This window comes from Halorubrum sp. SD690R (assembly GCF_005435035.1).
GTDB lineage: Archaea > Halobacteriota > Halobacteria > Halobacteriales > Haloferacaceae > Halorubrum > Halorubrum ezzemoulense.
The window spans coordinates 1-52,457 of record NZ_SGTV01000023.1 but is presented as its reverse complement, the minus strand read 5'-3'; the positions used below and the strand labels follow the sequence as shown (position 1 = coordinate 52,457).

Below are 52,457 nucleotides of genomic sequence, written 5' to 3'. Positions count from 1 at the left end.
TTCTATTACCCCAAGTTCCGCAAGTTCCGATAGCCTCTGGCCGAAGGCAGGACGGTCTTCATGCATACCCGCTTTTGCCGGGCCAGAGGCACTAATGCTCCTGGTTCCGCCAGTCTACTGAAGAGCGACGATTATTGTTTGATTATCTTTATTTCCATTTGGCCCGATGATATACAGGTGGTGCCCATTAACATGGTTGTACGTTTCGTATCCGATTTCGGTTATCAACTCTCCCGGTTCATGCTGTAGACCAAATTCAGAGATAGTTTTTTCTTGCGCGAGTATCTCCCTTAACTGTTGAAATCCCTGGCCTGAGTTGATTTTACCCTCTGTCTCCATTACCTCTTTAAGAGCGTTAATCGCATCATGTCCGAATCGAAGAGTATGCCAGCCTCGCTGTATTTTTTCAGAGAGATTTGTTTGGTTAAATGCGAAAAGCAAAGCCGCAAGCGCACTCAAAATTATCCCAAGTAATCCAGCCAGTTCTATCCAACCGGGGTATATGAGTGTCATATAATTAATACAAACGAGGGTTGATTAAAATTCTGTGGAGTATCTCACTGTCGCGTGCGACGGAGGTGTTTCTATGATCTGTACTGACCACGCCCCGGTCAGAGTATATCACTTCCTACGAATTTTAACAGGGTCGTATATTGCGATATAAAAGAACCGCCCATTAGGGTATGTTTATTGGTTATATTCGTGCGTCCTCTGGTAGACTCTGTGGGTTCTGGTTAGTTCAACGTCTTCTATTGAACCGTACTCGCTGTCGATCAGGGTATGTCAGGGTCGTTCGGGATACCGGCTCCCAAACAACCGATTGGTGCCCTGGACTCTTTTATATGTCCCGTAAGTGGTCTTTTCGACGTTCGGCTTTTTGGTCGTATGAGCCTTTGTCGTAGTGCTTTTCGAGGACCTTGCCGCCCATGTTAACTCGGTCTCCGGTCACGTCTTTGGGTTGGCCGGCGTTTCGTGCGGCCGTGACGTATCCCCGACGAAGGGCGTGGGGGCTGACCGAGCCGGGACATTTGTTCGCTTGGTCGAACGCGAGGGCGTCACAGGTCTCGGTGTCCTTGCCGAAGGGGCACTTCCCGCCGTTGTAGGTACAGGGCCGGGTGGCGGTGTAGATGTTCTTCTGGATCGTCGTGCGGGCGACTCGGCCGTGGGTAGAGGCAAGGAGTGGCGATCGCCCGTTGTCGTCTTTCACATCCGGTCGGGTGTCGGTGACGTAGTCGTCTATTACGTCGGCTGTTTCCCAGTTCAGGAGTACGTCACGTTCGCCCTTGGTTTTCTGTTTCAGGGGGGTGCTGGTTTGGGGTCGGTGTCGGATCTCCAGCGCGGGACGGGCGGTGTCGAAGTCTTCGAGGTCCAGAGCCCGGAGTCCGCCGATTCGCATACCTGTTTTCCAGAGGATGAGGGTGGTGACGTGTCGGGTGCTGGCGTATTCGTATTTGTTCAGGTATTCCAGTATGTCGCTCGCTTCTTGCCGCGTGAGTATGTCGTCACAGATCTCGTCGTCTTCGGAGACTTTGGTGGGGATGACGAGTTCGTGGAGTCCGACAGGGACGGCCTGTATGGATTCACAGAATTGGATGAAGTTGCTGACGGTCCGCATGTCGTTTCGGCATGTGATTGGTTTGACGCTGTTGAGCCGCCATGATTCGAAGCGGACGAGTTCGTCGCTGTCTACGTCTCGCATGTCGTTGATGTTCCGCTCGTCCAGAAACTCCAATAGCCGTTTGAGGGCGGTGTTGTAGTTGTAGTATGTTTTGTCGGAGACGTGGGCTTGTTTCTTTTTGAGGTATCGTTGCTTGGCGTCGTGCGGCGGTGTCGGTTTGAGTTCCATGGGTGTTCCGCGCACGTTCCCGCTGGAGGCTTGTCCGCGTATGGACCAGCGGTAGCGGCGAGGTACAGCGTGCCTCGGCGCGTAGAGGGTGATAATTCCCTCCTCCGGCTCTTCTACCGAATCGTCCTCCGACCGAGAGCCGCGGCCGTGCGCGCCGTCGTCCTCCGTGATCGGCCTCTTTCTGATCGTTCCGTCACCGCTGTGCGATATCAGATTTATATTATCAAAAGAATATTAGGTGTGTGTCTATGTACCATGGGGCCGTGTACGCAGATATGCGACCAGAATACGAGCATCACGGCGAAGAAGTGTACGAGTGTTTCAAATGCGGTCGGCGAACGGACTCGCCGGGCGAGTGCGAGTGTGGCGGTGAACTGTGTCATATCGGCCGTTCCCGGGATCTGTAGCCGGATCTGTCACCGCCCGGTCTCGGCCCGTCGTCGATCCGATCAGTCGCTCCCGGCGGCGTCGTTCCCGTCGCCTCCGTCGGCGTCGCTTCCCCCGGCGTCGTCGCCAACCTCACTCTCCGCGTCCTCGTCGCTCGCATCCCCGTCCGGCTCGAACTCCGGCAGCGAGAGGACGTTCTCCCGCCCCAGCCGGAAGCCGTCGAGGTCGCCCTCGTCGCGGAGCCCCGTCACCACCTGACTCGTCTTCGCGGCGGTCCAGTCCAGCTCCTCGGCCACCTGCTTCTGTTTCATCCGACCGCCCTGTGACTCGATGAGGCGAAGCACCTGCTCCTCGTTGCTCAACAGGTCGCTGTCGACGGTCGGCGCCGCGTCCGCCTCGTCGTCGCTCTCACCGGAGGTGTCCGCGTCGCCGTCTCCGCCGAGTCCCGACTCGCCGCTTGCGGCAGTCTCGTCACTCGCGGCAGTCTCGCTCCCGGCGGTCTCGCTTCCGACCGCCGTGTCGGTCGCGACGACTCCCTCTCCGCCGTCGTCCCCGGCGTTGCGCCGCCGATAGGCGGTTGTTCCGGCGACGACGAGCACGGCGAAGAGAGCGACGAGCCCGGCGGTCGGCACCCCCGAGAGCGGCCCGGCGGGTGCGACCGCGATCCGCGGTTGGCCGGCCGAGAAGTCGACCGGACCGTTCCAGACGACGGACTCCTCCCGGACCTTGCTCGGCTCCGGCGTCGTCTCTCCGAGGCGATACCCGTCCGACCACGAGACGATGAGCGACGAGGAGCCGTCGAGGAACAGCCCGTCGACCGCGTCGCCGACGCGCAGCCGGTCGCCGTCGACGGCGGCGAAGTTCGTCCACTCGAACCGGTAGGTCAACACGCCGTACGCCTGCGGGAGTTCGCGCCGCTCGGCGGTGACGGTCGCGTTCGACACGGTCATGTTGCGCCCTGTCGCCGACTCGGCGGTCGCCGCGGTCGAGGCCATCCGGTCGCGGAACCGGGCCGTGTACGCGTCCGTGTCGTTCTCCACGTCGGCGCGAAGCTGCTCGAACGCCCGCTCCTCCTCGTCGGTGCCGAGCCGGATCCGGTACTCGACGGTCCATTGCGCGTCGCCGTCCGGTTGGACGGCGACCGCCATCGACACGTCGTCCGGTTCGACGTCCATCTGTGCGAAGCCGCCCTCGAACGGGACCGCGCCCGCGCCGCCGGCGGCGAGGGCGAGACCGACGGCCCCGAGGAGTGCGACGACGGCGAGGGGGACCGGCGCTCGCTTCACGTCCTACGCCACACGGAGAGCCGGTAAATTCCTTCCCATGCGGAACGGTTACGCGGTGCCGCCGCCGGCGGGGCGGCGGGTGTGTGCGGGTTCACGGCGCCACCGACTTCACGCATCGAGGCGAGACGGACTGCCGACGGTCGTCGGCGGGGCGCCCGCGCCGCCGCTCGAACTGTTTCCGTCGGGGCCGCCGCTCGGACCGTTTCCGTCGGAGGCGCCGCTCGAACTGCCTCCGTCAGAGCTATGATTGCTCGAACTGCCTCCGTCAGGGGAGCCATCGCTTGAACCGTTTCCGTCGGAGGCGTCATCGCTTGAACCGTTTCCGTCGGAGGCGCCATCGCTTGAACCGTTTCCGTCGGAGGCGTCATCGCTCGGCCCGCTTTCACTCCCGGGTTCGCTCCCCGGGTCAGTCGGACCGCCGGTCGACGCGTTGCCGGCTCCGCCGCCGGTCGCGGTGCCGGATCCCGAGGGGTCGGACCGGTTCGGGCCGTCCGCGGCGACGGCTCCGGTCCCGTTCGCGCTCCCCGACGCCGGCGGTCCGACGGACCCGTTACCGGGCTCACCGCCCGGACCTTTCCCCGAACCGGCCCCGGGTGCTCCCATCGATCCGTTCCCCGAGCTCGCTCCCGGCGGCCCGGCCGATCGATTTCCCGAATCCCCTCCGGGCCGCCCCATCCCGGGTGAGCCGGCGTCGACGGGCGGGCCGCGTGCGGTCCCGTTGCCCGGCGGGCCGCGCCGTCCGGGGGCGACCGGTCCGCCGACGTCTTTGCCCGCCACGCCGCGGGCGATGGCGGCGACCTCGGGGCCGCTGAGTTCGTTCGCGCGCTCGCGCAGCGTCGCCAGCCGCTCGTTGTCGACGCCCGTCTCGTTCCGGACGGCGGCGGGGAGTTCGGCGGCCGCGCTCGCGCTCCGGTTCAGCCCCCGCGAGAGCGTCTCGATCCGCGCGGTCGTCGTCGCCATCCGCGCGGCGTACGCGCCCTGACTCAGCTCCCCGGCCTCGCGGCGCTCGCGGAGCTCGTCCTGTCGCTGTTCCAGCTCCGCGAGGCGCTCCGCGGTCCGGTTCAGCCGCTCCGCGACGACGGCGGCGCGGCTCTCGTTGGTCTCGGACTCCCGGAGCGCGACCTCGAACGCTCGCGATTCGACCTCGCCCTCGATCTCCGCGCCCTGAACGCCGACGACGCCGGCGAGCCGCTCGCCGGGACTGAGGTCGCCCGTCGCGTTCGCGCCGCTCGCGCTCTCGGCGCCCGAGTCCCCACCGCTCCCGTTCCCCGGGTCGGTCTGTGCGGTCACCATGCCCGCCGGCGCGGCGGCGGCGGCTCCGACGATCAGGGCCGCGGCGACGGCCGCGACGACGAGACTCGCAATCCAGCGGTTCATTACCGGCGTTTATGCCCTCCGATCGTATATATCCGGAACTCCGTTAAGCCGGATCAACGCGGATTAATCGCCCGACGAGACCGGGACGGCTCGATTCCTCAAAAACGAGTGACAACTGCGGCTCGTCTCCGCGGAGGACGCGTCGTCGCGGCTCAGTACGTCTTCGCGAAGTACGCCGTCCGCTCGGCGGCGGCGTCGCACATCGCGCACGTCTCCTCGTGGTCCCCGTCGGCGAGGGGGTCCTCGTCGTCGAACGGGACCATCACGATCTCGGCGGCCATCGGTTCCTTGATCGGCTCCTCGCAGGCCTCGTCGCCGCACCACGGCGCCTTCACGTAGCCGCCGTGCTGGCCGAGCGTGCCGAGGATCTCGGCGCGGTCGTCGGCCTCGCGCACGCCGTCGTCGAGGGTCTCCTCGGCGGTCGCGTACAGCTTGGCGTATATCTCGTCGAACTGCTCGCGGACGGTCTCGGCGACGGCCTCGCGGTCGACCTCGACGCTCTCCCCGTCGGGCCGGTGGACCAGCGTGAGCTCCTCGTCGTCGACCTCGTGGGGACCGATCTCGATCCGGAGCGGGATCCCGTTAAGCTCGTGTTCGTTGAACTTGAACCCGGGGTTGCGCTCGTCGCGGTCGTCGAGCTCGACCCGGATCCCGGCGTCGTCGAGGTCGTCGGTCACGCCCTCGGCGTAGTCGAGGACGTCTTCTTTCGTGTCCTCCTGCCAGATGGGGACGACGACGACCTGCGTGGGCGCGACCGTGTGAGGCAAGACGAGCCCCTGCTCGTCAGAGTGGGTCATGATCAGCGCGCCCAGCGCGCGCCACGAGAGCCCCCACGAGGTGGTGTGGGCGACGCGCTCCTCCTCGTCCTCGTCCGAGTAGGTGATGTCGAACGCCTCGGCGAACGACTGCCCGAGGTGGTGGGAGGTGCCCGCCTGGACCGACTTCCCGTCGGGCATCAGCGCCTCGACGGTCGTCGTCGTGTCCGCGCCGGGGAACTTGTCGTGGTCCGGCTTCTGCCCCTTCAGGACGGGCATCGCCAGCAGGTCGTCGTAGACGGACTCGTACTGGTCGAGCCGGGTCATCGTCTCCGCCCACGCGTCCTCGCGGGTCGCGTGCGCCGTGTGGCCCTCCTGCCAGAGGAACTCCTTCGTCCGGAAGAAGGGCTTCGTCTCGGTCGCCTCCCAGCGCACGACCGAGCACCACTGGTTCACGCGCAGCGGGAGGTCGCGGTGGCTCCGCACCCACTGGCTGATGTACGGCGTGATGATCGATTCGGAGGTGGGCCGGACCGCGAGCCGCTCCTCGAGCTCCTTATTGCCCGCCTCGTCGACCCACGCCACCTCGGGATCGAACCCCTCGACGATGTCCTTCTCCCGTTCGAGGTACGACTCGGGGATGAACATCGGGAAGTAGGCGTTCTGGACGCCGGTGTTCTTGAACTTCGCGTCGAGGAACCCCTGGAGCCGCTCCCAGACCGCGTACGCCCGCGGACGGGTGACGATGAAGCCGCTCATCCCCTCCGGCCCGTAGTCGGCGAGGCCGGCCTTTCGTACGACCTCGGCGTACCACTCGCCCGTGTTGTGCGTCTTGGACTCGGTGATCCCGAGCTCTTGGTCATCGTCGCTCATTACTCTCGAAAGCGGGTGTCGCGGGCTTAAAAGGTCCGAACCCGACCGCAGCGCCGCGTCCGCCCCGAACGTGTACCCCGATCACGTCCCGCACAGATGGAATCCGGGGAAACGTTAACCGCCTCGCGTCGCCTACGTCGCCCATGGACCTGTCGGGGGTGCGCCGCCACGCGCCGCAGTCGCTCGCCGGGCGGCGCGAGGCGGCCGTGTTGGCGCCGGTGATCGCGCGCGACGGCGACGCCCACCTGCTGTTCACCAAGCGCGCCGCGCACCTCGGCGAGCACCCCGGACAGATGAGCTTCCCCGGGGGCGGCCGCGAGCCGATCGACCGGACGCTGACGGACACCGCGCTGCGCGAGGCCGACGAGGAGGTCGGGATGCGGTCGTCGGAGGTCGACGTGATCGGCCGGCTCGACGACACGCGCACCTCGTCGCAGTACGCGGTCCGGCCGTTCGTCGGCGTCGCACCCGACCGCGAGTACGCCCCGGATGAGTCGGAGGTCGCGGAGGTGGCGGTCCTCCCGGTCGACGCGCTCACCGACCCCGCGAACTACGAGTCGGAACGCCGCGTCGACCACCCGGAGTACGGCGACCACCGCGTCCACTACTTCCACGTCGGCGGCTACACCGTCTGGGGCGTGACGGGCCGGATGGTGGTACAGCTACTGGAGCGGACGACCGACTGGCGCGCGCCCGCCGAGCCCGACCGCGTGGTCGGGGCGGACGCCGAGCTCCCGATTTAGCCATTCGTGGACGACGGCGTGGCCGGCCGCGTCACTCGGCGGGCTCGACTTCGAGCCGCAGCGTGAGGTCGGCCCCGTCGGCCAGCGCGGCGACGAGGTCGCGGTCGAGGTCGGCGGCGGCGCCGTCGCCGTCGACGAGGATCGTCCGCTCGTCGTCCGTGTAGTCGCTCGTCCGACCGACCATCGAGCGGTCGTCGAGCAGCGCGAGGTCCGGGTCGCCTCGGCCGGTGATCGTCTGTTCGAACGTCTCGTCGTCGCCCGCGTCGACGACGAGCGTCGCCTCGATCGTCGCGTCCGCGTCCCGACACGCCTCGCGGAACTCGGCCGAAAAGTCTCGGGGGGTCCGGTCGGCCTCGACACCGACGATACAGTCGCCGGCGGGCGTGAGCCAGTCGTCGGTCGTGAGTTCGAACGTGCTCGCGTGCTCGGCGGAGACGTGCTCGTGGCCCGTCGCGCGGACGACTTCGACGCGGGTGTCGTCGACGTCGCGCTCGCCGTCGTCGAGGGCGTCGCCCGCGGCGGGCTCGCTCGGGGCGTCTGCGTCGCTCATGCTCGCCGGTCGGCCGCGGCGCGACAAGTGGCCGTCGCTTCGGCGGCGAAGGCGGAGCCCGGGACTCCCGCCTCAGACGTCGGCGCCCTCGGCGAGCGCCGGGACGAGCCGGGCGGGGTTCTTCGCCAGCACGCGACGCATCAGGTCCTCGGAGACGTCGAGCGTGAGCACCTCCATCACGCCGACGTTCGGGTGGACGTCGGGCGCGCCGGAGCCGAAGAGGACGCGGTCGGGGTGTTCCAACACGCCGCGTTCGAGCACCTCTCGGTAGCGCACGGCGCTCGTGTCGACGTACACCCGGTCGTACTCGTCGAGCAGGTCCAGCGTCTCGTTCATCAGGTCGGCGTCCAGCGGGTAGCCGCCGAAGCTCCCCAGCACGACCGGCAGGTCGTAGTCCAGCAGCTCCGTCTCGACCGCCTCGGGCGGGAATTTCCGGCCGGCGTGGACGAAGAGCGGGAGGTCGGCGTCCTCCAGCCGCGTCAGCACGTCCTCGTTCGGCAGCCCGTCGACGTGGGGGGCCAGCGTGAAGCCGTGGAAGCGGTCGTCGTAGGAGTACTGCTCGACGTCGTCCGGCCGGGCGTGGTGGTCGCCGCGCTCGGCGCGGAGGTTCCGGACCACCGACACGGGCCCGGTCCCCGGGTCGCGGGGGCCGTTGAGCCGGGCGAACGCGACGAACGGGCGGTCGATCGACAGGCGCGCGACCGCGTTGTTCGCGCGGAGGTAGCTCCGCCCGGCGGCGCGCTGGCCGGGGCTCGCGACCGCGCGGACGATCCCGGCCTGGAGCATTTCCCGTTCCAGTCGCTCCGGCGAGATGTCCCGCCCGTGGGTGGCGACCGACGACTCGTCGGGGTCGAGGGTCGCGCGGGTGTCGACGATCCGGAAGTCGTGTTCGAGCCCGAGCATGGCCGCTCTCTACCCGTCCGTCTCGGGCGATCCGGATGTGCCTGTCGGTCGCACGGCGGCGGGCGACGGGGGCCGAGGCACGCGACGCCGTCGCACGCGGAGCCAAGGCTGAAGACTCCTCGCCACGCCGAGCCGACATGGAACTCGTCGAAGCCGACGAGGGTGACCTCGGCGCGCTCGCCGACAGGTGGTACGACCTCGCGACGGCGATGGAGGCGTACTCGTCGCTGAACGAGATACGCCACGAGGACGCCGGGGCGGTCGCGGACGACGGCTTCCGCGCGCACCTCGACGACCCGTCGGTGACCGACTACCTCGTCGCCGTCGACGGCGAGACGGTCGGGTTCACCACCCTCGAAACGGGCACCCGGCCCGCCCGAGAGCGGGGCCGGTACCTCGATATCGTGAACCTCGAAATCGACGCGGAACACCGGAACGAGGGGTACGGCACCGCGGTCGTCGAGCGGGTCGAGGAGTTGGCCCGCGAGGCGGACCGCGACTACCTCACCGTCTCCTGCGAGTGGGGCAACGACGGCGCGCGGCGCTTCTACCGGGACGCGGGCTTCGAGCCCAAGCAGGTGACGTACGCGCGGTCGGTGGAGTGAAGCGAGGGGGCGATGCGCCCACCGACGCCCGCCGCGGTCCCGATTAGGGTCCGGCGGTCGAGACGATCTTCACCACGTCGCCTTCGGTCAGCTCGTGGTCCTCGCCGATCCGGCGCGAAGCGCGCGCGTCGACCGCGTGGAGGTACCCTTCGCCGATGTCCGAGTGGACCGCGTACGCGAGGTCCCGCGGGGTCGACCCCGCGGGCAGGAGGAACGCGTCCGGGAGGACGTTGCCCGTGCCGTCCGTCCACTTGCCGGCGTCCTGGACTGGGTAGGCCGTGATCCGGTCGAGCAGGTCGTAGACGGCCGCGTTCAGCGCCGACTGAACGCCCGTTCCGTCGTGGGCCGTCATCGACTCGCGGAGGGCGTCGAGGCCGGCGCGCTGGTCGTCGGAGACGTCGCCGACGATCTCGAACGACTCGTCGCCCGGGTCGTAGTCGACGACGCCGGCGTCGGCGGCGCGGCGCAGTGCCAGTTCTCCGTCGGCGGTCGCCGGGACCACGGGCTTGTCCGTCCCCTCGCGGATCCGCTCGACCGCGTCGTCGGGGGCCGCGTCGACCTTGTTCGCGACGACGACGATGGGCTTGGTGCGCCGGCGGACCGCCCGCGCGAGCGCCTCGCGGTCGTCGTCGGTCCACGCCTTCGGATCGTCGGGGTACTCCAAGCCGCGCAGCACCGCGGTCACGTCCCGCTCGGTCGCGCCGAAGCCGGTGAGCATGTCCGAGAGCGCGGCTTCGAGGTCGAAGTCCGGCGAGCGCGACTTCCGCTCGACGCTCTCCCAGTTGCGGTCGACGATGCCGGCGAGCCACAGGTCCATCTCCTCCTCGACGAAGTCCACGTCGTCGAGGGGGTCGTGGCTCCCGACCTCGACCGGTTCGCCTTCGGCGTTCGTGGCCCCCGAGGCGTCGACGACGTTCAGGACGACGTCCGCGTTCGTCAGTTCGTCGAGGAACTGGTTGCCGAGGCCCTTCCCCTCGTGCGCGCCGGGGACCAGTCCCGCCACGTCGAGCAGTTCGATCGGGACGTAGCGCTTCCCGTCGCGACAGTTCTCGTTCCCGCAGCGCTCGTCGCGGTCGAGACACGGGCAGCGCGTCCGGACGTGGGTCACCCCGCGGTTGGCGTCGATGGTCGTGAACGGGTAGTTCGCGACGTCGACGTCGGCCATCGTGGCGGCGGTGTAGAAGGTGGACTTGCCGGCGTTCGGCTTGCCCGCGAGCGCGACCGTGAGCATACCCGACGGTCGCGGCCCCGCGAAAAGCGCCTTTCGGTCGGGCGCGGAGACGTATCGAATATGAGCCGGTCCGATGGTGCGGTGGCGCGCGCCTCCGAGCGCCAATGGGGCGCGAGGAGCGCGTGCGAGGTCGCCGGCGCTACGCGCCGGCTGCCAGAGGGACCGACGGTCCCTCGCTGGTGTCGGGCGGCCGGAGCGAAGCGGCGGCCGGCCGACGCGGCTGGGGCTTTGGCGGCAGTCCCCGTCGACTCGCTGGCCGTGTCTCACGAAGGATGGAACTTCAAGCGGCTTTACTGCCGCCGTCAGGTCGAAAATCTACTTCCGCGCGACTATCCGCAGCACGTCCTCGTCCGCCAGCTCGTGGCTCTTCCCGACCTGCTGGTCGTCGTGCTTGGCGCTCTCGCCCGAGACGCGCGCGAACTTGAACCGCTCGTCGAGTTCGCCGCCCAGCTTCGTACAGGCGTCGCCGACGGTGTCGCCCTCGAAGAGGATGAGCGGCTCCTCGTAGTCCACGCCGCGCCCCGGCTTGTCCATATAAATCCGAATAACCCCGAGTTCCTCCCAGAGCCGCTCTTTGAGCCCGTCGAGGCCGAGCTCCTTCTCGGCCGAGATGAAGAGCACGTCGTCGGGGTCGAGGTCGCGGTCGCGGAGTTCCTCCTTCACGGTCGGCAGGTAGCTCTTTTCGATGAGGTCCGCCTTGTTGACGGTGACCATCGAGGGGAGGTACTCGCGGTTGTCCATCACGGCGTCGACGAGCTCGTCGATCGTGAGGTCGTGGGGGATGGTGACCTTCGCGTTGACGTAGCCGTACTCGCGGAGGACCTGCTTGATCGTCTCCTCGTCGAGGCTCACGTCGTCGCTCATCGTCACGCCGAGCCCGTCCTTGTGGGTCTTCCGGATGTTGATGTTCGGCGGGTCGGTGTCGAGGCGGATGTTCGTCGCGTACAGCTCCTCGCGCAGGCGGTCGTACTGCTCGATCTCGAAGACCGAGAGCATGAACACGACCAGGTCCGCGGTCCGGACGACCGAGAGGACCTCCTTCCCGCCGCCGCGGCCGCCCGCCGCGCCCTCGATCAGCCCCGGCACGTCGAGGATCTGGATGTTCGCGCCGCGGTACTGCAGCATGCCCGGATTGACGTCGAGGGTCGTGAACTCGTAGGAGCCGACCTCGCTGTCGGCGTTGGTGAGGGCGTTGATGAGGGTCGACTTGCCGACGCTCGGGAACCCGACCAAGGCCACCGTGGCGTCGCCGTGCTTCTCGACCGCGTAGCCGTGGCCGCCGCCGGCGGAGGACTGGTTCTCCAGCTTCTCCTTTTTTTCCGCGAGCTTCGCCTTCAGGCGCCCGATGTGGGCCTCCGTGGCCTTGTTGTAGGGCGTGTTGGCGATCTCCTCGCGGAGGTCTTCGATTTCCTCCTCCAGTCCCATTACCCGTCTCTCGGCCGCTCGGCTCGTTAAAGGTGTTCCTTCGGATCGCCGGGCTGTCGTCGGGTCGCCGCCGCGAATCGAATCCCCCGACAGCGGTCCGCGAACGGGGGCGTCGCCGCCGAACGAGTGGTTGGCGCGCCGATACTTCGACACGGTTATATCGACGACGAATAATCACTCGGCACGCCGAATGCCAGATCCGTCGAGCCTCCGCGACAGTACGCAGATCGTCCTCCCGCGCCACGCGCTCGACGGCCACCGGGAGTGCCTCGAAGACCGGTTCACGGTCACCGTCGTCGAGACGGCGGAACGGTACCGGATCATCGGCAGCCCGGTCGAAATCAAGGCCGCGAGCGACTACCTCACGCGCAACGGCGTCGCCGTCGCGTGACGCGCTCCCGACGACGCCTCTCTCCCCTCCTTCTGCCCCGTCCGGAGCGTTGAAGTCGCCGCTCGCCGAGACCCCGGACGATGGTCACCCGTCGGACGGTCCTCGCCTCCGGCGTCGCCGGAGTCAGCGCGGTCGCCGGCTGTGCGGGGGGCTCCTCGCCCGCGAACGCTGACGACCGCGGCGGAGCCGACGCGGGCGGCACCGACGGCGACGCCGGAAACGGAACCGCCGCCCGAATCGGCCTCGTCGGCGACCTGATGCTCGGACGGAGCGTCGCCAACCGCTGGGCGGATGCCGACGATCCGACGGCGGTTTGGGGGTCGACGCTCCCGCGGCTCCGCGACCTCGACGCGCTCGTCGGCAACTTGGAGTGTTGCGTCTCCGACCGCGGCGACCGCTGGCCGGACAAGACGTACTACTTCCGGTCGCCGCCGTCGTTCGCGGTGCCCACGCTGGAGGCGGCGGGGGCGTCGTTCGTCTCGCTCGCCAACAACCACGTCCTCGACTACCGGGAGCCGGCCCTCCGCGACACTCGGCGGCACCTCGCCGACGCCGGAATCGCCCGTGCGGGCGCCGGCGAAAACGCCGCCGGGGCGCTCGCCCCAGCGACGTTCGAGGCGGGCGACCTCACCGTGGCCGCGTTCGGCCTCACCGACCAGTCCGCGGCGTTCGCGGCGACCGACGCCGACCCGGGTACGGCGTTCGCGCGGCTCGACCCCGGCGTGCGCGAGACGCGCGCTCTCGTCGGCGACGCACTCGACCGCGTCGCCGAGGCGGACCCGGACCTCGTCGTTGCCTCGCTCCACTGGGGCGCGAACTGGGAGACCGAACCGCGCGCGGTCCACGAGCGATTCGGGCGCTGGCTCGTCGAACTCGGCGTCGACGTCGTCCACGGCCACAGCGCGCACGTCCTCCAGGGCGTCGAGGTACATGATGGGTCTCCGATCGTCTACGACGCCGGCGACTTCGTCGACGACTACGTCAGCTACCGCGACCGGGAGGGGGTGTACAACAAGCGGAGCGCGCTCTTCGAACTCGTCGTCCGCGACGGGGACCTCGTCGCCCTCGACGTCGTCCCGACCCAAATCGCCGACGAGGCCGCGGCGCTGGCGGACGACGAGGTCGCCGAGTGGGTCCGAGAGACGGTCGCCGAGCGCTCCGCGGCGTTCGGGACCGCGGTCGAGGGGCTCGGCGGCGAACTGCTCGACGGCCGCCTGCGGATCCCGCTGGGCGACGGGTAGCCGGCCCCTCTCCGGACCGCTGGACCGCTACACCCCCGGACCGCTACATCACCGGACCGCCAATCGCCGCGCCTCCGACGGCTTCCGGATCCCCACGACGGCTGCTGGGGTCCAAACCCTATTGGGTCCGATACCCCAATGGGAGCCGTGACGAACACCAACCGCGAGTGGCTTCTCGCCGAGCGGCCGACCGGCGAGCCCGATCAGGACAGCTTCGAACTGCGCGAGACAGACGTTCCCTCGCCCGCACCGGGCGAACTGCTCGTCCGCATCCGGTACCTCTCGGTCGACCCGTACATGCGCGGCCGGATGCGCGACGCCGAGTCGTATGCCGAGCCGTGGGACGTGGGCGACGCGCTCAGAGGCGGCGTCGTCGGCGAGGTGGTCGAGAGCGAGAGCGACGCGTACGAGGCGGGCGACCTCGTGACGGGCGAGGGGCGCTGGGCCGACTACGCGACGCTCGACGCCGACGACGTCGCCCCGGTCGACCCGGCGATCGCCGACCCCGAGGCGTACCTCGGCGTCCTCGGCATGCCCGGGCGGACCGCCTACTTCGGCCTCCTCGAAGTCGGCGAGCCGAAGCCCGGCGACACGGTCGTCGTCTCCGGGGCGGCGGGCGCGGTCGGCTCGGTCGTCGGACAGATCGCGAAGCGCAACGGCTGCCGCGTGGTCGGGTTCGCCGGCAGCAACGAGAAGACCGCGTGGCTCACCGAGGACTTGGGCTTCGACGCCGCGATCAACTATAAGACGACGGACGACTACCGCGCCGCGCTCGACGAGGCTGCGCCCGACGGGGTCGACGTCTACTTCGACAACGTCGGCGGACCGATCACCGACGCGGTGTTCACGAGACTGAACATCGACGCGCGGGTCGCGGTCTGCGGGCAGATCGCCCATTACAACGACGAGTCGGTCCCGACCGGACCACGGAAGCTCCCGCAGCTGATCCCGGTGCGAGCGAAGGTCGAGGGACTGCTCGTCGGCGACTTCGCGACGCGGTTCGGCGAGGCGAGCGAGCGACTCGCCCACTGGGTCGCGAGCGGCGACCTCGAACACCGCGAGAGCGTCGTGGACGGGCTGGGGAACGCCCCGGACGCGTTCCTCGGACTGTTCTCCGGCGACAACATCGGCAAGCAGGTCGTGCGGGTGTCGTCGCCGGACGACGAGTAGCGACCGCACCGAGGCCGTCAGAGCCGGTCGAGGGCCTCGTCCAGGTCGAACTGCTCCGTCGATTCGCTGAACTCCTTCTGTTCTCCGTCGCTCTCCGACGCCGGCGTGACGAGGCGCACGAGGTCGTGGTCTATCGAGTCCGCGGTCACGGTCGCGTCGAAGCGCTCGCGCTCGGTCGCCGGTCCCGAGAACGGTTCGACGCGCTCGACGCCGTCGACCGAACACGCCACGGCGCGACACACCGCCTCGCGGAGGCGGTCGGTCGTCCCCCACCCCGACGGCGGCACGCGCGGCAGCGCTCGGTCCCGGAACCGCCACGTCTCGATCGCCAACTCCGCGTCGTGAGGGGCCATTACCGCTGGTACGCGTACCGCGGACAAGTGGGTTTTGCCGGGTCGGACCGACGGTGTCGACGCGTGACCCGTCTCCCAAACCGCGACGGGGCCGCGGCCGTCCGGATCCGTGGACTCACTCCTCGAACGCCGTCGGGTCGAAGGGGTCGGACGCCTTCCAGTACCCCGAGAAAGCCTGGTCCGCCCACTCGCGCACCGCCGGATCGTCGGTGTGGAGGGACGCCCGGAGGATGCCCCCGTCGTCGCGGACGAGCAGGTACACGGTGTCATCGGCGACGGTGACCGCGACGGGGACCTCCTCGCGACGGACGCGGATCTCCGCGTCGTCGCTCTCCGCCAGCGTTCGAAGCCGCCTCCAGAGGACGTCGTCTGCCGCGAGCGCCTCGATGGCGCCGGCCGAGAGCACCGCCTCGAACGTCTGCTCGCCCGCGGCCACCCGGTCCCGGGCCGTCGCGAGGCTCTGTTCGTTGAGCGTGTGTGAGAACGCGCGCAGCGTCGTCGCCCCCGCCATCGCGTCGAGGACGCGCTGGAGCGGCGCGCTCGGTCGCGTCCGCGTCGGAACGGTCACGGTCGCGTCGGCGAGACGGCGGAGGTCGAACCCGAGTTCGGCCGTCGGCAGGTACGCCACCACGTCCCGCAGTTTGGCCTCCGTCTCGAGGAGGGCGACGAGCTCTTCGACGCCCTCGGCCACCAACTCCCCGGTCGCGGTGGCGACGTACTCTTCACCGTCGCGGCTGACCCACGACCGGTCGGCGAAGTCCTCGAGGATCCGACCGAGGGTCGCTTGCGACGCCCCCGTGGCGGTCGCGAGGTCCGCCCGCGTCTGCGGCGCCGACGCCAACAGCTGTAACACCTCGACGCGGTTCGTCGAGCGGGCGAGGAACTCGATCTCCTCGAGCGGGGCCTCCATGCGCGATCAAGCGTCCACCGGAATAAACCGGCTTCGCTCACCGTTGAGGTTTCACGCCGTGAGCGATCGGCACGACGTGTTGCGCGTTTCCCGTCGTGGAATATTTTCCGGATTTCGTTATAGGTCTCCGACTGTTACATCTGTTTGTGCCGAGAAGCTCGTTCCAATCCGATCGTTCGTTCGACAATTTAACGCGGGTGTCGCAGTAACGTGTTCACCAGACGCACCGGCGCCCTGCTCTCCGTCTCGGCCCTCCTCTTCGGTGGCACCTTCGTCGCGGCGAAGGCCGGGTTGGCACACCTCCCGCCGCTGTTCTTCGTCGCCGTCCGGTTCGACATCGGCGCAGTCGTCCTCGCGGTGTTCGCAGCGACGCGACTCTCGCGGGCGGAACTGCGCCCCCGAACCGTCGGCGACGTCGCCGGTATCGTCGCGACGGGCGTGCTTGTCATCGGGCTGACGAACGCCCTGCTGTTCGTCGGACAACAGTACGTGACGAGCGGCGTGGCCGCCGTCGTCTTCAGCCTGAATCCGATCCTGACGCCGGTGTTCGCCGCGGTCCTGCTCGGCGAGGACGGCCTCTCGGTCCGCGGGTTCGTCGGGATGGGCCTCGGACTGTTCGGCGTCGCCCTCGTCGCCGATCCCGACCCTTCGGCGCTGCTCGCCGGCGGCCTCGGCGTCCCGCTGCTCTTCGCGGCCGCCGTGACGAGCGCGCTCGGCGCCGTGCTGATCCGCCGGGCCGACGCGACGCTGTCAAGCACTGCCCGCACCGTCTGGGGAGTCCCTCTGGCGGCCGCCCTCTCGCACGCGCTAAGCATCGGCGCCGGGGAGTCCGTCTCCGGGCTGTCGGTGCCGCCCGTCGCGATCGCGGCGCTGCTGTACGTCGGCGTCTTCTCCGGGGCGATCGCGTACCTCGCGTACTTCGCGCTGATCGACGAGACCGACGCGACGCGCGCGAACCTCCTGTTCTACTTCGTCCCCGTCGTCTCCGCGGTCGGCGGCTGGGCGCTGCTCGGAGAGACGCTCTCGGTGCGGTCGCTCGCCGGCTTCGGCGTCATCTTCGTCGGGTTCCTCCTCGTGAGCGGGCTCTCCGCGGCCCCGTCCCGGCTCCTCCGTCAGGTGGTCCCGGCTCGGTTCGCGGACGACGGCCCGCTGTGAACCGCGGCTGAACGTCGTAAACGGCGATCGCAGTTCACCGGAAACGACGGTACAGCTATCTCCTCGCGAAACGTATCAGTAGTATGAACAAATTGCGACTGGTCGCCGTCGCCGTCGTCGGGACCCTCGTCGCGGTCGCCGCCGCGTACGCGATCTTCGCCGGGGTGCTGATCGGCGCCGACGTGGCGTCGTACACCTCGGACGGCGTGACCGTGTCGGATCTCGCGTACGAGGACGCGCTGGACGGGGCCGACGCGGCCGGCTACGAGGTCGAGCGCGTCGGATCGAGCGGCTTCCACCCGGCCGGGATCGACGAGCTCGACGCCGACCTCGGTCCCGGGTACGAGGCGTTCAGAGTCACGTACGACCACGCGTCGGCGACCCGACTGTGGGCGACGTTCCACGCCGAGGAGGGGATCACCGTCGTGACGCTGTTCCCGGACGACGCCGACGGCGACCTCACCGTCGACGACCTGCCGCCCGAGGAGTGGCTCGTCGACCGGCTCGCGCTGCTGTTCGAGATGGACGAGGCGACCGCCGCGGCGTACGTCGAGGAGATCGAAACGGCGGTCAGCACGGGCGACCCGACCGAGCCCGGAGCGAGCACGCCGAGCGTCGAGGTCGACGAGCCGGTCGCCTTCCGGACCGCCTACGACGACCTGACGGCGCGCGCGACGACCGTCAATGCGACCTCCACGCCCGGGTCGGGCTGGCACGAGCGCGTCTATCACGCTGGCGACGAGCGGCTCGGCAGCGCCGAGTTCGTCCTCTCCCGCGCGACCGTGACGCGCGAGGTCGACGGCTACACCTACCGCGTTCACGTCGACTACCACGGCGGCGTGGCGGTCGACGCCCAGACGCGCGCAACCCGGACGTTCGAGGAAGACGCCGTCCGCGCCGCCTTCCGAGAAATGTTCGTTGAGATGGGGGTCCCGCCCGAGACGGCCGACCACCTCCAGTTCTTGTATCGGGGAAGCGTGTGGTGAGCGCCGCCGCTTCGCTCGGTATCAAGTAAAACTACGTCGGACTGCTCTCCTCGCGAAGTGCTCGGAGACGAATGCGCGGGACCGGATTCGAACCTCAGTCACTCCGCTTCTCTTCGTTCCCTGCTTCGAATTTTCGGAGCGATACGTCTCCTCGCGAAGTGCTCGGAGACGAATGCGCGGGACCGGATTCGAACCGGCGGACCCCTACGGGATAGCGTCCTAAGCGCTACGCCTTTGGCCTGGCTCGGCAACCCGCGCGCGGTAACTCGTAGACCGGCTACGTCAAAAATACCTGTCGTTACGGGTTCGAGGGATGCGACCGCCGCGGGACGACGGCGACCGGTCAGAACGACGGCTCGTCCCGCGGGTGTCGCAGGTCGATCTCGTTCGCGTGAACCGTCCCCGGCGTCGTCGCAATATCGTGGATTCGCTCGGCGATCTGGTCGGGGTCCATCCAACGGTCGTGGTCCGGATACCGATCGCGGAGCGACGGCTTGTCGATCCAGCCGTCGACGATCAGGTGAACCGCCTGTACGTCGGCCTCTCCGAGCCCCGGGTCGGCGGCGAGAGAGCGAACGAGCCCGCGGGTCCCGTGGCGCGCCGCCGCGTAGGCGACGTCCTCGGACGGGCGCCGAGACTGGCCGGAGCTGGTCACGACGACGGTTCCACCCCCTCCGTCGACCATGTCGTCGACCGCCTCGCGAAGGCACCGGAACGCGCCGCGCAGACGCGTGTCGATCACGTCGCGGAACCCGGCCGGATCCACGTCTACGATCCCGCCGCCGGCGGACGGGGACCCGCTGGTGAACACCAAGCGGTCGACCGGCGAGAAGGCGTCTCGAACGGTTTCGAATGCCGATGCGACCGCCGTCGGGTCGGCGATGTCCGTCTCGACCGGCAGGGTAGTGCCGGGCGTCTCCGCCTGAATCTCGTCGGCGGTCGACGAGAGGTAGTCGCTCGACCTAGCGAACAGCGCGACATCGTCGCCGTCGGCGGCGAACCGGCGGGCCACGGAGGATCCCAGCCCCGGACCGACTCCCGCGACGACGGTCGTGCGTGTCATACACACGCTTCGTCCGGGAGCCGCTAATGGCTTGTCTCGCGCACCGCGGGCAGCGTCCCGCGTCCGCGGGACGCCGCGGGGGCCAGCTATCGCGTCGACGCGGCTACCGACGCGACGCGGCCAAGCGACGGCGGGGCGGACCGCGGCCTCACTCGCAGAACTCGCAGTCGCAGTACGCCTCGCAGACGGGGTTGTCGCAGTCGGCGTTGCGGGCCGAGCAGTGTGCCCGGCCGTGCCGGATCAGGAGGACGTGGAGCGGGTAGATCAGCTCGTCGGGAACGCGTTCGTCCAACACGTCGTGGGCGCGCTCGTTCGACGCCGACTCCGGGACGAGCCCGAACCGCTTCGAGACGCGCTCGACGTGGGTGTCGACCGCCATCGTCGGCTTCCCGAAGTGGAAGTTCAACACGACGCTGGCGGTCTTCGGCCCGACGCCCTTGATCTCGGTGAGCCACGCCTTCGCCTCCTCGGTCGGCAGCGCGTCGAGGAACGCCAGCGAGTACGCCCCGCCGGTCTCCTCGCGGATCGCGGTCAGCGCGCGCTGGATGCGCGCGGCCTTCTGGTCCGGGAGGCCCGCGACGCGGATCGTTTCCCGCAGCTCCTCGTGGTCGGCGGCCTCGATCGCCGCGAAGTCGTCGTACCGGTCGAACAGCGCCTCCGACGCGCGCCGCGTGTTCTCGTCGGCGACGTTCTGCGAGAGGATCGTCGTCACCAGCTGTCGGACGCCCTCGCCCGGCTCGGCGGTGGGGTCCGCGCCGTGTTCGGCGACTCGGTCGACCGGCTCGTACAGCGCCACGAGGTCGTCGTGGAGCGCTCGGACCCGCATCTCGTCCCACGTCTGCGTCGACATACGCGCGCTACGTGTGCGGGCGACTTCAGGGCGGCGGCCGCGCTCGGGAGTGGCCGCCCCCGGTCCGGGGCACGCGATCGCCGTCGGCTCCGCGGAGCGGCGCCGGTACCGGTGCGGTGACCGCGGCCGTTTATGTTCCTCGCTCGACTACCCCGGGGCGTGTACCGGGCGAGCGACCGAGTCGACAACGAAGCGTGGATCGAACTGGTCGAGGAGGCGTGCGACTCGCTCGATTTGGACGCGGAGACGCGCTCGACCGCGGTCGACCTCTTCCTCTCGCGAGCGCCCGACGACGACCGGGGGAAGCGCGTCGCGGCCGCCGCAAGCCTCTACGCCGCCAGTCTGATCCGCGGCGAGGAGCGCTCGCAGTCCGCCGTCGCCGACGCGATGGACGTCTCGCGGCTCTCGGTTCAAAAGCGGTGGAAGCCGATCCTCGAAGACGCCGGCTTCTCGCCGCCGTCGTGGTGACCCCTCAAAAAGCACTCCTGACGTCGCTGTCGCGGAATGTCTGCGGACTGATCGCCAGCGACAGATTTATTTTCTAACGTAAAGTCTCCTTTACTGTAAAGCGAGATTTACATCGGCGCCCGCTCGCTTTACCTCCACCCATGAGCGAACACACGACCTCCGCGACGACCCGGCCCTCCTCACGGAAACGCTACAAACGCATCGCGTACGGTCTGCTCGGCGCCGGTATCCTCGCCCTGTGGATCGGTATCGCGGTCGACCGCTTCGTCCTCGGCGTGGCCCTGTATTGGGCCGGCGGCCTCGGCATGGGGCTCGTCCAGCGGTTCAGCCCCGTCGAACTGTACGACGAGCGCGACGGCACCATCAGCCGCAAGGCCAGCCAGACAACGATGAACGGCTTCGCATACGTCTTCGTCCTCGGGACGCCCGGCGGACTCGCATTACAGGAGAGCGGCCTCGTCACGCTCCCGGGCGAGTTCTACGGCGCGACCTGGATCCTCTTCGGGGTCTTCGTCGTGTTCGACGCGTCCCATCTCTACTACAAGCGGCGCGCATGAGAAACGACATCCCTGACAAACGCACCGAGACCGACGAGAGCCAGGCCGACCTCGCCGCCGCCGTCGGGGTCACCCGCCAGACGATCAACGCGATCGAACGCGAGCGCTACGACCCGTCGCTGGAGCTGGCGTTCGCGCTCGCGGATCACTTCGACTGCCGGATCGAGGACGTCTTCGAGCCGGATGACTGATCACTTCGGCGTCGCCACGACGCCGAGGTGGTCCTCGTGGAACCGGTCGAGCCGCCGCGTCTCGACGATCTCGTACGCCTCCCGGAGCCGGTCGAGCGCCCCCTCGAACACCGCCTCCGGCGCCGCAGTCACGTCCTCGCTGCGCGCCTTGATCGCGAGCAGCAGCCGCCCGTCGTCGGCGAGGAACCGAGCGTTGCGGGCGGCCACCTCGGCCTGCCCGCGCGTGGCCACGTCCTGAACGACGGCGTCGACGTCGCGCTCGACGACGTGCGCGTACGTCTCCGGCTTCCGCGCGTCCTTGAGCAGCGGGAACAGTCGGTCGCGCGGCGCGGCGGCGTCGAGCAGGTCCCGCGCCGGGCGCGGCGCGAACTCGACCGCGTAGGTGGGGCCCGCGAAGTCGGCGACGTGGCTCACCGTGGTGCCGCTCGCGGCGCCGAGGTAGAGGACGGTCTCGCCGCCAGTCAGGCCGGTCTCCAGCCCGAGTTCGAGCATCCCCCCGAGCTTCGACCGTTCTGGGTCCCACGCGCGCCAGCCGTCGGCGGTCGGCTCGCCGTACACCGGCTCGCCGCGGGTCGCCAACCGCTCCTCGCCGGCTATCTCACGCCGTTCGACGCCGTCAGGGAGGGTCGGCTCACTCATCGCCGGCCTCCGCGGCATCCGGCTCGTCGGTGTCCGCCCGCGCTCGGATCGTCGCCATCCGCTCGCGGAGGTCGGCGTGGAGCTGCGACCGCCGCTCTCCGGCGTAGTGGTCGGCGCGCGCCGCGAGCGTCAGCTTCCCGGCGAGTGCCCGCGCGGCCGAGCCGCGGTCAGCCGGTCGGGTGCCGCGGACGTACTCGTGCGTGTAGATGATCCCGTGCTTCGGGGACGGCGCCCGCCCCGAGAGGTGCGCGAACAGCGCGTCCTCGGCGCCGAGGACCTGGACCGTGCCGGACGGCTTCTTCGCGAGCGACTCTAACCCGCCGGCGAGCGCGATCAGCCGCGCGGCCAGCTCCGGGCCGGCCATCTCGGAGAGGTTTGGGGCGACGGCGGGCGCAGTCCGACCGATCGTCTCCGCGAGCTCGGCCCGCTCGTCGTCGAGTTCGGCGGCGCGCGCCGCGAGCGAGACGGCCCGCCGCTCGACTTCGCTCTCGGGTTCGCGCGCCGCGACCGCTCGCGCTCCCTCGATCCCCGGCTCGACCTCGTCGAAGAGGCTCCCCGCCCACTCGACGGCGCGCTCGGCGAGCTCGTTCGCGGTGCGCTCGACGTCGTCCATGGCCCGGACCGCGTGGATCAGCTGCGCGTCGTCGGCGCGCTCCCGCTCGCGGACCGCCTCGCGGGTCGCGCGCGTCGCCGCGGCCTTGAGCCGGTCGTAGTACTCGTCGGCGTCGGCCGCGAACCCGGACTCGACGGCGCGTACGGGCCAGTCGGCGGGCGACGCGGCCGTCCCCTCGCGCACCCGCGCCGCGGCTCTCGCCGCGGCGTCGCTCTCGGTATCGGTATCTTCGGTCGCGCCCGACGGTAGCGCTTCGAACCAGCCCTCCGCGCCGTCGGACGCCGCGCTCGCGTCCGGTCCGGCGTCGGTGTCGCTCATTGCCGGCGGCTACTCGCCCCGACGGTATAGACGTTCCCGATGCGACCCGCGGCCGCTCGCCCTACGGACCGCGCCACAGGGCCTCGCTCACGCCGCCGCGTCGGCCTCGTCGTCCTCGTCGGGGCGGAGCGCGCCGAAGACACCCTCCGAGTCTGACCGGAAGTCGGCGAGCGTCGCGCCCGCGAGCGCGCCGAGCGCACCGCCGCTGGACGCCGCCTGTCTACTGATCAGTCCGCCGACCGCGGCGCCGACGGCCGCGCCGACCGCGGCGAGCGTCGCCCGTGAGAGTGCGCGTCGAATCCGTGATCCCATGCGCGGAACGTCTACATCAACTTACAAAAGCCTACGGACGAGTCTCCCGCGCCCCCGGCGAGTCCGAGAGAAGACTCCGTTCGGACCCGGCTCGACCTCCGATCGACCGGTTCGAAACAGCAAAATCGCGGGTTAGCGAGGGGTTAACGGCGTAACACTTATTAACTACCGATATATGTCATCGGAACATGACGTCAGATCGTGACAACAGGTCTCACAGCACAAGCAACGGATCGACCTCGACCGGCCGGCGCGTGAGTCGGCGGGCCTACATCGCCGGCGCGGGCGCCGCCGGCGTGGCGGCCCTCGCCGGATGTAGCGGCGGCGACGGCGGTGACGGTGGCGACGGCGGCGACGGCGGGAGCATGGGCGGCGGCGGCACGACCACGATCAACATCATCACGTGGGAGGAGTACGCCGAGATGCAGGAGAACATCGAGTCCACGCTCGACGGGGTGGAGCTGAACATCACGCCCTCGACGTCGTCGACGGAGATGTTCTCGCAGTGGAGCGCGGGCCAGGACGAGCAGTTCGACATCGCCGTTCCGAACAACAACCTCGTCCCGCGGTTCATGGACGCCGACCTCGTCGCGCCGGTGAACAACGACGTGGTGAACAACTTCGGCTCGATGTACGACCGGTTCCAGTCGTTCGTCGACGACCAGTTCACGGAGAGCGGGAACGCGTATGGCGTGCCGATCCGCTTCGGCTGGTACGGCTACTCCTACGACTCCCGGAGCGTGCCGGACCACGAGCCGAGCTACGACATCTTGTTCGAGCCGGATTACGTCGACGCCGACCTCGACGGCGAGATCATCATGTACGACGAGGCGGCGAAGTCGATCCCGGCCGCGGCGCTGTACCTCGGCATGGACGACGCCATGTCCGGGGCGCGGATGACGTTTACCGAAGAGCAGCTCACGGAGATCCAGGAACTGCTCATCGAGCAGAAGCCGCGGCTCCAGGGGTACATCGCCCCCGACCCGACGTTCATCCAGGAGTTCCGCCAGGGCAACTTCCTCGTCGGGCACAGCGGACGGAACGAGACCGTCCAGATGCGCAGCGAGGGCGACGACTGGGTCGAGTTCGTCGCCCCGAGAGAGGGCGCGCTGGCGTGGTACGAGACCGCGGTCGTCTCCGCCGCCTCCGACAACCAGGAGACCGCCTGGGAGGTCATCAACGAGTTCATCACGCCCCAGAACGGCGCGGCGCTCGCGGAGGCCGGCTTCTCGCCCAGCACGAACCCCAACGTGGCCGACGAGCTGACCGAGGAGCAGAACGAGCTGTACGGGCGGATCGACCCCTCGCGCCTCGAGGGGATGTACTCGCTCAAGGACATCGACTCGGACGTCGAGGAGGCGTACGTCTCCGCGTGGGAAGAGGTCAAGGCGGCATAGATGGCCGCAGACGAGCCGGACGAGAGCGCGCGGGCGAGGGCGGTGAGGCTGCTGAGCGGACCACGCAGTCGGCTCGGCGTCACGGTCGGTCCCAGCGTAGCGTGGATACTCACCCTGCTCGTCGCGCCGCTGGCGTTCATGGTCGCCGTGAGCTTCTTCGAGGTCAGCTCGTTGACGTACCAGATCGTCTACGAGCCGACGCTGAACAACTACCGCTCCCTGTTCGACGGCGGCGGCGCGATCTGGAACACCCCGTTCGTCACGGCGCTGTGGCTCTCGTACGTCATCGCCACCGTGACGACGCTTTTGTGTCTCACGCTCGCGTTCCCGCTGGCGTACCTGCTGGCACGGAGCGGCGGGCGGCTGTTCAAAGTCGTCATCTTCTTCGTCCTCCTGCCGTTCTTCACGATGTACCTCGTCCGGGCGTACTCGTGGGTCCTGATGTTCGGTCCGGGCGGCGTGATCAACAGCACGCTCATGAGCTGGGGGCTGATCGACGCCCCGCTCGGGATATTCAACTACGGTGTCCCGGCGATCATCGTCGGGCTCACCCACGCGTACTTCCCGTACATGCTTCTGACGCTGTACGCGAGCCTCGACGGCCTCGACTTCTCGATCATCGAGGCCGCCCGCGACCTTGGCGCGTCGCGGGTCGAGGTGCTCCGCGACCACGTGATCCCGCTCACGCTTCCGGGGATCATCGGCGGGAGCCTCTTCGTCTTCGTCCCGAGCGTCGGCGCGTTCATTACGCCGACGTTCCTCGGGCAGGGCAAGGTCCAGATGATCGGCATGCTCATCGAGAGCCGGGTCGCCGGGACCTACTCGATCGGGTACGCAAGCGCGGCGTCGATGTTCGTGCTCGTCTCGATCGTGGGCGCGATGATCCTCGCGTTCCGGTACGTGAGCATCGAGGAACTGGGGGGTGCCTGAGATGGCGACCGAGACGTCCGAGTCGACAGAGACGGCGGGGGCGACCGAGCGGCTTGTCGGGCACCAGACGGTCGAACGGCTCCTCGGCACCTCGCTGTACGTCGTCTCCGGCCTGTTGCTCCTCTTTTTGTGGGTGCCGCTCGCGATCATCATCTTCCTCGCGTTCGCGGAGAACGCCGTGACGATCTTCCCGTTCGAGGGCCTGACGCTCGACAACTTTCGGCTGGCGCTCCGTAGCGACTCAATGCGCGCCTCGCTCGCGGGCAGTTTCACCATCGCGACGGTGGCGGCATCGGTCGCGACGGTGCTCGGCGTGCTGGCCAGCTTCGCGCTGACCCGCTACCGGTTCCGCCTCCGAGAGGTGTACCGGACCTTCGGGATCATCCCGATGGTGATCCCCGGCATCATCCTCGGCGTGGCGCTCCGGATCTACTTCCAGAACCTCCTCGGTATCCTACCGGGGTTCGCCACGGTGGTGCTGGCCCACTCGCTGTACGGCCTCCCGTTCGTGCTCCTCATCGTCTCCGCCCGGCTGTACACCTTCGACGAGTCGCTAGAGGAGGCGGCCCGAGACCTCGGCGCGGACCCGCTGACCGTGTTCCGGGACGTGACGCTCCCGGTGATCGCCCCGGCCGTCGGAGCGGGGTTCCTGTTCGCGTGGATCCGGTCGTTCGAGGACTACATCCGCGCGCTGTTCCTCACCGGGCCCAACACGGACGTGCTGACGATCTGGATGTTCAGCCGGATCCGACAGCTCGACGCGCCGGAGCTCAACGCCGTCTCCGCGCTCATCGTCTTCGGGATCGCGATCGCGCTGGCGGTCGCGATGAACGTCGGCAACGTGACCGGTTACGTCGCCGGCACGGTCACCGAAGAGGAGGGGTGAGGCCCCGGGCGAGCGGACCCGGTTTCTCCCCCGCCTCGTCGACCTGCGTTCACACTGAAGCGGGGAATCGACGGTGTGAGTAGCCAGATCAAAACACCGTTGGCGCGCCGTCGACCACGTCGAGCCCGACGTCGGCGCCGGTGTCGACCGCCGACTCGCGGCCCTGAATCACCACCTGAAGCTCGCCCACGTCCCCGTGGGGGTCGACGAGGTAGTTCGTCTGGTCGCCCTGGAAGTACCGCTCGACGACGGTGCCGTGTAGGGCGCCGTCCCCGTTCGCGATGGTGAAGTCCTCCGGGCGGATCGAGACGGTGACCTCACCGGTCCGGTTCGGGGCCGGCACGCCGAACCCGCCCTCGCCGCCGATCTCCGCGACGGTCGTTCCGTCCCGCTCCGCGGTCCGCGCGTCGATGAGGTTCGTGTCGCCGATGAAGTCCGCGACGAACTCCGAGGCGGGCTCGCGGTAGATCTCCTCCGGTGGACCGATCTGCTCGATGTGGCCGTCGTTCATCACGGCGATCCGGTCGCTGAGCGTCATCGCGACCTCCTGGTCGTGGGTCACGTAGAAGAAGCCGCCCTGCGTCTGCTTGTGGATCCGGCGGAGTTCGACCTGCATCTGCTTCCGGAGCTTCCGGTCGAGGCTGGAGAGCGGTTCGTCGAGCAGCAGCACCGCTGGCTCGTTGACCAGCGCCCGGGCGAGCGCGACGCGCTGCTGTTGGCCGCCCGAGAGCTCCGTCGGGTTGCGGTCCTCGAACCCGTCGAGGTCGACGAGCTCGAGGTACTCAGAGACGCGCTCCGACCGCTCGCTGGCGTCGACGCCCGCCTTTGCGAGCCCGTAGCCCACGTTCTCTCCCACGCTCATGTGCGGGAAAAGCGAGAGCTGTTGGAACACGAGGTTCGTGTCGCGCGCCTCCGGGGGAACCGATCCCATCGACCGACCGTCGATCCGGACCTCGCCCTCGGTCGGGTGCTCGAAGCCGCAGATCATCCGGAGCGTCGTCGTCTTCCCGCAGCCCGACGGGCCGACGAGCGTGAAGAACTCGCCCTTTCGAACGGAGAAGTCGATGCCGCCGACCGCGGTGAGGTCGCCGAACCGCTTCGTCACCTCGTCGAGCTCGACCAATGTGTTCCCCGTTGTCATGTGCCACTCGTCCCGACAGCAGCTATATCAATCTATCGCCGGACGGGACCGCGAACGCCCCCGGAGCGGGGAACCCGAAGACATCCGGGTCGGCACCTCACTGAAGCCGCTTCGTCGTCTCCACGAGGGGGTGGCGCGCGTAGTCGACGATCTCGATGTCGTCAACGACGCGGAGGCCCTCCTTCTCGGCGGTCTTCGCCATCCCCAGGTCGACCGGCGTTCGCGGCACGATCACGTACGCGTCCATCGACTCGATGCCCGCTTCACGGGCGGCCATGGCCCGGTGATGCCCGTCGGCGAGGTAGAGCGTCCCGTCGTTGTCGATGACGACGAGCGGCTCCGCGAGCCCGTGTTCGAGCTCGTACTGCCGGCCCTCAAGCTCGTCGGCGTACACGCGGGCCTGCGTCGGCGTCAGGTCCGCGATCGCCACCTCGCGGCGCTCCTCGTCGAGGTCGACGCCGTGGATCTGCGAGAGGGTGCGCATCAGCTTCCCGACCTTGCCGGGCGTCGCGCGCTCGATCTGCGAGCGGACCACGTCCGTGTTCGAGATGATCCCGACGAGGTTGTCCGCGTCGTCGACGACCGGGAGCCGCTGGATCCCCGAGCGCAAGATCACGCGGGCGGCGTCGGTCACCTTCATATCGGGGTGCGCGACGATCAGGTCCTCCGTCATCACCGTGAACACGGGTGCGTCGTCCTCGGCGAGCAGCAGGTCCCCCGCCGCGACGAACCCCTCGACGGTGCGGCCCTGCGTGACGGGGAACCCGTTGTGCCCGTCGCTGTCGGCCATGCGGCGCGCGACGGTTGCCACCGTCTCGTCCGGGCTGACCGTCTCCACCTCCCGGGTCATGTACTCGCCGACCGTCGGTTTCCCGCTCATCGTCCGCCGTACACGCTCGCGGAATAAAAGAGGGCGGGGGTGACGGCGTCCCGAGCGACTATCACTCTTCGCTCGACCGGCACTCGCCGTTCGGCCGTCCCTCCCCGCCCGATCGTCTCTCTGCCCGCCCGGCACTACCAGCCCGACCGTCACTCGCCGTCCGGCCGCCACGTCACCGTCTCGTCGGGGTTCCCGGCCGGGCGCTCGACTCGGGTCCCGAGCCGCCCGTCCTCGTCGACGGTAATCGTGACGCGGCGCACGTTGCGCTCGTACAGCCGATACCGACCCCTCTCGGCGTCGACCGCGACGTGTTCCGTCACCAGGTCCATGTCCTCGAGCGTGTCCAAGCGCCGGTACACCGTCGACATCGGGATGTCGCACTCCTCGACGAGCTCGGCGACCGAGGTTGGTTCGTCGAGCTCCGACAGGATCGTCCGGTTCGTTTCCTCGCTCAGCGCGTCGAGGAGCCGCCGGACGGAGCCGGACTCGCCCCGCTTCGACCCGGCGTCACTCATCGCCACCGACCGGCGATGCGGGTTCGCTTCGCCGGTCTCCGCCCCGGCCTCCTGTGCGCTTCGCCCTCCGCTCGGCGTGAGAACCGCTCATTACCGACGTTTGCGCGCACAGCGGCTAATGTAACCGTTTGGCGCAGGACAACGACCGGTCTCGACGGCCGAGAGCGGCGGCTAGCCCCGATTCGAAGGCAGTACCCAGCCGCCGCCGAGACAACAGCGGGCCGTCGTCGGGAGTAGCTAGCCGCCGTCGGGCTCGCCCACTTCGATCGGGACGCCGATCATGTTCCCCCACTCGGTCCAGGAGCCGTCGTAGTGCCGCACGTGTTCGTAGCCGAGCAGCTCCTCGAGGACGAACCACGTCACCGACGACCGCTCCCCGATCCGGCAGTAGACGATGATGTCGTCCTCGGGGGTGATCCCCCGAGACTCGTACACGGCCGCCAGCTCCTCGGGCGACTTGAACAGGCCGTTGGGCCGGACGTTCTCCGCCCAGAACACGTTCGTCGCCCCGGGGATGTGGCCGCCCCGCATCGCGCCCTCGTTGCTGCCGGGGGGCTTCGTGATCTCCCCCCGGAACTCCTCGGGCAGGCGCACGTCGACGAACTTCGTGTCCGTGTCGAGCGCCGCCCGCACGTCCGTGCGCGCGGCCCGCACCGCCGGTCTGGCCGGCGCGTCGGGCGCGTCGCCGTACGCTACGGCTGGCGGGTCGACCGGGTCCGTCGTGGTCGGGTAGTCGTGTTCCGTCCAGTACTCTCGGCCGCCGTCCATGATCCGGACGTCCGGGTGGCCGTAGTAGGCGAGCTGCCAGTACAGGTGGGCCGCGAACCAGTTCCGGTTGTCGCCGTAGATGACGACGGTCGTCTCCTCGGTGATCCCGCTCGATTCGAGGAAGGCGGTCATCTCTTCCGGAGAGAGGATGTCGTGTACCTCCGTCGACCGGAGTTCGGTGCGCCAGTCGACGCCGACGGCGCCGGGCGCGTGCCCCTCCTCGTAGAACGAGGCGTTGACGTCGACCTCGAGCAGGCGCAGGTCGGGATCGGCGGCGTCGAACCGGTCGAGGCGGGCGTCGACCCAGTCGGGGCTGACGAGCACATCCGTCGGGTACCGCCCCGCTAGCGACGCGCTTGTGGGCTTCCGCTGATCGTCGTCGGGTGGGGTTTCTGCGGTCATGACTGTTGGTCGGCGAACCGTTTCGCCAGCTCCGCGGTCGCGCGTCGAAGCCGGTACGACACCGTCGAGCGCGGCTCGTCGAGCTCCGCCGCGAGCTCGTCGAGCGTCACGTCTCGCGGCGTCTCGAAGTACCCGCGTTCGACGGCGAGCAACAGGGTCTCGCGCTGTTCGGCCGGCACGTCGGGCCGGGAGAGCAGCTCGCTCTCCCAGTGGTCGACCTCGGTCAGGTGTTCGAAGGAGAACGACAGCCCGTCGCCGAGCTTCGCGGACAGCGTGTCGTACAACATTCCGATCTTCGAGTCGTCCTGGACCAGCACGCGCCAGCGGACCGTGTCGCCGGACAGCGTCTGCTCGAAGAGGACGCCCCCGTCGACGTACTTCGCCGTGATGAGCGGGACGGACTCGCAGTAGTCCACGTCAGAGACGTACGTGTACGCCACCCGCCGCCGCTGCTCTTCGGTCAACAGGCTCGTCGCGCGGGCCGAGCGACACGCCCGGCCGCTGATCGACTCGCGGTCGACCGACTCGTCTAAGAGCAGCTCGTCCACGGCGTCGAGGTCGGCTGCGTCGCCGGTCACCGACTCGAGCTTCCACAGCTCTGTGGGGTCCAGACACGAGTAGGTCGCCTCCGACTGGAGGGAGCCGCGGTCGATGAACAGGTCGACGTACTCGTCGGCGCCGGGCTCGTACGTTATCTCGAAGCTGAAGTCGTACATCTGGCGGTGACTGGTCCGGTCGTGCGGTCTCGGTTCGCGGCGGTGACGGTGACCTCGCCGGCGTCGGGCCGCGTCCCGGCGGGAAGTTGTCCCTCGACAACGCGTGTGATATGGGCCCGACGCACTTACGTTGTCTCGTATGGAGCTTTCGCCCTCGGGTCGCGAGACGCCGACCGCGCTCCGGAGCCGTCTCCTCATCCCGGCCCTCCTCGCGCTCGCCGCCGGGATCGGGGGATTCGCCCTCGGACTGACCCACGACGACACCGTCACCGCGCTGGGCGCGCTGCTCTTCCTCCCGAGCGCCGCGCTGCTGTTCGGCATCGTCGCCAAGCGCCACGGCGTTGGTCCGTTCAGGCGGTCGAGCCGTCGGTCGGACTGACGCTCGGCGCGGCGCGCTCCGGTCACGTCGCCTCTCGCATGCGGGCGGCGACGAGCCGGTCGACGTTGAACATGAACACGGCGACCGCGGCGAGGACCGTCGCGAAGTAGACGACGAGCTGCGGCGGGCCGGACGCGGCGCCGCCCGCGACCGCCCCGCCGAACCCGACGACGAGGAGCTCCGCCCACGTGATGAACACGCGCGAGAGCAGCAGCGTTCCGACCGACGACCGCCGGGTCGGCGCGTGCGCCTCCGAGCCGTCGCTCATCTCAGTACGCCTCCTCGGCCGTGATCGGGCCGCTGAACGCCGAGTACAGGACGGCGAAGTACACGGCGACCAGCGGTAACAGCAGGGCCGCGCCGATCGACATGAGGTTCAGCGGCAGCGTCGAGACGACGGCCTCCCCGACCGTCGCCCCGGTCGCCGGGTCGATGCGCGGGTACATGAGGACCGCGACGACCGCGGTCAGCCCGTACGTCAGTCCCGCGGCCGCCGCGAGCGCGGCGAGGTCCGCCCCGCGTCGAAGCGCGACGCCGTAGCCGACGCCGAGCCCGACGGAGGCGGTGACCAGCGCGAGCACCGGGGGCGATAGCAGCGCGTCGACGCCGGCGGGGAGCCGAGTCGCCAGGGCGCCGAGGGTCGCGACGACCGCGAAGAGGTACGCCGCGACGGCCCCGACGCCGATCTCAGTCACCGTCTCGGGGAGCGCGTCTCGGGCCTTCAGGCGGAGGAACGCGGCGCCGGAAACGACGGTCAGCGCCGTGACGGCGACCCCGGTGACGACGCCGACGAGCGTGAGCGACCGGGGGCTCCCGGCGAGCCAGTTCCCCGCGAACGCGCCGAGGAGGAACGGCGCGAGGACGCTGCCGGCGACGAACGACCGCCCCCACCACCGCTGCCACCGCGCGTCGTGGCGCTGTTCGTACATCTCCGGCGCCAGTCCCCGGAGGATGAGGGCGCCGAGGATGCCGAACATCAACAGATAGTGTCTGCTGAACAGCCCCGCGTACACCGACGGGAAGGCGGCGAACAGCGCGCCGCCGAAGACGACGAGCCACACCTCGTTCCCGTCCCAGAACGGCCCGATCGCCGACAGCACCGCCTCGCGCGCCTCGTCTTCGCGAAGCGTCGCGAAGATCGCGCCGGCGCCGAAGTCGAAGCCGTCGAGGAACAGGAACGTTCCGAGGATCGCGAACACGAGCGCGAACCACAGCTCCGGGAGCGGCAGGCCGAGCAGCGGGCCCGCCGCGAGCGCGTCGACGGCGCTAGTCATCGCCGGGCACCTCCCCCGGCGCGGCGTCGCGCTCGGCCGCGGACCGCAGCTCGCGCACGCTCGGGGGCCCATCACGGATCACCCGCGCGACGACGTACGTGTACAGCGCGAGGATGCCGGCGTAGACGCCGACGAACCCGGCGAGCGTGATCATCGCTTCCGTCCCGGTGAGACCGGGAGAGACCCCCTCGCTCGTCTTCAACACGCCCTGGATCACCCAGGGCTGACGGCCGACCTCGGTGACGACCCACCCGAGTTCGACCGCGACGATGCCGAGCAGGCTGGACGCCATCAGCGCCTTGTGGAGCAGCCCGTCCTCGAACAGCTCGCCCGTGTACCACCGGTAGCCGCCCCAGAACGCGAGCAGGATGAACCAGAAGCCCATCCCGACCATCGCGCGGAACGACCAGAACACGACGGCGACCGGCGGCGCCTCCGTCTCGAACGTGTTCAGTCCGCGGATCTCCGCGGTCGCGTCGCCCCCGCTGGCGAGCCACGACGCCCCGCCCGGGATGCCGAGACCGAACAGCTCCTTCGCGCGGGGGTCCGTGAACTGGCTCAGGTCCGTCGGGATCGCGAAGATGTACTCTGGGACGTACGCCTCGGTGTCCCAGACCGCCTCCATGGCGGCGAACTTCTGCGGCTGCGTCTCGTAGACGTGCCGCGCGTACAGGTCGCCCTGAAGCACCTGTAGCGGGGCCGTGATCAGCAGCGCGACCAGCGCGATCTTGAGCGTCTTCTGCCAGAAGGCGATGTTCTCCGTCTGGTGTCCCCAGACGTGGTGTCGGTAGACGAAGTACGCGGAGACGCCCGCCATGAACAGCGCCACCGACTCGACGGCGGCGTTTTGCATGTGGACGTACATGTAGCCGAACCGGGGGGTCAGGTACGCCGCGAGCGGGTCGACGAGGTGGACCACCTCCTGCCCGTTCTCGGTCACGAGCTCGTAGCCGCGCGGCATCTGCATCCACGAGTTCGCGATGAGGATCCAGACGGCGGACAGCCACGTCCCGACGCCGACGGCGAGGCTGGACACCAGGTACAACCGGTCGGAGACGCGCTCGCGACCGAACACGAAGACGCCGAGGAACGTCGCCTCCAGCATGAACGCCATCATCCCCTCGACGGCGAGCGGGCCGCCGAACAGCTCGCCGGCGGTCGTCGAGAACGCCGCGAAGTTGGTCCCGAACTCGAACTCTAAGACGATCCCGGTGACCGTCCCGACGACGAACGAGACGGCGAATATCTTCGTCCAGAAGCGACGCAGCTGTTCGTACACCGGGTCGCCGCCCCGCACGTCCTTCCAGGTGAAGTATATCAGGAACGGGGCCAGTCCCATGCTCATCACCGGGAAGATGATGTGGACGATCGTCGTCAGGGCGAACTGGAATCGGCTTGCGAGTACTGGATCGATCATGTCGTGGTGGGTCCGGGTTGGAAGGTTCACTCCGGCGCGCGACGCGGCGGTCTCCTCGCGTAACACTGCGCATTCCTCGTCCATAATCCCGGAGTTGGCACAGGACAACCGGCCGCGGAGCGCCCGCCGCCGCCCTCTCGGCGGCGACGCGGCGGCTCGCCCGCTGGCCCGACGTTGTCCTGCGCCAAGCCATCGTTTTGGGTGGCGAGGCGACTGCGTTCACGCATGGAAACACGGCACGCCGTGCTGGCGCTCGTCGCGCTCGTCACGCTGGTGATGACCGTCAGAGCGGTCGTCGCCGGCCTCGACGGCGACTTCGGGACGGTCGGCCGGCAGGTCGGGGTCGGCGGGATCGTCCTCGTGTTCGGCGTGGCGCTGTACCGGAACTGGGAGTCGGTCGGCTGACCCGGACGCCCGCTCCGCGACGGCCCGGCCGAGCGTCCGGCGCGAGCGACGGGGGCTTCTCAGAGCGCCCGACCGCGACCCGCGCCGTCTCGCACCGGCGTTCGTCAGGACTCGCTCGCGGGGTCGTCCCCGGAGGAGTCCCGGTCGCGACGGGGCTCGCCGGCGAGTCGCTCCGCGAGCCGTCGGCGGAGTCGCTCGAAGGGCGACGAACACGCGCCGCACTCGGCGCAGGAGACGCCCGAACATGACGCGGGCGCGCCGCAGCGCGGACACGAGAGCCCGTTCGCCGGATCGAACTCGTACTCGCAGCGGGGACAGATCACGCGATCACCTCCAAGGCGGCCGCGACGCCGCCGCCGACGGCGAACGCCGTGACCCAAGAGCCGGCCCACACGAGGAGCGCGCTCCGCGCGTCGCGCTCCCTGAGGATCATCGCCATCGTGAGGATACACGGGACGAACAGCGTGACAACGACCAGTCCGACGAAGGTCTGTGACGCCGACAGCGTCAGGCCCGTCATCCCCGCGGCGGCGAAGTCGCGGCGGATCAGTCCCAACACGAGCACCTCGCCGAACGACGCGGGTAAGCCCAGCGCCGCGGTCAGCGGCCGGAGCGCGCCGACTATCGCGTCGAGCGCGCCGAGGTACTCGAGCGTCGACACCGCCGCCGCGGTGACCCCGAACAGCGGGGCCGCCTCCCCGAGGAACGCGGCGGTCCGGTTCGCCGTCTTCCGGGCGACGTTCGTCGGGCGGGGGAGGCGTAGCCGCGGGAGCTGCTCGATCAGCGCGTCCTGTCGGCCGGGGAGCGTCCGGTCGAGAACGACGCCGGCGGCCCCGAGGACCCCGAGTAACACCGCCACGTAGCCGCCCCACCAGACGACCCCGAGTTCCGCGAGCAACCCCGCGACGACGCCGATCTGCGCCGAGCAGGGGATCGCGAGGCCCAGCAGCGCCGTCGTGATGAGCCGCTCCCGGCGCGACCCGACCATTCGGGTGGAGACGACCGCCATCGTCACGCATCCCACGCCGACGATCAGCGGGACGACCGCGCGGCCGTTGAGCCCGATCCTGTCGAGCCCTCTGTCCGTCACCACGGCGAGTCGCGGCAGGACGCCGGCGTCTTCGAGCGTCCCGATCACGAGGTAGAACGCGACCACGAGCGGGAGCAGGACCCCGAGGGTGTACCGAACGGTGACCGTCAGCAGCCCTAGGTTATCGTTGACGAGCAGGAACTCGACGGGCGCGGCCCACCCCCGCGCCGGGAGCAGATCCGCGACGGCCGCCTCGACCGCCGGCGTGTAGTATCGCCCGAAGACCACGGTCTCCGCGTAGCCGACGACGCGCTGCGCGACGAGCACCCCCATGACGTAGAACACCGCGAGGAGGAGCGCGAGCGCGATCGGGATCCCCGTCACCGGCCGCAGCAACAGGTCTCCGAGCCGTCCCCCGCGACTCCGTCCGGGAGCGGGACCCCGTTCGACCGCCTCGACGACCGACCGGACGCGCGTCCGGCGCTCGCGATACACCGCCTCCCGCTCTCCGAGGCCGGCGAGCGGCGCGTCGCCCCCGTCGGCCGCGAGGCCGCCGGCACCGACGCGGCGAGCCGTCGGTTCGTCGCCCTCGACGAGGAGTGTCTTCTCCGCCCGCCCGGCCTCGATCCCGTCGGGGAGCGCGTCGTAGTACGCGTCGACGGGCGTCGACTCGGGGGCGGTCGCTTCCGGGAGCCGATCGCGCAACTCGTCGACGCCGGCGCCGGTGACGGCGACGGTCGGGACGACGGGGACGCCGAGGGTCGCCTCCAGCGCGCCGACGTCGATCTCGACGCCGTCGGCCTCGACCTCGTCCATCATATTCAGCGCGACGACGGTCGGCACGCCCATGTCCAACAGCTGTAGCGTCACGAACAGGTCACGGTCGAGCCGCGTGGCGTCGACAACGTTCACGACCGCGTCCGCCTCCAAGACGACCGCCCTCGTGGCCCGCTCCTCCTCGGAGAACGACGATATCCCGTGGACCCCGGGCGTGTCGATCAGGCGGGTCGACCCGAGGGTCGCCGCGGTCGTCTCGACCGTGGTGCCGGGGTAGTTCGAGACGTCGGCGTACTCGGCCGTGAGCCGTCCGAACAGCACGCTCTTGCCCGCGTTGGGCGCGCCGACCAGCGCCGCGGACGCCTCGGCGTCGCCGGATGTGGGCCCGCGGTCCGCGTCCCCGCTCGCCGTCATCGCGGTGCGTCGTCGGGGGCCGCTCGCTCGACGGTTATCTCCCGGGCCAGCGACCGCCCGAGCGCCACCTCCGTCCCGCGACGCCTGACGACGACCGGACCGTTGCGGATCCGGCGGCGACACTCGACGCGGCCGTCCAGCAGGCCGAGTCGCAGTAACCGAGCGCGGCGCTCGCCGTCCGGCACGTCGACCAGTTCCACCCACTCGCCCGACGGGATGTCGGCCAGCGCGACCACCATTTAGGCCTACCTAAAACGACGGGCGTGTTGTGCGGCACGGCACATTATGGAGTCTTATATAAACCGCTCTGGACCCGCGGGCCCGGACCCGACCGCCGCTTTCGCGCTTCGCGCGCGTCAGCGGTCGGACCGGTCAGGCCGGCTGCGAGTCCAGCTTCTTGTAATCGATGTAGTCCGCTCCGCGGAGCTCCTCGAGCAGGTTGATGGCCGCTCGGGCTCCCTCTCCGACGGAGGTCGCGATCTGTTGGTGGCCGCCGGTAACGTCGCCCGCGGCGTACACCCGGTCCACCGGCGTCGACTGCGCCTCGTCGGTGACGATGTCGTCTCCCTCGACGGGGACGCCGAGCATCTCCGCGAGGTCGGTGCCGCCGGCGGTGCCCAGCGCGACGAACAGCCCGTCGACCGGGATCTCGTCGCCCTCTCGGGTGACGACGGCTTCGAGGACCTCCTCGCCGGCGAGTCGATCGAGGTCGTCGGTGACCACCGGGATCCCCGCGTCGGCGACCCGGTCCCGCAAGCCGTCGTCCGCCTCGAACGCCGACCCGTTGGTGAGGATCCGGACGTCGTCGGTGTAGTCGAGCAGCATCAGCGCCTCGGTCGCGGCGTAGTTGTCGTCGCCGACGACAGCGACGGGGCTGTCGCGGTAAAAGTACGCGTCGCATTCGACGCAGTAGGAGACGCCGTGGCCCTCGTACGCCTCGACGCCCGCGATGGCCGGCCGTTCGTAGTCCGCGCCCGTCGCGATGATAACCCCGTCGACGACGTACTCGTCGACGGTCGTCTCGACGCGGTACCGGTCGCCGTCCGGCTCGATCCGAACAACCTCCTCCTCGACAATCTCGGCGCCGTACTTCCGCGCGTGCTCTCGCCCCAGATCGACGAGCTCCGGGCCCGTGACCCCGTCCGGGAACCCGTAGACGTTCTCCATCGTGTCCACGTCACGGGTGGTCCCGCCCCCGTCGTCGAACACGAGCGTTCGCCTGTCCGCCCGAGCGGTGTAGATGGCGGCGTTCAGTCCGGTCGGTCCCCCGCCGACGATCGCGATCCCTGACATCTGTATTGCGTAGTATGTACTATACTAACTTATTAATTCCGCCCGCTGATTCACTCGGAGTGGTCGGCGTCCCCTCCGAGATATCGACTGAAACGCGCTTCTGTGGCTATAGTCGGGTTGAAATCGTATCGATCGCCGCGAAATACGTCTTGTCCCCGTCGGTGAATCGTTTGTTTGGCGCATTAGTATTGTGTACATTTTACAAAATACTGGCGGCGGAGACAACCTCGCTCGATAAGCGACCGAGACCGGACTCGGCGGGCGGCACTCGAACCGCGGGCGAAGACCGCGGTGCGGCGGCTCGCCGGAACGAAAGCGAGGACAGAAGAAATCGGACCGCGGGGCGCGGAGCCGCCTACTGCGGGCTCGGGTTGGACGGGCCGGAGACGTTGCCGTCCTTCAGCGCGGATCCCGTGATCGACTTCAGCCGGGAGACGAGCGAATCCTTCTCGGCCTCGCCCTCGAGGGCGATGTCGAGGACCTCGCTGATGTGCGAGACCGGGATGACCTCGATCATCTCCTCGTACTCGTCTTCGATCATCACGTCCTGCTCGTTGGCTGCGGGGATGATCACTCGGTCGCAGCCGGCCTTCGCGGCCGCCTCGATCTTGTGGGTGACCCCGCCGACGGGGAGCACGTCGCCGCGGACCGACAGCGAGCCGGTCATCGCGAGGCTCTGGTCCACGCCGACGTTCTCCAGCGCGGAGATGACAGCGGTCGCGACCGTGATGGACGCGGAGTCGCCGTCGACCCCCTGCTGGCCCGTCTGGATGAACTGGATGTGGATGTCCTTCTCCGAGATGTTCTCGTCGGAGAACTTTTTGATGATCGCCGAGACGTTCTGGACCGACTCCTCGGCCATCTCCTTGAGCTGGCCGGTGGCGATCACCTGCCCGCCGCCCTGGGTCGGCGTCACCTCGGCCATCACCGGGAGCATGATCCCGGAGTCTTCGCCCATCACCGCGAGGCCGTTGACGCGGCCGGCGACGTAGCCGTCGGAGACCTGGAGCTCGTAGTCCTTGCGGCGCTCGATGTAGTCGTCGGCGAGCTGCTGCTCGATGGAGCGCGAGCGCCCCTTCGCCTGAAGGACGTGTTCGCGGGTGGTCATCTCGGCGTCCTCGCCCCGGGCGATGTCGCCCGCGACGCGGACCATCCCGCCGAGGTTCCGCATCTTCAGCGTGAGGTGGCCCTTGCGGCCGGAACGGCGCTTGGCCTCGAGGATGATCTCCTCGACGGCCTCCGCCGAGAACTCGGGCAGGCGGCCGTCCTTCGCGACCTCCTGGGCGATGAACCGGACGTACTTCCGGCGCATCTCCGGGGTGTCCTCGATGGTGTCCTCCATGTACACCTCGTAACCGTACCCCTTGATCCGGGAGCGCAGCGCCGGGTGCATGTTCTCCATCGCGTCGAGGTTCCCGGCCGCGATCATGACGAAGTCGGTCGGGACGGGCTCGGTCTGGACCATCGCGCCCGAGGAGCGCTCAGACTGGCCCGTGATCGAGAACTCGCCCTCCTGGATCGCCGTCATGAGGTGCTGCTGGCTGCGGATGTCGAGCGTGTTGATCTCGTCGATGAACAGCACACCCTTGTTCGCCTTGTGGATGGCGCCCGCCTCGACGCGGTCGTGGCTGGGCGTCTCCATCCCGCCGGACTGGAACGGGTCGTGTCGCACGTCGCCGAGCAGCGCGCCGGCGTGCGCGCCGGTCGCGTCGCGGAACGGCGCGGTCTTCGTGTCGCCGTTGTTCACCAGCAGGTTCGGGATCATCGCATCCGAACCGCGGTTGAGGTAGCGGAAGACGAGGTACACCACGCCGGCCGCGATGATGCCGACGAGGATCTGGCCGACGATGATGAGCGCGTAGCCCAGCACGACGGCGATGATGATCCACATCAGGAGCGACCGCATCTGGTTGCGCTTGCGCGCCTCCTCGCGGTGCGCCTCGACGATCTGGTCGCCCTTACCGGCCGGCACCGTCCGGACCTTCGGCTTGTTGCCGTCCTCGGGGTTGTGGTACACCAGCACGTCCTGAAGCTCCTCTTTGGGGAGGAGCTCGGACATCGCCTTCGCGAGCATCGACTTCCCCGTCCCGGGGGAGCCGATCATCATCACGTGGCGCCGCTGCTTCGCCGCCTTGATGATCACGTCCCGGGCGTGTTCCTGCCCGATGACCTGGTCGACGAGCCGGTCCGGGATCTCCAGTTCGGCCGTCGTGTCTATCTTGAGCCCGCCGAGGAGGTCGTCCTCGTCGGGGTCCTCTTCGATCTCGGCGCCCTCGACCTCGACGGTGCTGCCGAGCTCGTCGATCCCGCCGTCGTCGGCCGGATCGGCGGCGTCGCCGTTCCGACCCTCGTCGAACCCGTCGTCGTCCACGATGACCCCGTCGTCCCAGGGGTCGTCGTCGGAGTCCGCGGCCGGGTCTTCGTCGACGCCGGACTCGTTCGCCGGGCCGTCGTCGGGCTCGGGGTCGCCGGGCGTGGCGTCCTCGCCGTTCCCCGCCGGACTCGAGTCGTCGACGCCGCCGTGGGGCGGTTCGTCGGGGTCGTCGGCCGTCGGGTCGTTCGTGTCCTTCTCGTTGCTCATAGAATCGGGTGTCGCTATCGAAAAGGACGGGTCGGTTACTGATATACTTTCTCCCCCCGGAGGGGTAGCCCCGGGGGCAGTAAACACCGCTTTCAAGCCGTATATCGACCGATCACGCCCCGCGAGCGTTCCCACGGGGTTTATAAATGACGCCGACGGTACGTAGACTCATGCGGGGGTTCTACATCGGCCGGTATCAGCCGTTCCACCACGGCCACCGGCACATGGTGGAAGAGATCGCGGCGGAGGTCGACGAGCTCGTCTTGGGGATCGGCTCCGCCGGCGACTCTCACACCACGCGGAACCCATTCACCGCCGGCGAGCGCGTGATGATGGTGACGAAGGCGGTCGAGGAGCTCGACGCCACCACCTACGTCGTCCCGATCGAGGACCTCGACCGGAACTCCGTGTGGGTGAGCCACGTCCAGAGCATGACCCCGCGCTTCGACGTGGCCTACTCGAACAACCCGCTCGTGGTCCGCCTGTTCGAGGAGGCGGGCGTCGAGGTGCGCCAGTCGCCGATGTTCCGCCGCGACGTGCTGGAGGGGACCGAACTCCGCGAGCGCATGATCCGCGGCCGGGAGTGGGCCGACCTCGTCCCCGACCCCGTCGTCGACGTGATCCGCGAAGTCGACGGCGTCGAGCGCATCCGCCGGATCGCGGAGACGGACTCGAACGGCGGCGAGCCGTCCGACCTGTAGCGCGGCGATCCGTGTAAAGAGGGCTGATCGCCTCGGACCGCCGATCGCGGACCGACCGCCGATCGCTTCGAAGCCTCGGCGCCGACTCCGACGCTCCGGCCGCCTGCTCGTGGACAGATACGGAGACCGGCGACGACGACGCCCGTTCCATTTAACCCCGCGCCGCACGCGGGTTCCGGTATGATCACGCTCACCTCGGACTTTGGGTCGCCGTACCCCGCCGCGATGAAGGGAGTGATTCGCCGGCACACTGACGCCGAGCTGATCGATGTTGCGCACGATCTGCCGCGCGGGGACCCCCGGGCCGCCGCGTTCTGGCTCCGGTTCGTCCTCCCGGAGTTCCCGCCGGCGGTCCACTGCGCCGTCGTCGACCCCGGCGTCGGCACCGACCGGGACGCCCTCGTCGTCCGGGCCGGCGCGCACGTCATCGTCGCGCCCGACAACGGGCTCGCGATGCCGCCGGCCCGCGCGCTGGCGGCCGACGAGTCGGATGTCGAGGTCTGGTCCATCGCGGTCGACGACCCCGCGAGCGAGACGTTCCACGGCCGCGACGTGTTCGCGCCGACCGCGGCCCGCGTCCGGACGGCGCTCGACGACGAACTGACGGCGTCGGACGGGGAGCCCGCGGTCGACGCGGTCGCCGAAGCGCTCGCGGGGATCGATGACCTCGCGCCCGCGAACGACCCCGTGGACGTCCACTTTCCCGAGCCGTCGGTCGAACGCGACGCGGGCGAGGCCGAGAAGGACACCGACGCCGAGGACGGCACCGACAGCGAGGACGGTACCGACGACGAGGCCGACACCGGCGACGTGGTCGCCGTTGACGGCGAAGTGCTCGCGATCGACCGGTTCGGCAACGTGATCACCAACGTCCCCGGCGAGCTTGTCCGCGGCCGGGACTGGGTCCGCGTGAACGGCGACCTCACGCCGGTCGCGGAGACGTTCGGCGCCGTCGACCCCGGCGAGCGCCTCGTCACGGTCGGGAGCCACGGCTACGCGGAGTGTGACGTGAACGACGGCCGGGGCGACGGCGCGTTCGACCTCCGACCGGGCGACGCGGTCCGGTTCGTTCCCGACAGCGTCAGCCTCTGAGTCCGAAAAACCGGTTACAGCTCGACGCCGGAGGGAATCAGGCTCTCGCTGCGGAGCAGGTTCCCCTCCTGGTCGTACACGAGGAAGGTGTCCTTGTCGTAGGCGACGAGGCGCTCGCCGTCGACGTCGATCTCGACGCGGTACCGCGCGTCGCCGTCGTCGGTCGCGTCGCGCGCGGCGTGGATGAACGGGAGTACGTCCGTCGCCGTCTCGTTGAGTTCGAGGATGAAGTCGCCCGTGTATCGGTTGGTGACGCCGACGACGCCCTCCGGCTCGTCCGCCTCGTCCAGCGGCTCGCGGAGCCGGAAGGCGACGTCGATCTGGTCGGCCGCGAGCAGGTCGTCGTCCGTCTCGACGATGATGTCCTCGCTTTCGCCCCCCGAGAGTCGCTCGCGGAGGAGATCCTCCGGACCGTGGAAGTCGATCCGCACCAGCGGGGGCGACTGGGAGCCGGCGTCGTTTCCGACGCCCTCGACGGTCAACTCGAAGTAGTCACGCCGCATTTCCTATCGGATGCTTTGCGGTCCGGCCGTATCAACGTAACGGGCGGAGCGGCGGCGCGGAACCGACGATGCTCGGGCGTCCGCGCCGGGACCGGATCGGCACTCGGTCGGGACCGCGGCGGCGGACCTCGATGTCGGTCCTGATAATCGTCGGGGGTAGTTTAACTTCCCCCCGCCTCTAGGGCACCGTATCCATGGCGAGCGAGGCCGGCGAGAGCGACCTCGGCGACCGGATCGAGGCCCTCCAGCGGCGGCTCTCCCGGACGTGGGAGCTGCTTCAGGGGTCGACGCTCGACGTCCGGCCGTTTCGCCCGGGCGAGGACGGCCCGCTCGCGTCGTTCGTCGTTCCGGAAGACGAGACCGAAGTCGACCGGTACTGGGTGAACGCGCCGTACGCGTACGTCGTGATCACCTACGACGACGCCGAGAGCGAACACCGCTACTACGCGGTCGAGCCCGAGCTCGACGCGTTCGAGCGCGAGCTCCTCGACCGCGTCGTCGACGACATCCGCGATCCGCTCCTCTACCGCGAGGGGAGCGGCAAGACCGACGAGGAGACGCTCAGGACCGAACTCGAGACGCTGCTGGAGGGGTACGGCGTCGAGGCCGAGATGGACACGTTCCACGCGCTGGTGTACTACCTCTACCGCGACTTCCGCGGCTTCGGGAAGGTCGACCCCCTGCTGAACGACCGCCACATCGAGGACGTCTCCTGTGACGGCTACGACCTCCCGATCTTCGTCTACCACGACGAGTACACCGACATCGAGACGAACGTCTCCTTCGGACAGGAGGCGCTCGACAGCTACGTGATCCGGCTCGCGCAGCAGTCCGGCCGCCACGTCTCGGTCGGCGACCCCATCGTCGAGACGACGCTCCCCGACGGCTCACGCGCGGAGCTGGCGCTCGGCGAGGAGGTGACCCCGCGCGGCTCGGCGTTCACGATCCGCCAGTACGCCGAGGACCCGTTCACCCCCGTCGACCTCGTGGAGTACGGCACGTTCTCCGTCGAGCAGATGGCGTACTTCTGGCTCTGTATCGAGCACAACAAGAGCCTCATCTTCGCGGGCGGCACCGCGTCCGGGAAGACCACCTCGATGAACGCGGTGTCGATGTTCGTCCCGCCGCGGGCGAAGGTGCTCACCATCGAGGACACCCGCGAGCTCTCGCTGTACCACGACAACTGGCTCTCGGCGGTCACCCGCGAGCGCCGGTACGAGGGGACCGACATCGATATGTACGACCTCTTGCGGTCGGCGCTGCGCCACCGCCCCGAGTACATCGTCGTCGGCGAGGTGCGCGGCGAGGAGGCGATCACGCTCTTCCAGGCGATGAACACCGGTCACACCACGTTCTCGACGATGCACGCCGACTCGATCGAGACCGTGATCAACCGGCTGGAGAACGAGCCGATCAACGTGCCGCGCGCGATGGTTCAGTCGCTCGACATGCTGTCGGTCCAGACGCTCACCCGCGCCGACGACGAGCGCGTCCGCCGCGCGAAGACGATCGGCGAGATCGGCGGTATCGACCAGCGCACCGGGGAGCTCGACTACTCCTCGGCGTTCGAGTGGCGGCCGGACTCCGACACGTTCCGGCGCAACGACTCGTCGCTGCTGGAGGAGATCGCCGACGAGCGCGGCTGGTCCCGGTCGGAGCTGCTCCGCGAGGTCCGGCGCCGCGAGCGATTCCTCGAACTCCTCTCCGCGCTCGGCATCGACGACTACCGCACGTTCACCGCCCTCGTCAACGAGTACTACGCCGACGCCGACCGCGTGATGGAGAAGCTCGACGAGCGCGCCGCCGCGGCCGACGGCGTCGACCCCGACGAGTTCGCGGCCGAAGACGCCTCGCCGGGCGGCGGCACCGACCGCGGCCCCGACGCCTCCGACGGCGACGGCGCGCGCGCCGGAGACGCGGGATCCGACGCCACGGACCGATGATCGAGTACCTCCCCCTCGTCGCCGCGGTCGCGGTCTGTCTCGCGCTCGCGCTGCCGCTCGTCGACGACCGGGCCGACCTGTTCGTCACCCGCGTCGCCCTGTCGGCGTTCGGCGACTACGTCGGCGAGAACGAGGCGCGGCGGCAGGCTCAGCGCGACCGAATGCGCGCGGCCCACGTCGCCGGCACGACGCACCGCGTGTACGCCTCGCGGACCCTGTTGTACGCCGCGGTCCTCGGGGTCGCCGGCAGCGTCATCGGCGTGTACGCGGCCGGCGCGCTGCTCGCCGCGCTCGACGTCGGCGAGGCCGCGATCCGCGCGGCGCTCCCGGCGTCGGTCGAGTTCGTCGCGGTCGTCGCGCGGCTCGCCGACCTCGGGCTCGGTCGGCTGTTCGTCCTGCTCGCGGTCGTCTCCGCGACGGTCGGCTCCGGCCTCGCGCTCGGCGCCTACCTCGCTCGGTGGCAGTTGCTCGACCAGCGCGCCGCCGCGCGGGCGGCGGAGATCGACGCCACGCTGCCGCGGACGGTCGCGTTCATGTACGCGCTCTCGCGCTCCGGGATGGCGTTTCCCCGGGTGATGGACACGCTCGCGGAGAACGAGGAGGTGTACGGCGAGGCCGCCGCCGAGCTGTCGGTCGCGGTCCGCGACATGAACGCCTTCGGAACCGACGCGCTCACCGCGCTCCAGCGCATCTCCCGGCGGACGCCGAGCGACGACCTGGCCGACTTCTCGGAGAACCTCGCGTCCGTCCTCGGCACCGGGCAGTCGGTGTCGGAGTTCCTCAACGACCAGTACGAGCGCTATCAGGCGGAGGCGGAGGCGAAACAGGAGCAGTACCTCGAACTGCTCTCGACGTTCGCCGAGGCGTACGTGACGGCGCTGGTCGCGGGCCCGCTGTTTTTCATCACCATCCTCGTCGTCATCGGGCTCGTCTTACAGGACACCCTCCCGCTCCTCCGCGTCGTCGTCTACCTCGGCGTGCCGCTCGCCACCTTCGGCTTCGTCGTCTACGTCGACAGCGTGACGCAGGGCGTCGGCGGCACCGAGACCGTCGCGGAGTCGTCGCTCGCGGACCCGGACACCCCCTCGGTCACGGGCGTGCGCCACGCCACGGACGAGCCCGGCGACCGGGGCGACTCGCCGCGGTTCGACGGGGGAGCGGCCGCCGAGAGCGGCGCGGGCGGTTCCGGGGCGGACGGCGCCGGCGCGGGCGGTACCGGAGCGGACCGCTGGGCGGCGAGCCGGGAGCGGCTCCGCGTGTACGACCGCCTCCGGAGCGTGCGGCGGCTGGTCGCGTCGCCGGTCGAGACGGTGCTCGCCTCGCCGCGAACGGTGCTCCTCGCCGTCGTCCCGGCCGCGGTCGTCGGGCTGCTCGTCTTCGCGTTCCCGGTCACGCTCGGGACGCCCATGGAGATGATCGACCAGGTCGACGGCCCGCTCGTCGTCGCGACCGCCCTCGTCCTCGCGGCGTACGCGGTCGCCTACGAGTTCGGCAAGCGCCGCGTCCGCCGCGTCGAGTCCGCGGTGCCGGACTTCCTCGACCGGCTCGCCAGCGTCAACGAGGCGGGCACCGACGTGGTCGGCAGCGTCCGCCGCGTCGCCGACTCGAACCTGGAAGCCCTGACGGAGGACCTCCGCCGGACGCGCCGAGACATCGACTGGGGGGCGGACGTCTCCACGGCGCTACGCCGGCTGGAGCGACGGGTCCGGTCGCCGATGACCTCCCGGGCGGTCGCGCTCGTCACCAACGCGATTCAGGCGAGCGGGGACGTGGGTCCCGTCCTCCGGATCGCGGCCGACGAATCGCGCGCGACGTGGGCGCTCCGGCGCGAACGCCGACAAGTGATGTTAACGTATCTCATCGTCATCTACATCTCCTTCCTCGTCTTCCTCGGGATCATCGCGGCGCTGTCGGTGTCGTTCATCCCGGCCATCGAGGCGGCGGGCGTCCCGGGGACGGGCGGCGGACTCCCCGACACCGGGAGCGGGGTCTCCGGCGGACCCGGCGGGATCACGGACGGGATCGGCGACATCGACGTGGCGGTCTACGAGCAGCTGTTCTTCCACGCCGCGTCGATCCAGGCGGTCTGCTCCGGGCTCGTCGCCGGACAGCTCGGAGAGGGGTCGGTCCGCGACGGCGTGAAACACGTCGTGGTGTTGCTCGCGCTCACGCTCGTCGCGTTCGCCGCGATCGGGGCGGTGTGAGGCGTCCGGTCGACATATCCCCGTCGCGGCCGAGAAGCCGGTATGGACCCGCAGCCGACCGGCGATCCGCAGTCGACGTACGACCGCATCGCGACCCACTTCTCGAAGACGCGGCAGTACGCGTGGCCCGAGGTGGAGTCGTTCTTAGAGGGTCGGTCGGGGGGGCTCGCGCTCGACGTCGGCTGCGGCAACGGCCGCCACACGGAGGCGCTCGCGGCGCGCACCGAGACCGCGGTCGGCCTCGACCTCAGCCGCGGGCTGCTCGCCGAGGCGACGGCCCGCGCCCGCGACCGGGGGTTCGCCGACGCGACCGCGTTCGTCCACGGCGACGCGACGGCGCTCCCGGTCCGCGACGGCGCGGTCGACCTCGCCGTCTACGTCGCCACGCTCCACCACCTCTCGCCGCGGAGCGCCCGCGTCGAGAGCCTGAACGAGCTGGCGCGCGTCCTCGCGCCCGGCGGCGTCGCGCTCGTCAGCGCGTGGAGCACGGCCCACGAGCGGTTCGACCGCGACGAGGGGTTCGACACGACCGTCGACTGGACGCTGCCGGGCGGCGAGACGGTGCCTCGGTACTATCACATCTACTCGCCCGCGGAGTTCGAGACGGATCTCGGCGAGAGCGCTCTCGAAACGCGTCGAACGGAGCTATCCAGCGGGAACTGTTACGCGGAAGTCGAGCCGGAACGCCCCTGATTATCACAGACAATATCGACGGGGGTGGATTAAAGGGTCCCTGCCGACCGCCTGCTGGTAATGGCCGACACCTTCCTCGAACGGATCCTGCGTCGGGTCGCGCCCGACGCGGTGGCCCGGAGTTACCTCGCGAAGTTCCTCGTCGCCCTCGTCGTCGTCGTCCTCGCGATCGGCGCCGTCGGGGCTGTCACGTACGCGGAGACGACCGAGCAGCTCGAATCGAGCGCCCAGAGCGACTACACGGCCGTCGCGGAGCTGAGCGCCACCGAAGCCGGCAGCTGGACCGCCGACCGGCGCGGGACCGTCGCGGAGGCCGCTGACAACGACATCTACAGCGAGGACTCGGCCGCCGTCGCGGCGTATCTCTCCTCGCATCTGTCTCGGGCGAGCGACGGCGTGCTTGCGTTCCACTACATCGACCCCGAGGACGGCGCGGTACTCGCGTCGACCAACGAGGCGGGCGGGAACGGTGACCGAGCGGAGACGCTCACGAGCCAGCAGTGGTTCGACGACGGGCTCCTGCTCGGCGACACCGTCACCACGACGGCGACGTACGAGGTCGACGGCGAGCGCCGGGTCGCCTACGTGGCCGGGACGCCGAAACGAAAATACGTGGTCATGGAGGTCTCGCTCGGGTCGCTCGTCGGCGACTTCCGGCAACCGACGGACGGCGCGTTCACGTCGATCGTCGAGACCGACGGCGAGATCGGCGCGAGCGATCGCGACGGCGTCGCGGGCGAGCGGTACGACGAACCGGTCCGGTCGCAGCTCTTCGACCGACAGAACCCGATCGGGTCCGTCCCGTCGGCGACGCTCGAACTCGCCGACGGCGAGCGGTACTTCGTCGCCTACGCCCCGGTCCCCACCGAGGCCTGGTACGTCGCGGTCCACGTCCCCCTCTCAGAGGCGTACGCGCTCTCGGGGATGATCGGGCGGAACCTGCTCCTCATCGTCGGCGTCGCGGTCGTCGGGCTCGGGCTCATCGGCGTGACGCTCGGCCGGGGGACCGTCGTCGAGCTGAACCAGCTCCGGGCCCGGGCGTCAGCGCTGGCCGACGGCGACCTCGACGTCGACTTCGACACGGCGCGGCGCGACGAGTTCGGCGACCTCGCCGGGGCGTTCGCGACCATGCGCGACTCCCTGCGCGAGCAGATCGAGTCGGCGGAGACGCAGCGCGAGCGCGCCGAGGCGGCGAAGGCGGAGAGCGAGGCGTTCGCCGACCGCCTGGAGTCGCGGGCGGGCGACTTCGGCGAGACATTGGCCTCCTGCGCCGACGGCGACCTCACGGCTCGGCTCGACGCAGAGCCGGACGACCCCGAGGCGCTCCGCGCGATCGCCGCGGAGTTCAACGACGCGATGGACGAGCTGGAGGCCGCGATCGCGGAGGTCGACGCGTTCGCGGTCGAAGTGGCCGACCGGAGCGACGCGGTCACCGACGGCACCGACGAGGCCGCGGCCGCCGGCCGGGAGACGAGCGACGCGGTCGACGAGATATCGGCCGGGGCGGAGCGGCAGAGCCGTCAGCTGGCCGAGGTCGCCGGCGAGATGGAGGACATGTCGGCGACCGTCGAGGAGGTCGCCGCCTCCGCGGACGAGGTCGCGACCACCTCCCGGCAGGCCGACGCGCTCACCGAGGAGGGGCGCGAGGCGGCCGCCGACGCCGTCGACGAGCTCCACGCGATCGAGTCCCGCTCGGAGTCCGCCGCGGAGACGGTCGAGCGGCTCGAGGCCGAGATGGCGGAGGTCGACGCGATCGTCGAGACGATCTCGGAGATCGCCGACCAGACGAACCTGCTCGCGCTCAACGCCTCGATCGAGGCCGCCCGCGCGGGCGAGGCCGGCTCCGGCTTCGCGGTCGTGGCCGAGGAGGTCAAGTCGCTCGCCGAGGAGACCCAGGCGTCCGCCGCGGAGGTGGAGTCGCTGATCGAGAGCCTCCGCGAGCGTACCGACGAGAGCGTCGACGAGATGGCCGCGATCCGCGAGGGCGTCGACGACGGGGTCGACGTCGTGGAGGACGCGGAGGACGCGCTCGCCGAGGTCGCCGACCGCGTGAGCGAGGCCGACGACGGCGTTCAGGAGATCTCCGGCGCGATGGACGCGCAGGCGCAGTCGGTCAACGAGGTGACCGGCGCGGTCGACGACCTTGCGGGCGTGAGCGAACAGACCACCGCCGAGGCGACCACCGTCGCCTCTGCCGCCGAGGAGCAGGCCGCCACGCTCGGCGAGGTGTCCGAACAGGCGCACGACCTCCACGAGCGCGCCAGCGACCTGCGGGAGATGACAGAGGGCTTCGAGGTCGACGCCGAGGCCGGGGACGACGTTGTCGGGGGCGCGAACGGCGATTCGGTCGGCGAACCCGCCGCCGGCAGATCGGGCGAGACGGGCGAGACGGCGTTCACGTTCGGCGCGGACGAGGAGCCGTCCGACGCCGCCCCCGCCAGCACCGACGGCGGCACCGCTCACGGAACTGGAGAGCCAGGCGAGCCGCACGTCGACGACTCGGCGTAGCCGGAGACGGCTCTCAGCGAACGTTAGAACGAAGGAAAGTGGTCGTCGTCGCCCGCGGCGACGAGCACTGCCGGTGACGTCGCGGCCGGGTGCCTCGCTTCTCAGTCAGCCATCGTCTCGTGGCTGACGCCCCGGTCCTCGGGGAGCGGCGCCACGAACCGGTAGGCCGCGTACAGCCCGAGCACCACGAGGCCGGCCAGCACGAAGCCGGTCCGGATCTCCGGGCTGATCAGCGGCATCGCGGTCACCTCGCCCGCCTCGTTCGTTATCGGGGCCGGGGCGAACGGTTTGCCGGTGAACGTCTCGACTAGTCCGAGGACCACGATGCCGAACAGCATCAGTCCCGCGCTCAACGCCCGTGCCGCCTTGTCAATGGTGTCTGTCATAGTGAATCACCTCTTAACCGAGCAGGTACCGCAGCTTGGGGTTCTGCTTGACGAGCGCCGTCTGTTCGAGGAGCGCGTCGAGCCCGTAGTACCGACCGGCCGCGAGCACGATCACGGTCATGAACAGGAACAGGCCCATCAGGTCGCTGTTGACGACGCCGTGACCGAAGCCGGCGTTCCCGATCCAGAACAGGACCATGAAGATGACCCCGCCGAACGCGGCCAAGCGGGTGAACGCCCCCGCGATCAGCGCGAGACCGATGAGCGTCTCGAACAGCGGCACGCCGGGTTCGATGAGCCACGCGAGGTTGTTCCCCATCCAGACGGGGATGCCGCCCAGCGCGGTGCCGGTCATGCCCTTCATGTACGACGGCCCGTAGGTGAACGCGAACCCGTTCTCGATGATCTTGGTGACCCCGGCGTGGAAGAACCACCACCCGGTCACGACGCGCAGGAACGCGATCCAGTAGGTCGCCCACGGTCCCTCTAGGGCGAACTCGACCTCGCCGACCAGCGGATTGCTCGATTGGTATGACATCGGTGTCACCTCACAGATGTACGTTGGGTTTGTACACACATATGTACCGTACAGGGTTCTAAGCGGCTGAAAAGCGTTCTAGAGCGCTGGGACACGTCCGCAGTATCGTGGCTCTTTAAGTATACATACCCGGATCGGCGCCGGGAATCGCGTTCGAGCCCCGTCAGAACACGGAACGCTTATGAAAGTCGTTCCGCCTACGTGTAGATGCGTCATCGACCGACGCGAGCGCCGGTGGTCTAGTGGTAGGACCTGAGCCTTCCAAGCTCATGGCCCGGGTTCAAATCCCGGCCGGCGCATTAGGCGCTCTCCCAAGTGCCTGCGCAACTTTCCAATTCTAATACCCATGGAAATTTAAGAGAAAAATCAGACCTAACTACAATATTCAAGATGGTTCACTTGGAGAAGACTGTTTGAAACATTATGCCAGCTCAAAGGATTTATATTGAAACTGATATTTGTGATTTCTTTCTGGTTTTTCAGGACTGAATACACAGGACTTGGTGAAATGACTGAATAAATAGCGAGAACTACATTCAGGATAGACTGATACTTACTGAGTTTGGAGTCACAGAATCCAGCAGTCCGACTAATTGCTTCATTTTTGAATCTTCTCTCTCTTTTTTGACCTGTCCTATTGCTTGGTCAAACCGGAGCGAGATCTCCTCTTTCTTTCTCCCAATCATCTCCCGAGATTGCTCCCACTCTTCCTTTGTGTACGCAGGTTTTCCCATAGAAGCTGCTAATGCTGGATCATTTTGAATTGCCTTTCCGGGGTTATGCTCTGCTACTAAGCGATGTGCCCGGTTCTCAAATCGGGATTTTCTTGACTTGATCTGTGATACGGTCAAGTCACTAAGATTTTCTACGGTATACTCCTCCTCCCAGAGTTCAAACTCTTTTTCCATAGCCTCTGAGGGTAGTTTCGGATCATTCTCATCCCGAACGTGACGCTGAATATCTATTTCCATAATTGATGATAATTCCGGAGAAATAAAATTATCACGGAGCTTGTAACCTTACAACGCGCTGTTATACGGCCCATAGGAAGTCAGCAGCTCGCTTCTTAGTGATCAGTACCATTCGTCTTTAGCTAAGACTCACACCTCGGTTGTGTAGCGGTAGCGAGCGTCTCCTGTAAGATCGGTCGTTGCTGGTGAATCTTCTGGGCGTCCTCGATCAGCTGCTCCAGCAACGGCGGTGGCGAGTAACCGAGATACTCACCGAGTTCATGGAGGATGAGCTGGGCGTGCGACCGGAAGGTCGCCGCCCAGCGTTCCGGTGGAAACACGATCTCGTCATCGGCCTGCTCGGTGACCAGATCCAACAGCTCACGACTCATACTGTCAGCTAAATATGCTTTAGGTTAGAGTGTGATTAGCAAGTATGTCCACGCTTGACGCCGCCACTCTTGACGACCTCCGCGACGCTCTCGCGGAGGTCGAAGATAAAAAGCCGACACAGCGGCTAATGGCGGTGATCAACT

The 52,457-nt window shown here is 68.8% G+C and carries 54 protein-coding genes, 2 tRNA genes and 1 pseudogene; 22 read left to right on the top strand and 35 right to left on the bottom strand.

Going from position 1 to position 52,457, the window contains the following annotated elements:
* Window positions 1-114 precede the first annotated feature (114 nt).
* The 5 genes from EXE41_RS13630 to proS all read right to left on the bottom strand — a co-directional run bounded on the left by EXE41_RS13630 (window position 115) and on the right by proS (window position 6,524).
* Window positions 115-513, bottom strand: coding sequence for a hypothetical protein (locus EXE41_RS13630; RefSeq protein ID WP_137691300.1), 399 nt, complete (start codon window positions 511-513; stop codon window positions 115-117).
* Between the two features lie 325 nt (window positions 514-838).
* Complete coding sequence (locus EXE41_RS13625; RefSeq protein WP_137691299.1) at window positions 839-1,846, bottom strand: site-specific integrase; 1,008 nt, start codon at window positions 1,844-1,846, stop codon at window positions 839-841.
* Between the two features lie 449 nt (window positions 1,847-2,295).
* On the bottom strand, window positions 2,296-3,519 hold the full coding sequence (locus EXE41_RS13615) for a hypothetical protein (RefSeq protein WP_137691298.1): 1,224 nt from the start codon (window positions 3,517-3,519) through the stop codon (window positions 2,296-2,298).
* Between the two features lie 108 nt (window positions 3,520-3,627).
* The gene (locus tag EXE41_RS13610) at window positions 3,628-4,896 is read right to left on the bottom strand and encodes a hypothetical protein (RefSeq protein ID WP_137691297.1); all 1,269 of its coding nucleotides are present in this window, start codon (window positions 4,894-4,896) and stop codon (window positions 3,628-3,630) included.
* A 152-nt stretch (window positions 4,897-5,048) separates the two neighbouring features.
* Window positions 5,049-6,524, bottom strand: coding sequence for a proline--tRNA ligase (gene proS / locus EXE41_RS13605; protein ID WP_137691296.1), 1,476 nt, complete (start codon window positions 6,522-6,524; stop codon window positions 5,049-5,051).
* 143 nt (window positions 6,525-6,667) lie between these two features.
* Here proS and EXE41_RS13600 point away from each other — a divergent pair, with 143 nt between their 5' ends.
* Window positions 6,668-7,267, top strand: coding sequence for a CoA pyrophosphatase (locus EXE41_RS13600; RefSeq protein ID WP_137691295.1), 600 nt, complete (start codon window positions 6,668-6,670; stop codon window positions 7,265-7,267).
* 31 nt (window positions 7,268-7,298) lie between these two features.
* Here the strand turns inward: EXE41_RS13600 and EXE41_RS13595 are convergent, their stop codons facing one another.
* Together EXE41_RS13595 and EXE41_RS13590 are read right to left on the bottom strand one after the other, a co-directional pair.
* Window positions 7,299-7,817 carry a DUF371 domain-containing protein gene (locus EXE41_RS13595; protein ID WP_137691294.1) on the bottom strand — a complete coding sequence of 173 codons (519 nt, stop codon included), beginning with the start codon at window positions 7,815-7,817 and terminating at the stop codon, window positions 7,299-7,301.
* Window positions 7,818-7,889: 72 nt separating this feature from the next.
* A complete protein-coding gene (locus EXE41_RS13590) occupies window positions 7,890-8,720 on the bottom strand; it encodes an amidohydrolase family protein (protein WP_049932825.1) in 831 nt (276 codons plus the stop codon).
* A 137-nt stretch (window positions 8,721-8,857) separates the two neighbouring features.
* Here EXE41_RS13590 and EXE41_RS13585 point away from each other — a divergent pair, with 137 nt between their 5' ends.
* Window positions 8,858-9,325, top strand: coding sequence for a GNAT family N-acetyltransferase (locus EXE41_RS13585; RefSeq protein ID WP_089307856.1), 468 nt, complete (start codon window positions 8,858-8,860; stop codon window positions 9,323-9,325).
* 43 nt (window positions 9,326-9,368) lie between these two features.
* Here the strand turns inward: EXE41_RS13585 and EXE41_RS13580 are convergent, their stop codons facing one another.
* Together EXE41_RS13580 and EXE41_RS13575 are read right to left on the bottom strand one after the other, a co-directional pair.
* A complete protein-coding gene (locus EXE41_RS13580; RefSeq protein ID WP_137691293.1) occupies window positions 9,369-10,556 on the bottom strand; it encodes a redox-regulated ATPase YchF in 1,188 nt (395 codons plus the stop codon).
* A gap of 315 nt (window positions 10,557-10,871) precedes the next feature.
* Window positions 10,872-11,981 (bottom strand): GTP-binding protein, encoded by a 1,110-nt coding sequence (locus tag EXE41_RS13575; protein ID WP_049932822.1) that lies wholly within the window; start codon window positions 11,979-11,981, stop codon window positions 10,872-10,874.
* Window positions 11,982-12,171: 190 nt separating this feature from the next.
* Between EXE41_RS13575 and EXE41_RS13570 the strand changes: the two genes are divergently transcribed.
* From EXE41_RS13570 to EXE41_RS13560, 3 genes are all read left to right on the top strand, one after another.
* Window positions 12,172-12,372, top strand: a complete 201-nt coding sequence (locus EXE41_RS13570) for a hypothetical protein (RefSeq protein ID WP_049932821.1) — start codon at window positions 12,172-12,174, stop codon at window positions 12,370-12,372.
* An 80-nt stretch (window positions 12,373-12,452) separates the two neighbouring features.
* Window positions 12,453-13,613: a CapA family protein gene (locus EXE41_RS13565; RefSeq protein WP_137691292.1), complete on the top strand. Its 1,161-nt coding sequence runs from the start codon at window positions 12,453-12,455 to the stop codon at window positions 13,611-13,613.
* 147 nt (window positions 13,614-13,760) lie between these two features.
* Window positions 13,761-14,783 (top strand): NADP-dependent oxidoreductase, encoded by a 1,023-nt coding sequence (locus tag EXE41_RS13560; RefSeq protein ID WP_137691291.1) that lies wholly within the window; start codon window positions 13,761-13,763, stop codon window positions 14,781-14,783.
* 17 nt (window positions 14,784-14,800) lie between these two features.
* On the opposite strand, the gene EXE41_RS13555 is transcribed toward EXE41_RS13560, so the two are convergent.
* Together EXE41_RS13555 and EXE41_RS13550 are read right to left on the bottom strand one after the other, a co-directional pair.
* Window positions 14,801-15,136: a hypothetical protein gene (locus EXE41_RS13555; protein ID WP_049932818.1), complete on the bottom strand. Its 336-nt coding sequence runs from the start codon at window positions 15,134-15,136 to the stop codon at window positions 14,801-14,803.
* A 115-nt stretch (window positions 15,137-15,251) separates the two neighbouring features.
* Window positions 15,252-16,046, bottom strand: coding sequence for a winged helix-turn-helix domain-containing protein (locus tag EXE41_RS13550; protein ID WP_086216633.1), 795 nt, complete (start codon window positions 16,044-16,046; stop codon window positions 15,252-15,254).
* Between the two features lie 210 nt (window positions 16,047-16,256).
* Between EXE41_RS13550 and EXE41_RS13545 the strand changes: the two genes are divergently transcribed.
* Window positions 16,257-17,201, top strand: a complete 945-nt coding sequence (locus EXE41_RS13545) for a DMT family transporter (protein WP_137691290.1) — start codon at window positions 16,257-16,259, stop codon at window positions 17,199-17,201.
* An 83-nt stretch (window positions 17,202-17,284) separates the two neighbouring features.
* Window positions 17,285-18,187, top strand: a complete 903-nt coding sequence (locus EXE41_RS13540) for a hypothetical protein (protein WP_137691289.1) — start codon at window positions 17,285-17,287, stop codon at window positions 18,185-18,187.
* A 173-nt stretch (window positions 18,188-18,360) separates the two neighbouring features.
* Here the strand turns inward: EXE41_RS13540 and EXE41_RS13535 are convergent.
* From EXE41_RS13535 to nth, 3 genes are all read right to left on the bottom strand, one after another.
* A tRNA-Leu gene (locus tag EXE41_RS13535) sits at window positions 18,361-18,445 on the bottom strand.
* A gap of 85 nt (window positions 18,446-18,530) precedes the next feature.
* Window positions 18,531-19,250, bottom strand: a complete 720-nt coding sequence (locus tag EXE41_RS13530; protein WP_137691288.1) for an SDR family NAD(P)-dependent oxidoreductase — start codon at window positions 19,248-19,250, stop codon at window positions 18,531-18,533.
* Window positions 19,251-19,398: 148 nt separating this feature from the next.
* On the bottom strand, window positions 19,399-20,100 hold the full coding sequence (gene nth, locus EXE41_RS13525) for an endonuclease III (protein ID WP_049932813.1): 702 nt from the start codon (window positions 20,098-20,100) through the stop codon (window positions 19,399-19,401).
* A gap of 159 nt (window positions 20,101-20,259) precedes the next feature.
* Between nth and EXE41_RS13520 the strand changes: the two genes are divergently transcribed.
* The 3 genes from EXE41_RS13520 to EXE41_RS13510 all read left to right on the top strand — a co-directional run bounded on the left by EXE41_RS13520 (window position 20,260) and on the right by EXE41_RS13510 (window position 21,316).
* Window positions 20,260-20,568 carry a cyclin gene (locus tag EXE41_RS13520; protein ID WP_049932812.1) on the top strand — a complete coding sequence of 103 codons (309 nt, stop codon included), beginning with the start codon at window positions 20,260-20,262 and terminating at the stop codon, window positions 20,566-20,568.
* Between the two features lie 140 nt (window positions 20,569-20,708).
* Window positions 20,709-21,125: a DUF2178 domain-containing protein gene (locus EXE41_RS13515; protein ID WP_137691287.1), complete on the top strand. Its 417-nt coding sequence runs from the start codon at window positions 20,709-20,711 to the stop codon at window positions 21,123-21,125.
* The gene (locus EXE41_RS13510; RefSeq protein ID WP_086217005.1) at window positions 21,122-21,316 is read left to right on the top strand and encodes a helix-turn-helix transcriptional regulator; all 195 of its coding nucleotides are present in this window, start codon (window positions 21,122-21,124) and stop codon (window positions 21,314-21,316) included. Before EXE41_RS13515 ends, EXE41_RS13510 begins: the two co-directional genes overlap by 4 nt.
* Here the strand turns inward: EXE41_RS13510 and EXE41_RS13505 are convergent, their stop codons facing one another.
* From EXE41_RS13505 to EXE41_RS13495, 3 genes are all read right to left on the bottom strand, one after another.
* Entirely contained in the window at window positions 21,317-21,955 is a 639-nt protein-coding gene (locus EXE41_RS13505; RefSeq protein WP_049932809.1) for a fibrillarin-like rRNA/tRNA 2'-O-methyltransferase, read from the bottom strand.
* Window positions 21,948-22,886: an NOP5/NOP56 family protein gene (locus tag EXE41_RS13500; RefSeq protein ID WP_137691286.1), complete on the bottom strand. Its 939-nt coding sequence runs from the start codon at window positions 22,884-22,886 to the stop codon at window positions 21,948-21,950. Before EXE41_RS13500 ends, EXE41_RS13505 begins: the two co-directional genes overlap by 8 nt.
* 87 nt (window positions 22,887-22,973) lie before the next feature.
* Window positions 22,974-23,198 (bottom strand): glycine zipper domain-containing protein, encoded by a 225-nt coding sequence (locus EXE41_RS13495; protein WP_089307845.1) that lies wholly within the window; start codon window positions 23,196-23,198, stop codon window positions 22,974-22,976.
* A 188-nt stretch (window positions 23,199-23,386) separates the two neighbouring features.
* Here EXE41_RS13495 and EXE41_RS13490 point away from each other — a divergent pair, with 188 nt between their 5' ends.
* From EXE41_RS13490 to EXE41_RS13480, 3 genes are read left to right on the top strand one after another with little or no spacing between them, the layout of a single operon-like run.
* Window positions 23,387-24,595: a PotD/PotF family extracellular solute-binding protein gene (locus EXE41_RS13490; protein ID WP_137691285.1), complete on the top strand. Its 1,209-nt coding sequence runs from the start codon at window positions 23,387-23,389 to the stop codon at window positions 24,593-24,595.
* Window positions 24,596-25,525 carry an ABC transporter permease gene (locus EXE41_RS13485; RefSeq protein WP_137691284.1) on the top strand — a complete coding sequence of 310 codons (930 nt, stop codon included), beginning with the start codon at window positions 24,596-24,598 and terminating at the stop codon, window positions 25,523-25,525.
* 1 nt (window position 25,526) lies between these two features.
* Window positions 25,527-26,411 carry an ABC transporter permease gene (locus tag EXE41_RS13480; RefSeq protein WP_049932804.1) on the top strand — a complete coding sequence of 295 codons (885 nt, stop codon included), beginning with the start codon at window positions 25,527-25,529 and terminating at the stop codon, window positions 26,409-26,411.
* An 88-nt stretch (window positions 26,412-26,499) separates the two neighbouring features.
* On the opposite strand, the gene EXE41_RS13475 is transcribed toward EXE41_RS13480, so the two are convergent.
* From EXE41_RS13475 to EXE41_RS13455, 5 genes are all read right to left on the bottom strand, one after another.
* Window positions 26,500-27,552 carry an ABC transporter ATP-binding protein gene (locus EXE41_RS13475; RefSeq protein ID WP_137691283.1) on the bottom strand — a complete coding sequence of 351 codons (1,053 nt, stop codon included), beginning with the start codon at window positions 27,550-27,552 and terminating at the stop codon, window positions 26,500-26,502.
* Between the two features lie 97 nt (window positions 27,553-27,649).
* On the bottom strand, window positions 27,650-28,432 hold the full coding sequence (locus tag EXE41_RS13470; protein ID WP_049932802.1) for a CBS domain-containing protein: 783 nt from the start codon (window positions 28,430-28,432) through the stop codon (window positions 27,650-27,652).
* A gap of 149 nt (window positions 28,433-28,581) precedes the next feature.
* Entirely contained in the window at window positions 28,582-28,947 is a 366-nt protein-coding gene (locus EXE41_RS13465; protein WP_086216388.1) for a helix-turn-helix domain-containing protein, read from the bottom strand.
* Between the two features lie 237 nt (window positions 28,948-29,184).
* Entirely contained in the window at window positions 29,185-30,117 is a 933-nt protein-coding gene (locus EXE41_RS13460; protein ID WP_137691282.1) for a sulfurtransferase, read from the bottom strand.
* Entirely contained in the window at window positions 30,114-30,833 is a 720-nt protein-coding gene (locus EXE41_RS13455) for a helix-turn-helix domain-containing protein (protein ID WP_049932800.1), read from the bottom strand. Before EXE41_RS13455 ends, EXE41_RS13460 begins: the two co-directional genes overlap by 4 nt.
* A 139-nt stretch (window positions 30,834-30,972) precedes the next feature.
* On the opposite strand from EXE41_RS13455, the gene EXE41_RS13450 reads away from it, so the two are divergent.
* Window positions 30,973-31,212, top strand: coding sequence for a hypothetical protein (locus tag EXE41_RS13450; protein ID WP_049932799.1), 240 nt, complete (start codon window positions 30,973-30,975; stop codon window positions 31,210-31,212).
* Window positions 31,213-31,234: 22 nt separating this feature from the next.
* On the opposite strand, the gene EXE41_RS13445 is transcribed toward EXE41_RS13450, so the two are convergent.
* Genes EXE41_RS13445 through EXE41_RS13435 form a run of 3 tightly spaced genes read right to left on the bottom strand, consistent with a single transcriptional unit; the run spans window position 31,235 to window position 33,903 of the window.
* A complete protein-coding gene (locus tag EXE41_RS13445; RefSeq protein ID WP_086219167.1) occupies window positions 31,235-31,480 on the bottom strand; it encodes a hypothetical protein in 246 nt (81 codons plus the stop codon).
* A gap of 1 nt (window position 31,481) precedes the next feature.
* A complete protein-coding gene (locus EXE41_RS13440; RefSeq protein WP_137691281.1) occupies window positions 31,482-32,486 on the bottom strand; it encodes a cytochrome d ubiquinol oxidase subunit II in 1,005 nt (334 codons plus the stop codon).
* Entirely contained in the window at window positions 32,479-33,903 is a 1,425-nt protein-coding gene (locus EXE41_RS13435) for a cytochrome ubiquinol oxidase subunit I (protein ID WP_137691301.1), read from the bottom strand. The genes EXE41_RS13440 and EXE41_RS13435 overlap by 8 nt, the downstream gene beginning before the upstream one ends.
* Before the next feature lie 225 nt (window positions 33,904-34,128).
* Between EXE41_RS13435 and EXE41_RS13430 the strand changes: the two genes are divergently transcribed.
* Entirely contained in the window at window positions 34,129-34,308 is a 180-nt protein-coding gene (locus EXE41_RS13430; protein ID WP_137691280.1) for a hypothetical protein, read from the top strand.
* Window positions 34,309-34,412: 104 nt separating this feature from the next.
* Here EXE41_RS13430 and EXE41_RS13425 read toward each other — a convergent pair whose 3' ends face one another.
* The 5 genes from EXE41_RS13425 to lonB all read right to left on the bottom strand — a co-directional run bounded on the left by EXE41_RS13425 (window position 34,413) and on the right by lonB (window position 40,403).
* On the bottom strand, window positions 34,413-34,631 hold the full coding sequence (locus EXE41_RS13425) for a hypothetical protein (protein WP_086216393.1): 219 nt from the start codon (window positions 34,629-34,631) through the stop codon (window positions 34,413-34,415).
* On the bottom strand, window positions 34,628-36,529 hold the full coding sequence (gene feoB / locus EXE41_RS13420; protein WP_137691279.1) for a ferrous iron transport protein B: 1,902 nt from the start codon (window positions 36,527-36,529) through the stop codon (window positions 34,628-34,630). Before feoB ends, EXE41_RS13425 begins: the two co-directional genes overlap by 4 nt.
* Window positions 36,526-36,768, bottom strand: a complete 243-nt coding sequence (locus EXE41_RS13415) for a FeoA domain-containing protein (RefSeq protein WP_094520927.1) — start codon at window positions 36,766-36,768, stop codon at window positions 36,526-36,528. The genes feoB and EXE41_RS13415 overlap by 4 nt, the downstream gene beginning before the upstream one ends.
* Window positions 36,769-36,901: 133 nt before the next feature.
* Window positions 36,902-37,822 carry an NAD(P)/FAD-dependent oxidoreductase gene (locus tag EXE41_RS13410; protein ID WP_094520928.1) on the bottom strand — a complete coding sequence of 307 codons (921 nt, stop codon included), beginning with the start codon at window positions 37,820-37,822 and terminating at the stop codon, window positions 36,902-36,904.
* A gap of 355 nt (window positions 37,823-38,177) precedes the next feature.
* Window positions 38,178-40,403: an ATP-dependent protease LonB gene (lonB, locus tag EXE41_RS13405; protein WP_049932787.1), complete on the bottom strand. Its 2,226-nt coding sequence runs from the start codon at window positions 40,401-40,403 to the stop codon at window positions 38,178-38,180.
* 170 nt (window positions 40,404-40,573) lie between these two features.
* Between lonB and EXE41_RS13400 the strand changes: the two genes are divergently transcribed.
* Together EXE41_RS13400 and EXE41_RS13395 are read left to right on the top strand one after the other, a co-directional pair.
* A complete protein-coding gene (locus EXE41_RS13400; RefSeq protein WP_086216397.1) occupies window positions 40,574-41,104 on the top strand; it encodes a nicotinamide-nucleotide adenylyltransferase in 531 nt (176 codons plus the stop codon).
* A gap of 180 nt (window positions 41,105-41,284) precedes the next feature.
* Window positions 41,285-42,196 carry an S-adenosyl-l-methionine hydroxide adenosyltransferase family protein gene (locus tag EXE41_RS13395; RefSeq protein WP_086219172.1) on the top strand — a complete coding sequence of 304 codons (912 nt, stop codon included), beginning with the start codon at window positions 41,285-41,287 and terminating at the stop codon, window positions 42,194-42,196.
* A gap of 14 nt (window positions 42,197-42,210) precedes the next feature.
* On the opposite strand, the gene EXE41_RS13390 is transcribed toward EXE41_RS13395, so the two are convergent.
* Complete coding sequence (locus tag EXE41_RS13390; RefSeq protein WP_049932784.1) at window positions 42,211-42,699, bottom strand: DUF5793 family protein; 489 nt, start codon at window positions 42,697-42,699, stop codon at window positions 42,211-42,213.
* A gap of 194 nt (window positions 42,700-42,893) precedes the next feature.
* Here EXE41_RS13390 and EXE41_RS13385 point away from each other — a divergent pair, with 194 nt between their 5' ends.
* The 4 genes from EXE41_RS13385 to EXE41_RS13370 are packed head-to-tail and all read left to right on the top strand — an operon-like array spanning window position 42,894 to window position 50,047.
* Window positions 42,894-44,642: a type II/IV secretion system ATPase subunit gene (locus tag EXE41_RS13385; protein ID WP_086219173.1), complete on the top strand. Its 1,749-nt coding sequence runs from the start codon at window positions 42,894-42,896 to the stop codon at window positions 44,640-44,642.
* Window positions 44,639-46,846, top strand: a complete 2,208-nt coding sequence (locus EXE41_RS13380) for a type II secretion system F family protein (RefSeq protein WP_094552737.1) — start codon at window positions 44,639-44,641, stop codon at window positions 46,844-46,846. Before EXE41_RS13385 ends, EXE41_RS13380 begins: the two co-directional genes overlap by 4 nt.
* A gap of 42 nt (window positions 46,847-46,888) precedes the next feature.
* Entirely contained in the window at window positions 46,889-47,539 is a 651-nt protein-coding gene (locus EXE41_RS13375; RefSeq protein WP_086216400.1) for a class I SAM-dependent methyltransferase, read from the top strand.
* Window positions 47,540-47,599: 60 nt separating this feature from the next.
* A complete protein-coding gene (locus EXE41_RS13370) occupies window positions 47,600-50,047 on the top strand; it encodes a methyl-accepting chemotaxis protein (protein ID WP_086216401.1) in 2,448 nt (815 codons plus the stop codon).
* A gap of 101 nt (window positions 50,048-50,148) precedes the next feature.
* Here EXE41_RS13370 and EXE41_RS13365 read toward each other — a convergent pair whose 3' ends face one another.
* Complete coding sequence (locus EXE41_RS13365) at window positions 50,149-50,433, bottom strand: hypothetical protein (RefSeq protein ID WP_049897570.1); 285 nt, start codon at window positions 50,431-50,433, stop codon at window positions 50,149-50,151.
* 13 nt (window positions 50,434-50,446) lie between these two features.
* A complete protein-coding gene (locus tag EXE41_RS13360) occupies window positions 50,447-50,971 on the bottom strand; it encodes a DoxX family protein (RefSeq protein WP_086216402.1) in 525 nt (174 codons plus the stop codon).
* A 228-nt stretch (window positions 50,972-51,199) separates the two neighbouring features.
* On the opposite strand from EXE41_RS13360, the gene EXE41_RS13355 reads away from it, so the two are divergent.
* Window positions 51,200-51,270 (top strand) — tRNA-Gly (locus EXE41_RS13355).
* A gap of 237 nt (window positions 51,271-51,507) precedes the next feature.
* On the opposite strand, the gene EXE41_RS13350 is transcribed toward EXE41_RS13355, so the two are convergent.
* Both EXE41_RS13350 and EXE41_RS13345 read right to left on the bottom strand, forming a co-directional pair.
* Window positions 51,508-51,942 (bottom strand): hypothetical protein, encoded by a 435-nt coding sequence (locus EXE41_RS13350; RefSeq protein ID WP_137691278.1) that lies wholly within the window; start codon window positions 51,940-51,942, stop codon window positions 51,508-51,510.
* A 122-nt stretch (window positions 51,943-52,064) separates the two neighbouring features.
* Window positions 52,065-52,316: pseudogene (locus EXE41_RS13345) on the bottom strand (IS4 family transposase); the annotation flags it as partial.
* Between the last annotated feature and the right edge of the window lie 141 nt (window positions 52,317-52,457).

Coding starts and splice junctions, on each gene's coding strand:
- EXE41_RS13630 (WP_137691300.1), bottom strand. CDS start 513: ATGACACTCATATACCCCGGTTGGATAGAACTGGCTGGATTACTTGGG.
- EXE41_RS13625 (WP_137691299.1), bottom strand. CDS start 1,846: ATGGAACTCAAACCGACACCGCCGCACGACGCCAAGCAACGATACCTC.
- EXE41_RS13610 (WP_137691297.1), bottom strand. CDS start 4,896: ATGAACCGCTGGATTGCGAGTCTCGTCGTCGCGGCCGTCGCCGCGGCC.
- proS (WP_137691296.1), bottom strand. CDS start 6,524: ATGAGCGACGATGACCAAGAGCTCGGGATCACCGAGTCCAAGACGCAC.
- EXE41_RS13600 (WP_137691295.1), top strand. CDS start 6,668: ATGGACCTGTCGGGGGTGCGCCGCCACGCGCCGCAGTCGCTCGCCGGG.
- EXE41_RS13595 (WP_137691294.1), bottom strand. CDS start 7,817: ATGAGCGACGCAGACGCCCCGAGCGAGCCCGCCGCGGGCGACGCCCTC.
- EXE41_RS13590 (WP_049932825.1), bottom strand. CDS start 8,720: ATGCTCGGGCTCGAACACGACTTCCGGATCGTCGACACCCGCGCGACC.
- EXE41_RS13585 (WP_089307856.1), top strand. CDS start 8,858: ATGGAACTCGTCGAAGCCGACGAGGGTGACCTCGGCGCGCTCGCCGAC.
- EXE41_RS13580 (WP_137691293.1), bottom strand. CDS start 10,556: ATGCTCACGGTCGCGCTCGCGGGCAAGCCGAACGCCGGCAAGTCCACC.
- EXE41_RS13575 (WP_049932822.1), bottom strand. CDS start 11,981: ATGGGACTGGAGGAGGAAATCGAAGACCTCCGCGAGGAGATCGCCAAC.
- EXE41_RS13570 (WP_049932821.1), top strand. CDS start 12,172: ATGCCAGATCCGTCGAGCCTCCGCGACAGTACGCAGATCGTCCTCCCG.
- EXE41_RS13565 (WP_137691292.1), top strand. CDS start 12,453: ATGGTCACCCGTCGGACGGTCCTCGCCTCCGGCGTCGCCGGAGTCAGC.
- EXE41_RS13555 (WP_049932818.1), bottom strand. CDS start 15,136: ATGGCCCCTCACGACGCGGAGTTGGCGATCGAGACGTGGCGGTTCCGG.
- EXE41_RS13550 (WP_086216633.1), bottom strand. CDS start 16,046: ATGGAGGCCCCGCTCGAGGAGATCGAGTTCCTCGCCCGCTCGACGAAC.
- EXE41_RS13540 (WP_137691289.1), top strand. CDS start 17,285: ATGAACAAATTGCGACTGGTCGCCGTCGCCGTCGTCGGGACCCTCGTC.
- EXE41_RS13530 (WP_137691288.1), bottom strand. CDS start 19,250: ATGACACGCACGACCGTCGTCGCGGGAGTCGGTCCGGGGCTGGGATCC.
- nth (WP_049932813.1), bottom strand. CDS start 20,100: ATGTCGACGCAGACGTGGGACGAGATGCGGGTCCGAGCGCTCCACGAC.
- EXE41_RS13515 (WP_137691287.1), top strand. CDS start 20,709: ATGAGCGAACACACGACCTCCGCGACGACCCGGCCCTCCTCACGGAAA.
- EXE41_RS13510 (WP_086217005.1), top strand. CDS start 21,122: ATGAGAAACGACATCCCTGACAAACGCACCGAGACCGACGAGAGCCAG.
- EXE41_RS13505 (WP_049932809.1), bottom strand. CDS start 21,955: ATGAGTGAGCCGACCCTCCCTGACGGCGTCGAACGGCGTGAGATAGCC.
- EXE41_RS13500 (WP_137691286.1), bottom strand. CDS start 22,886: ATGAGCGACACCGACGCCGGACCGGACGCGAGCGCGGCGTCCGACGGC.
- EXE41_RS13495 (WP_089307845.1), bottom strand. CDS start 23,198: ATGGGATCACGGATTCGACGCGCACTCTCACGGGCGACGCTCGCCGCG.
- EXE41_RS13490 (WP_137691285.1), top strand. CDS start 23,387: ATGACGTCAGATCGTGACAACAGGTCTCACAGCACAAGCAACGGATCG.
- EXE41_RS13485 (WP_137691284.1), top strand. CDS start 24,596: ATGGCCGCAGACGAGCCGGACGAGAGCGCGCGGGCGAGGGCGGTGAGG.
- EXE41_RS13480 (WP_049932804.1), top strand. CDS start 25,527: ATGGCGACCGAGACGTCCGAGTCGACAGAGACGGCGGGGGCGACCGAG.
- EXE41_RS13475 (WP_137691283.1), bottom strand. CDS start 27,552: ATGACAACGGGGAACACATTGGTCGAGCTCGACGAGGTGACGAAGCGG.
- EXE41_RS13470 (WP_049932802.1), bottom strand. CDS start 28,432: ATGAGCGGGAAACCGACGGTCGGCGAGTACATGACCCGGGAGGTGGAG.
- EXE41_RS13465 (WP_086216388.1), bottom strand. CDS start 28,947: ATGAGTGACGCCGGGTCGAAGCGGGGCGAGTCCGGCTCCGTCCGGCGG.
- EXE41_RS13460 (WP_137691282.1), bottom strand. CDS start 30,117: ATGACCGCAGAAACCCCACCCGACGACGATCAGCGGAAGCCCACAAGC.
- EXE41_RS13455 (WP_049932800.1), bottom strand. CDS start 30,833: ATGTACGACTTCAGCTTCGAGATAACGTACGAGCCCGGCGCCGACGAG.
- EXE41_RS13450 (WP_049932799.1), top strand. CDS start 30,973: ATGGAGCTTTCGCCCTCGGGTCGCGAGACGCCGACCGCGCTCCGGAGC.
- EXE41_RS13445 (WP_086219167.1), bottom strand. CDS start 31,480: ATGAGCGACGGCTCGGAGGCGCACGCGCCGACCCGGCGGTCGTCGGTC.
- EXE41_RS13440 (WP_137691281.1), bottom strand. CDS start 32,486: ATGACTAGCGCCGTCGACGCGCTCGCGGCGGGCCCGCTGCTCGGCCTG.
- EXE41_RS13435 (WP_137691301.1), bottom strand. CDS start 33,903: ATGATCGATCCAGTACTCGCAAGCCGATTCCAGTTCGCCCTGACGACG.
- EXE41_RS13430 (WP_137691280.1), top strand. CDS start 34,129: ATGGAAACACGGCACGCCGTGCTGGCGCTCGTCGCGCTCGTCACGCTG.
- feoB (WP_137691279.1), bottom strand. CDS start 36,529: ATGACGGCGAGCGGGGACGCGGACCGCGGGCCCACATCCGGCGACGCC.
- EXE41_RS13415 (WP_094520927.1), bottom strand. CDS start 36,768: ATGGTGGTCGCGCTGGCCGACATCCCGTCGGGCGAGTGGGTGGAACTG.
- EXE41_RS13410 (WP_094520928.1), bottom strand. CDS start 37,822: ATGTCAGGGATCGCGATCGTCGGCGGGGGACCGACCGGACTGAACGCC.
- lonB (WP_049932787.1), bottom strand. CDS start 40,403: ATGAGCAACGAGAAGGACACGAACGACCCGACGGCCGACGACCCCGAC.
- EXE41_RS13400 (WP_086216397.1), top strand. CDS start 40,574: ATGCGGGGGTTCTACATCGGCCGGTATCAGCCGTTCCACCACGGCCAC.
- EXE41_RS13395 (WP_086219172.1), top strand. CDS start 41,285: ATGATCACGCTCACCTCGGACTTTGGGTCGCCGTACCCCGCCGCGATG.
- EXE41_RS13390 (WP_049932784.1), bottom strand. CDS start 42,699: ATGCGGCGTGACTACTTCGAGTTGACCGTCGAGGGCGTCGGAAACGAC.
- EXE41_RS13385 (WP_086219173.1), top strand. CDS start 42,894: ATGGCGAGCGAGGCCGGCGAGAGCGACCTCGGCGACCGGATCGAGGCC.
- EXE41_RS13380 (WP_094552737.1), top strand. CDS start 44,639: ATGATCGAGTACCTCCCCCTCGTCGCCGCGGTCGCGGTCTGTCTCGCG.
- EXE41_RS13375 (WP_086216400.1), top strand. CDS start 46,889: ATGGACCCGCAGCCGACCGGCGATCCGCAGTCGACGTACGACCGCATC.
- EXE41_RS13370 (WP_086216401.1), top strand. CDS start 47,600: ATGGCCGACACCTTCCTCGAACGGATCCTGCGTCGGGTCGCGCCCGAC.
- EXE41_RS13365 (WP_049897570.1), bottom strand. CDS start 50,433: ATGACAGACACCATTGACAAGGCGGCACGGGCGTTGAGCGCGGGACTG.
- EXE41_RS13360 (WP_086216402.1), bottom strand. CDS start 50,971: ATGTCATACCAATCGAGCAATCCGCTGGTCGGCGAGGTCGAGTTCGCC.
- EXE41_RS13350 (WP_137691278.1), bottom strand. CDS start 51,942: ATGGAAATAGATATTCAGCGTCACGTTCGGGATGAGAATGATCCGAAA.